Origin of the sequence: Variovorax rhizosphaerae (genome assembly GCF_037889975.1) — a bacterium.
Classification (GTDB): Bacteria; Pseudomonadota; Gammaproteobacteria; order Burkholderiales; family Burkholderiaceae_C; genus Variovorax; species Variovorax rhizosphaerae.
Genome location: NZ_JBBKZT010000003.1, coordinates 1 through 57,671, shown reverse-complemented (window position 1 = coordinate 57,671; position 57,671 = coordinate 1). Strand labels below are relative to the sequence as shown.

36 protein-coding genes are annotated in these 57,671 nt (G+C 67.7%); 21 read left to right on the top strand and 15 right to left on the bottom strand.

Annotated features, from left to right (window positions below; genetic code table 11):
• Positions 1–277 precede the first annotated feature (277 nt).
• From WKW82_RS06810 to WKW82_RS06770, 9 genes are all read left to right on the top strand, one after another.
• Entirely contained in the window at positions 278–17,827 is a 17,550-nt protein-coding gene (locus WKW82_RS06810; RefSeq protein WP_340341516.1) for a VCBS domain-containing protein, read from the top strand.
• A 7-nt stretch (positions 17,828–17,834) separates the two neighbouring features.
• The gene (locus WKW82_RS06805) at positions 17,835–19,361 is read left to right on the top strand and encodes a TolC family protein (protein WP_340341515.1); all 1,527 of its coding nucleotides are present in this window, start codon (positions 17,835–17,837) and stop codon (positions 19,359–19,361) included.
• 136 nt (positions 19,362–19,497) lie between these two features.
• Entirely contained in the window at positions 19,498–20,235 is a 738-nt protein-coding gene (locus WKW82_RS06800; RefSeq protein WP_340341514.1) for an efflux RND transporter periplasmic adaptor subunit, read from the top strand.
• Positions 20,232–21,575, top strand: a complete 1,344-nt coding sequence (locus WKW82_RS06795; RefSeq protein ID WP_340341513.1) for an efflux RND transporter periplasmic adaptor subunit — start codon at positions 20,232–20,234, stop codon at positions 21,573–21,575. The genes WKW82_RS06800 and WKW82_RS06795 overlap by 4 nt, the downstream gene beginning before the upstream one ends.
• A complete protein-coding gene (locus tag WKW82_RS06790) occupies positions 21,575–23,683 on the top strand; it encodes a site-2 protease family protein (RefSeq protein ID WP_340341512.1) in 2,109 nt (702 codons plus the stop codon). The genes WKW82_RS06795 and WKW82_RS06790 overlap by 1 nt, the downstream gene beginning before the upstream one ends.
• A 15-nt stretch (positions 23,684–23,698) precedes the next feature.
• A complete protein-coding gene (locus WKW82_RS06785) occupies positions 23,699–24,556 on the top strand; it encodes a bile acid:sodium symporter family protein (RefSeq protein WP_340341511.1) in 858 nt (285 codons plus the stop codon).
• Between the two features lie 105 nt (positions 24,557–24,661).
• On the top strand, positions 24,662–25,198 hold the full coding sequence (locus tag WKW82_RS06780; RefSeq protein WP_340341510.1) for a lipocalin family protein: 537 nt from the start codon (positions 24,662–24,664) through the stop codon (positions 25,196–25,198).
• Positions 25,199–25,367: 169 nt separating this feature from the next.
• Positions 25,368–25,640 carry a hypothetical protein gene (locus tag WKW82_RS06775; RefSeq protein WP_340341509.1) on the top strand — a complete coding sequence of 91 codons (273 nt, stop codon included), beginning with the start codon at positions 25,368–25,370 and terminating at the stop codon, positions 25,638–25,640.
• A 40-nt stretch (positions 25,641–25,680) separates the two neighbouring features.
• Positions 25,681–26,136: a hypothetical protein gene (locus tag WKW82_RS06770; RefSeq protein WP_340341508.1), complete on the top strand. Its 456-nt coding sequence runs from the start codon at positions 25,681–25,683 to the stop codon at positions 26,134–26,136.
• 36 nt (positions 26,137–26,172) lie between these two features.
• On the opposite strand, the gene WKW82_RS06765 is transcribed toward WKW82_RS06770, so the two are convergent.
• The 4 genes from WKW82_RS06765 to WKW82_RS06750 all read right to left on the bottom strand — a co-directional run bounded on the left by WKW82_RS06765 (position 26,173) and on the right by WKW82_RS06750 (position 30,828).
• The gene (locus tag WKW82_RS06765; RefSeq protein ID WP_340341507.1) at positions 26,173–27,159 is read right to left on the bottom strand and encodes a DUF2950 domain-containing protein; all 987 of its coding nucleotides are present in this window, start codon (positions 27,157–27,159) and stop codon (positions 26,173–26,175) included.
• A 30-nt stretch (positions 27,160–27,189) separates the two neighbouring features.
• Complete coding sequence (locus WKW82_RS06760; RefSeq protein ID WP_340341506.1) at positions 27,190–28,635, bottom strand: DUF3300 domain-containing protein; 1,446 nt, start codon at positions 28,633–28,635, stop codon at positions 27,190–27,192.
• A 161-nt stretch (positions 28,636–28,796) separates the two neighbouring features.
• Positions 28,797–30,158, bottom strand: coding sequence for a formylglycine-generating enzyme family protein (locus WKW82_RS06755; RefSeq protein ID WP_422823432.1), 1,362 nt, complete (start codon positions 30,156–30,158; stop codon positions 28,797–28,799).
• 82 nt (positions 30,159–30,240) lie between these two features.
• On the bottom strand, positions 30,241–30,828 hold the full coding sequence (locus WKW82_RS06750) for a hypothetical protein (protein WP_340341505.1): 588 nt from the start codon (positions 30,826–30,828) through the stop codon (positions 30,241–30,243).
• A 230-nt stretch (positions 30,829–31,058) separates the two neighbouring features.
• Between WKW82_RS06750 and WKW82_RS06745 the strand changes: the two genes are divergently transcribed.
• Complete coding sequence (locus tag WKW82_RS06745; protein ID WP_340341504.1) at positions 31,059–31,610, top strand: hypothetical protein; 552 nt, start codon at positions 31,059–31,061, stop codon at positions 31,608–31,610.
• 78 nt (positions 31,611–31,688) lie between these two features.
• On the opposite strand, the gene WKW82_RS06740 is transcribed toward WKW82_RS06745, so the two are convergent.
• From WKW82_RS06740 to ureE, 4 genes are all read right to left on the bottom strand, one after another.
• The gene (locus tag WKW82_RS06740) at positions 31,689–33,776 is read right to left on the bottom strand and encodes a TonB-dependent receptor (protein ID WP_340341503.1); all 2,088 of its coding nucleotides are present in this window, start codon (positions 33,774–33,776) and stop codon (positions 31,689–31,691) included.
• A gap of 201 nt (positions 33,777–33,977) precedes the next feature.
• Positions 33,978–34,628, bottom strand: a complete 651-nt coding sequence (gene ureG, locus WKW82_RS06735) for an urease accessory protein UreG (RefSeq protein WP_340341502.1) — start codon at positions 34,626–34,628, stop codon at positions 33,978–33,980.
• Between the two features lie 24 nt (positions 34,629–34,652).
• Entirely contained in the window at positions 34,653–35,390 is a 738-nt protein-coding gene (locus tag WKW82_RS06730) for an urease accessory protein UreF (RefSeq protein ID WP_340341501.1), read from the bottom strand.
• Positions 35,390–36,040, bottom strand: a complete 651-nt coding sequence (gene ureE / locus WKW82_RS06725) for an urease accessory protein UreE (RefSeq protein WP_340341500.1) — start codon at positions 36,038–36,040, stop codon at positions 35,390–35,392. Before ureE ends, WKW82_RS06730 begins: the two co-directional genes overlap by 1 nt.
• Before the next feature lie 63 nt (positions 36,041–36,103).
• Here ureE and WKW82_RS06720 point away from each other — a divergent pair, with 63 nt between their 5' ends.
• Positions 36,104–36,331, top strand: coding sequence for an AbrB/MazE/SpoVT family DNA-binding domain-containing protein (locus tag WKW82_RS06720; RefSeq protein WP_213955066.1), 228 nt, complete (start codon positions 36,104–36,106; stop codon positions 36,329–36,331).
• Entirely contained in the window at positions 36,328–36,732 is a 405-nt protein-coding gene (locus WKW82_RS06715) for a type II toxin-antitoxin system death-on-curing family toxin (RefSeq protein WP_340341499.1), read from the top strand. The genes WKW82_RS06720 and WKW82_RS06715 overlap by 4 nt, the downstream gene beginning before the upstream one ends.
• 14 nt (positions 36,733–36,746) lie before the next feature.
• Here WKW82_RS06715 and WKW82_RS06710 read toward each other — a convergent pair whose 3' ends face one another.
• The 5 genes from WKW82_RS06710 to WKW82_RS06690 all read right to left on the bottom strand — a co-directional run bounded on the left by WKW82_RS06710 (position 36,747) and on the right by WKW82_RS06690 (position 40,758).
• Positions 36,747–37,628, bottom strand: coding sequence for an SHOCT domain-containing protein (locus tag WKW82_RS06710; RefSeq protein WP_340341498.1), 882 nt, complete (start codon positions 37,626–37,628; stop codon positions 36,747–36,749).
• 82 nt (positions 37,629–37,710) lie between these two features.
• Positions 37,711–39,429 (bottom strand): urease subunit alpha, encoded by a 1,719-nt coding sequence (gene ureC, locus WKW82_RS06705; RefSeq protein ID WP_340341497.1) that lies wholly within the window; start codon positions 39,427–39,429, stop codon positions 37,711–37,713.
• Between the two features lie 85 nt (positions 39,430–39,514).
• On the bottom strand, positions 39,515–39,820 hold the full coding sequence (locus WKW82_RS06700; RefSeq protein ID WP_340341496.1) for an urease subunit beta: 306 nt from the start codon (positions 39,818–39,820) through the stop codon (positions 39,515–39,517).
• A gap of 2 nt (positions 39,821–39,822) precedes the next feature.
• Positions 39,823–40,425 carry a HupE/UreJ family protein gene (locus WKW82_RS06695; protein ID WP_340341495.1) on the bottom strand — a complete coding sequence of 201 codons (603 nt, stop codon included), beginning with the start codon at positions 40,423–40,425 and terminating at the stop codon, positions 39,823–39,825.
• 30 nt (positions 40,426–40,455) lie between these two features.
• Entirely contained in the window at positions 40,456–40,758 is a 303-nt protein-coding gene (locus tag WKW82_RS06690) for an urease subunit gamma (protein ID WP_340341494.1), read from the bottom strand.
• 419 nt (positions 40,759–41,177) lie between these two features.
• Between WKW82_RS06690 and WKW82_RS06685 the strand changes: the two genes are divergently transcribed.
• The 9 genes from WKW82_RS06685 to WKW82_RS06645 all read left to right on the top strand — a co-directional run bounded on the left by WKW82_RS06685 (position 41,178) and on the right by WKW82_RS06645 (position 55,949).
• Positions 41,178–44,762, top strand: a complete 3,585-nt coding sequence (locus WKW82_RS06685) for a hybrid sensor histidine kinase/response regulator (RefSeq protein WP_422823443.1) — start codon at positions 41,178–41,180, stop codon at positions 44,760–44,762.
• Positions 44,763–44,841: 79 nt separating this feature from the next.
• Entirely contained in the window at positions 44,842–45,840 is a 999-nt protein-coding gene (locus tag WKW82_RS06680) for a response regulator (RefSeq protein WP_340341492.1), read from the top strand.
• A 115-nt stretch (positions 45,841–45,955) separates the two neighbouring features.
• Positions 45,956–46,624, top strand: a complete 669-nt coding sequence (locus WKW82_RS06675) for a response regulator (protein WP_340341491.1) — start codon at positions 45,956–45,958, stop codon at positions 46,622–46,624.
• Entirely contained in the window at positions 46,621–48,018 is a 1,398-nt protein-coding gene (locus WKW82_RS06670; protein ID WP_340341490.1) for a sensor histidine kinase, read from the top strand. The genes WKW82_RS06675 and WKW82_RS06670 overlap by 4 nt, the downstream gene beginning before the upstream one ends.
• A gap of 230 nt (positions 48,019–48,248) precedes the next feature.
• On the top strand, positions 48,249–49,229 hold the full coding sequence (locus WKW82_RS06665) for a Bug family tripartite tricarboxylate transporter substrate binding protein (protein ID WP_340341489.1): 981 nt from the start codon (positions 48,249–48,251) through the stop codon (positions 49,227–49,229).
• Positions 49,230–49,330: 101 nt separating this feature from the next.
• Positions 49,331–50,809, top strand: coding sequence for an ATP citrate lyase citrate-binding domain-containing protein (locus WKW82_RS06660; RefSeq protein ID WP_340341488.1), 1,479 nt, complete (start codon positions 49,331–49,333; stop codon positions 50,807–50,809).
• A gap of 13 nt (positions 50,810–50,822) precedes the next feature.
• Positions 50,823–53,534, top strand: a complete 2,712-nt coding sequence (locus WKW82_RS06655) for a CoA-binding protein (protein WP_340341487.1) — start codon at positions 50,823–50,825, stop codon at positions 53,532–53,534.
• Positions 53,535–53,561: 27 nt separating this feature from the next.
• On the top strand, positions 53,562–54,929 hold the full coding sequence (locus WKW82_RS06650; protein WP_340341486.1) for an MFS transporter: 1,368 nt from the start codon (positions 53,562–53,564) through the stop codon (positions 54,927–54,929).
• Positions 54,930–54,956: 27 nt separating this feature from the next.
• Positions 54,957–55,949, top strand: coding sequence for a Bug family tripartite tricarboxylate transporter substrate binding protein (locus WKW82_RS06645; protein ID WP_340341485.1), 993 nt, complete (start codon positions 54,957–54,959; stop codon positions 55,947–55,949).
• On the opposite strand, the gene WKW82_RS06640 is transcribed toward WKW82_RS06645, so the two are convergent.
• Positions 55,936–57,102, bottom strand: a complete 1,167-nt coding sequence (locus WKW82_RS06640; RefSeq protein ID WP_340341484.1) for an AcrVA2 family anti-CRISPR protein — start codon at positions 57,100–57,102, stop codon at positions 55,936–55,938. The genes WKW82_RS06645 and WKW82_RS06640 overlap by 14 nt on opposite strands.
• An 11-nt stretch (positions 57,103–57,113) precedes the next feature.
• Positions 57,114–57,638, bottom strand: a complete 525-nt coding sequence (locus WKW82_RS06635) for a pentapeptide repeat-containing protein (RefSeq protein WP_340341483.1) — start codon at positions 57,636–57,638, stop codon at positions 57,114–57,116.
• Positions 57,639–57,671: the final 33 nt, after the last annotated feature.

The following is a 57,671-nucleotide window of genomic DNA, read 5'->3' as shown; positions in this document are numbered from 1 at the left end:
GGCAACGCCCCGCGACAGTCTCGCGCCCGCCAGCTTCGTCGATCGGGGATCGCCGACCGGTGTAAGGGACTGTCGTTGACTATCCTCAACTGTCAATGAAACGTAGAATTTGCTTCGTGCCTGCGCGAGCGCATCTTGTTGGCATCGGCCCGGCAGCCGTGGCGCGGGGACTTGCGAGGCATCGAGATCGACTGGGTCCGGCGGCGCAATCCGCCATCACTGGGGGTACTCGCGCATGAGCATGAACATGAGACATTTCAGGCCCCGCAGCCAAGCCATGGCACTGGAGCCCCGGATCATGTTCGACGGCGCGGCCGGCACGGCGGTCGACCAGCACCACACCGACACGGCGCAATCCGCCGACAGCGCCAACGACCACGCTGCGTTGCAGCCCAGGCCCGCGGTCGAGGCACCGCGAGCACCCACGCCGCCGCGCGCCCTGCTGGTCGTCGACAGCCGCGTTGACCCGCTGGCCCAACTCAGCGCGCAAGCCGCACCGGGCGTGACGGTACTCACCATCAACAGTAACGAGGACGGGCTCGCCGCGATCACGGCCGCGCTCGGCAAGCTGGGGCAGGTCGATTCGATCCAGATCCTGTCGCATGGCGCGGCGGGCCAGTTCACGCTGGGCAACATCACGATTTCGAGCGACAACGTCGACAAGCTCGCACCCCGGCTGGAGGCCTGGCAGGGGTCGCTCAGGGCCGGCGCGGACATCCAGCTGTACGGCTGCGATGTCGGCGCGGGTGCGGTCGGGCAGACGCTGGTGAACGAGATCGCGCGCTGGACCGGCGCCGACGTGGCCGCGTCGAAGGACGACACCGGCAGTGCATCAGCGGGCGGCAACTGGACGCTGGAGACCCGCGTCGGCGTGATCGACCAGCCCATCGCCATCAACGCGGCGGCACTGGCCGGGTTCAGCGGATTGCTGGCCGATGCGACCCCGACGGTGTCCTTGTCGGCGGCAGGGTCGGACGTGCTGCTGGGCGGCCAGTTCAGCTTTACCGCGAGCTTCACCAACCCTTCGACGCAAGTGGGCTTCGCGCCCTACATCGACATCTTCCTGCCCGCGACCGGCAAGGACGGCGACGACGGCGCGACCTTCGTCTCCGCCACCTACCTGGGCCAGGCGATCAAGACTTTCACGGTCACCTTCGACCTGAACGGCGATGCCACGCACCCGCTGGCCAAGGACGGGACCGGCGCGGCGATCGTGTTGCACGCGGCCGATTTCGGCATGCGCGCCGGCGACCAGCTCATCGTGCTGCAACTGCCCAATGCCAGCATCACGCAAGGGCAGCCGGCGGTCGACATCGTGGTCACCGCGCAGCTCAGCAACCTGGCCGACACCACTGCGTCGGACCCGGCGCCGGACCTGCTGGTCAAGGCGCGCGGCGGCTTCCAGTTCGGCAATGACTCGGCCGACGATCCGACCATCGATCCCTCGCTGATCGAGCTTGGCACGCATGACTTCACGGTGCATCCGACGGTCCTGAGCCTCACGCAATCGGTGCCGATGACCGATGGCCAGACGCCCACCGGGCCCAACTACCCGCACGCGATCATCGTGACCGCCAGCGCGTCCGGGGGACAGACGGTGACCAATGCGGTGATCAGCCAGGACGTGCCGGGCACCATCCTCGTCACCAGCATCGTGCCGGGCGCGGGCGGCGTGCTGAGCGCGATCACGACCTCGACCGGCCAGGTGCTCACCGCGCCGGCGGACATCCAGGCCGCCTTCACGCGGGGCGACTACATCAGCAACTACACGATCACCTTCGCCACGTTGACGGGGACGGTCGACAGCACCGTCAACTTCTATGTGCCGGAGGTCGATGCGAACGGCGTGCCGGTGATCGACCCGGTCAGTGGTGCGCCGGTGAGCATCGTCGTGGCGCCGCCTTCGGCCACGGCCAATTGGACGCCGCTCGATCCGCGCGATATTTCCTCGGGAACCATCGCGACCACCGGCACCGGCGGCAATGCCGCCTTCACCGTCCTGCCCATCGCGATCTACAAGGATGTGGCCGTCACCACCGACGTCGGCAACCCGGGCGCGACGCCGGGCGACACCCTCACCTACACGCTGAGCCTGCAGTTGTCGGACTACTTCGCCTTCGGCGAGAACCTGCTGCAGGAAGGTCAGTTCTCCGGCATCGACGAACTGACCGATGGCCAGACCCTCGTCCCGGGCAGCGGCGTCTTCAGCTACGTCGTGGGCGGCGTGACCAAGACCATCCCGATGGTCTTCACCGTGACCCCGCACCCGAATGGCACCACCACGCTGACCCTGGACATCGCGCAGTCCTTGCGCGACGCCGGTGAGGTGAGCGGCGCGCTGGCCGGCGACCTGGCCTTCGACCCGACGCTGCAAGGCGCCACCATCGCCACGATCACCTACCAGACCACGATCGGCCAGGACATTACGACGCCGTTGCCCGACCCGATCAACGAGGGCGATGACGTCGGCAACAACGCGACCTTCACCGCGACCATCCTGGAAGACACGGTCAATCTCACCGGCGGCACCGCGATCGACAGCGACAGCACCGCCACCGCCATCACGCCAAGCAACGTCGACATCGCCATCGTCGACGTCAACGGCGCCGCGCCAACGGGCACCGTCGAACTGCACCCGGGCGACATCGTCACCTTCCAGATGAGCTATGACCTGGTCACCGGCGACTACCAGCAGTTCGTTCTGACCGGCTACCTGCCGTTGCCACTGTTCGACCTGAGCACCATCACCTGGGCCCAGGGCACCGGCGTGGGAACCTGGGCCCTCGGGCCGGGCGACACCAGCCCCGACACCATTTCCAGCGTGACCAACGGTGCGGGCAACTCGATCGTGTTCGACTTCGGCGACAACGACAACCCCGGCGTGGACGGCTCGCGCATCGAGGTGCGCTTCACACTGCGCGTCAGCGACATCCCGTTCGGCGACCAGCGCTCCGTCACGGCCCAGGCGCAATCGGACCAGCTCACCACCGTCACCCTGGAGCACATCGTTTCGCAGGATGCGGTGGTGATCCAGTCCGTCGCGGAGCCGGTGCTGAGCATCACGCACGGCGTCGTGGCGACCTCGCACGGCAGCATCATCGGAACGCAAGGCACCTGGGCCGCGCCCGGCAGTGCCGGCGTGCCGTTCACCGGCACCGTGACCGACCCGACCGCCGTCAACGGCGACGTCCAGGGCATCGATGCCGGTGACACGCTGCGGCTGGCCACGGCCATCGAGAACACCGGCGGCGGCGGCGCCTTCGACGTCAGTACCTCGGTGACGCTGCCGACCGGGCTGACCTTTGTCGGCGGCGCCTTGACCGACACGATCAAGGTCTACCGCGGCAACGGCACGGAACTGGTGCTCGGCACCGACTACAGCGTCACCGGCAACGTCGTCACCTTCCTCGACCCGGTCGGCTTTCCGTCGCTGTTGCCGGGGCGTGCCGGCACGACCGGCGACACCAGCGGCGCGAACATGATCATCATCACCTACGACGTGGTGGTGGATGCAGCCATCGAAAGCAGCCGCACGCTGTCGAGCACCGCGACGCTCACCAACTATGCCGGCGCGGCCGGTGGCGGCGACTTCACGCCCGCCGACCTGACGGACATTGCCGGCGAGCAGGTGGCCGTGCCCGTCATCACCAAGCTCTTTGCCAACGGCACGCTCGACGACACCGACTCCAGCTCGGCCAGCACCACCGGCGCCGACGTGGTCATCGGCGAGACCATGCTCTACGACATCGTCGTGACCCTGCCCGAAGGCACGGCGACGAACCTGCGCGTGGACGACCTCGTACCGCCCGGTATGAAGCTGGACATGAGCTTCAACGGCATCGGCTACGAGATCATCACGACGGCGGCCGGCAGTGGCGCGCTCACCGCCGACTACAACGGCACGGTGACGGGCGGCACGCCCACCGGCGTGGGCGGCACGGCGGGCGACGACGGCGTGGACGCGCGGCTGGCCTTCACCGCCAATTCGACTGCGGCCGACAACGACATCGGCAACAACAGCTTCGTGATCCGCGTGCGCCTGATCGCCAGCAACGTCGCTGGCAACCAGGCCGGCACCGCGCTGGGCAACGACACCCAGCTCGCCTACACCGACCCGGATTCGGACACCGCCAACGGCGCCACGCCGATCGAGCGCGTCGTGGCGCGTTCGGGCGTGTTGCCGAGCGTGACGGTGCGCGAGCCGACGCTGACGCTCACGCGCTCGAACAACACCGTGCCCGAACTGGGCGTGGACCGCGACGACCCGGTCGAATACACCTTCGTCATCACCAACGGCACCGCGGCCAGCGACTTCAACGCCTACGACGTCACCTTCACGAACGCGTTGCCGGCCCTCCAGCTGACCAACTTCGAGATCCTCAGCGTGACCTATGCCGGGGGCACGACCGGCAACTCGACCACCGACTTCGTGATCGATCCCGACGGCACGTTGCACACGGCCACGGGCGCGAAGATCGACATTCCCAAGGGCGGCTCCATCACGCTGGTGGTGCGCGGCTTCGTGACCGATGCGGCCGGCAACACGCCGGAGATCGTCAACACGGCCAAGGTCGCGTGGACCAGCCTCGATGGCGCCAGCGTCGACGAGCGCACCGGCGCAGATGGTTTGCTCCAGAGCGGCGCCCTCAACGACTACCAACAGGAGTCGACCGGCACCATCCGCATCCTGCACGGCGTGCAGTTGTCGCGCATTGGCGGCATGCCCGACACGGTGCCGCCCACGCAGGACCGCACGCTGGCGCAGCACGAGCCGGTGGCGGTGGGCGAGATCGTCCGCTACCGCGCGCAGACCGCGGTAGCCGAAGGCACGTCGGATGACTTCACGCTGTCGGTGACGCTGGGCGACGGGCTGCAGTTCATCGACGACGGCACGATCCGCATCGCCTTCGTCTCCAATGGCGGCATCGTCAGCAGCTTTTCCAACCTGGTGACGGGTGGCCAGTTGCAGGTGGTGGGCGATGAAACCAGCGACCTGCGCGGACCCATCCCGGAAGACCTCAGCGGCGCACTGCCCGAAGGCATCTTCAACCGGGACCTCCTGGAAATCACGACCAACGCCCAGGGCAACGTGGTGCTGGTGTTCCACCTCGGCACGCTGACAGTGGCCGAGAGCGATCCCACGCTGGAATACGTCACCATCGAATTCAACACGCGGGTGCTCAACGTCGCTCCCAATGTCGCGGGCACCCAGCTCTTTGCGGTGGCGCAGACCGCGGTGGCCGGCACGCAACTGGCCACGGGCCAGCCCATCTACGAGGACATCGTCGAGCCCGGTTTCAACAGCGTCGTCAAGCAGGTCGACAGCTTCACGCCTAATGCGACGGCCACCACCAGCCAGGCCAATGTGTCGGTGCGCTTCACGCAGAACGGGACGGCGCCGGCCTACGACGTGCAACTGGTCGACGGCTTCGCGGGCGCCACCGGGTTCACGCCGGTCAGCGTGTCCATCGACGGCACGGTCTACACGCTGGGCACCTTGCCGTCCGGCGTGACCTTCAACGCCGGCGCGGGCGGGATCACCGTCAACTTCGCCAAGCTGGACCCCGGCGCCGTGGTGATCGTGAACTACACCGTCGACGTGCCGGTCGACGCGGCCTTCGCCAATACCGATGCCACGTTGGTCTGGAGCAGCCTGCCGGAGACCTTCACCACCTGGGGCGGGTCGAGCGTGGGCACCGACGGCACCACCGACGGCGAGCGCACCGGCAACGGCACCGCCCCCAACACCTATGTGCTGACAGAAGGCGCGGGCCTGGGCCTCATCACCGGCACGCTGTGGGACGACTCGAACTCGGCCGACGCCAGCACCACGCCGGACGGTCCGCCCGTGGCGGGCCAGACTGTCACGCTGACCTGGGGCGGCGTCGATGGCAACCTGGCCACCACGGCCGACAACGCCACCTTCACCACCGTGACCAACGCCAGCGGCGTCTTCAATTTCAGCGCGCTCGCGGCCGGGCAGTACCGCATCGATGCACCCACGCCGGTGACGCTGGCGCAACCCATCGGCGAACTGCGCGTGCGCATCGACACCGACACGGCCACGCCGCTCGGCCAGATGGTGTCGACGGTCGGCGAAGGCGCGACGGCGGTGGCCAACGTCGGCTACGTGCAGCAGAACGATGCGCCGGTCAACACGCTGCCCGCGACGCAGAACGGCCTGGAGGACGTGCTGCTGCAGATTGCCCCGATCACCATCGCCGACCCGGATTCAGGCACCGGCCTGCTCGACGTCACGCTGACCGTGACCAAGGGCGTGCTCGACCTCTCGCAGGCCACCCCGGGCGTCACCTCCACCGGCACGGGCACGGCCTCGATGACGCTGAGCGGCACGCTGGCCGACCTCAACGCGGCGCTGAGCCACATCAACTACCTCGGCGCGCTCAACTTCAACGGCAACGACACGCTCACCGTGCTGACGAAGGACCGTGGCAACTTCGGCGACGTCGACGGCGACGGCATCCCGGCCGAGCCGGTGGAAGACCAGCTGCAGGACAGCGACGTGCTGCAGATCGTGCTGCTGCCGGTGAACGACCCGCCGCAAAGCGTGGTCGACGCCGTCAATGCGACCGAGGCCGGCGGCCCCAACAACGGCACGCCGGGCGTGAACCCGACCGGCAACATGCTGGCCAACGACATCGATGTCGACATCGCCACCAACGCCGACACCTTGCACCTGGTCAGCATCCGGAGCGTGGGAACGGGCAACACCGCCACGCCGCCGCCGGTCGACCCGGTCGATGTCGTCGGCCTCTACGGCACGCTGTCCTTCAACATCGCGGGCGGCTACAAGTACACCGTGGACAACGCCAACCCGCTGGTGCAGGCCCTGCGCGCCACCGGCCAGACGCTGACCGAGACCTTCGAGTACGTCGTGACCGACCAGGCCGGCGCACCGGACACCTCGCCCTCCGTCCCGACCCTCACCTTCACCATCCTGCCGGCCAACGACACGCCGGTCGGGGTCAATGACGAAGGCGCGGCGGTGGAAGCGGGCGGCGTCGCCAACGGCACGCCCGGTTCGGTCGCCACCGGCAACGTGCTGACCAACGACACCGACGTCGACACCGTCGCCAATGGCGAGACCAAGACCGTCACCGGCATCCGCGATGTGCCGGAAGACGATCGCGGCCAGGTCACGCCGGTCGCCGCGGGCAGCCCGACGACCATCGCAGGGCTCTACGGCTCGCTGCAGATCTCCGCGAACGGCGACTACACCTACACCCCCGACGATGCCAACCCGCTGGTGCAGGGCCTGAAGGCGGGCGAGACGCTGGAGGAGACCTTCAGCTACACCGTGACCGACACCGGCGGCCTCAGCGACCTGGCCAACCTGCACATCGTCATCACCGGCAGCAACGATGTGCCCGTGGCCGTCGACGATGCGGCCACGGCCGTCGAGGCGGGCGGCACGCTGAACGCCACGCCGGGCACCGACCCGACCGGCAGCGTGCTCACCAACGACACCGACAGCGACACCGGCGACACCAAGACCGTGACCGAGTTCAGGACCGGCAACGAGGCCGGCACCGGCACCACCGGCGTCTTCGGCACCGAACTGCGCGGCACCTACGGCTGGCTCACGCTGAATGCCGACGGCACCTACAGCTACCGCGTCGACAACGCCCAGGCCGAGGTGCAAGCCCTGCGCACCACGGCCAACACACTGGTCGACAACTTCAGCTACACGGTCAGCGACGCCGCTGCCACCACCGACCGCGCGACGCTGGCCGTCACCGTCCAGGGCGCCAACGATACGCCGATCGCCACCAACGACACCGGCCTGGCCGTCGAGGCGGGCGGGGTGCTGAACGGCACGCCCGGCAGCACCGGCAGCGGCAACGTGCTGACCAACGACAGCGATGTCGACACCCCCGCGAACGGCGAGGTGGACGTGGTCAGCGCCATCCGCGTCGGCACGGAAGCTGCCGGCGGCGCGCTGACGACCGTGGCGGCCACCGGCACCACGAGCATCGCCGGCATCTACGGGACGCTGGTGATCGGCGCGGATGGCGCCTGGACCTATACGCTGGACGATGCCAACCCGGCCGTGCAGGGCCTGCAAGCCGGGCAGACGCTGGACGAGTTCTTCACCTACCAGGTCAGCGACGTCGGCCTGCTGAGCGACCTGGCCGAACTCCACATCACCATCGACGGCCGCAACGACAACCCGGTGGCTGTCGACGATGCCGCCACCGCGGTGGAAGCCGGCGGCATCGCCAACGGCACGGCCGGCACCGACCCGGCCGGCGACGTGCTGGCCAACGACACCGATGTCGACACCGGCGAAACGAAGACGGTCACCGATTTCAGGACCGGCACCGAGGCCGGCACCGGCACCGACGGCGTCTTCGGCACCGAGCTGCGCGGCGCCTACGGCTGGCTCACCCTCAACGCCGACGGCACGTACAGCTACCGGCTCGACAACGACCAGGCCGAGGTGCAGGCCCTGCGCCAGAGCACCGACACGCTGGTCGACAACTTCAGCTACACCGTGGTCGACTCGCAGGCCACCACCGACCGGGCCACGCTCGCCATCACCATCCAGGGCGCCAACGACACGCCGGTGGCGGTCGATGACGTGGCCACCGCGATCGAGGCCGGTGGCATCGCCAACGGCACCGCCGGCACCGACCCGAGCGGCAACGTCATCACACCCAACGACACGGATGTCGACCAGTTCGGCGAAACACTCAGCATCGCCAGCTTCACGCAGGGCGCCAACACCGGCACGCCGGGCACCGCCTTCACCAGCACCTACGGCACGCTGCTGCTCAATGCGGACGGCAGCTACACCTACACGCTGGACAACAACAATGCCGCCGTGCAGGCGCTGCGCCAGCCGAGCGATACGCTCACCGAAGTCTTCACCTACACGCTGAGCGACGCGCTGGGCGCGACGACCACCGCCACGCTGACCATCACCATCCAGGGCGCGAACGACGTGCCCGTGGCCACGGACGATGCGGCCACCGCGGTGGAAGCCGGCGGCCTTGCCAACGGCACACCCGGCACCGACCCGACCGGCAATGTGCTCACCAACGACGTCGACGTGGATTCGGCCGCCAATGGCGAGGCCTTCCCCGTCACCGCCGTGCGCACCGGCACCGAGGCTGGCACCGGCACCGCCGGCACGCTCGGCACGGCGCTGCTCGGCGCCTACGGCTCGCTCACGCTCAATGCCGATGGCAGCTACACCTACGTCGTCGACAACACGCTGGCCGCTGTGCAGGCCCTGCGCCTGCCCACCGACACGCTCGTCGACAGCTTCACCTACACCGTCACCGACGCGGACGGCGCCACCGACCTGGCCACGCTCACCGTCACCATCCAGGGCGCCAACGACACGCCGGTCGCGGTCGACGATGTGGCCAATGCCATCGAGGCCGGCGGCGTCAACAACGGCAACCCGGGCATCGGCGCCGATGGCAACGTCATCACGCCCAACGACACCGATGTCGATGCCAACGGCGAAGTGCTCAGCATCGCGAGCTACGTGCAGGGCGCGACCGCCGGCACCGTCGGCGCGGCGTTCACCGCCACCTACGGCACCTTCACGCTGAATGCCGATGGCAGCTACGTCTACGCGCTCGACAACAACAACCCCGATGTGCAGGGCTTGCGCACAGTCGCCGACACGCTCACCGAAGTCTTCACCTACACGCTGACCGATGCGCTCGGCGCCACCAGCACCGCGACGCTGACCATCACCATCCGCGGCGCGAACGACACGCCAGTCGCCGTCGATGACGTGGCGGACGCCATCGAGGCCGGCGGCATCGCCAACGGCACTGTCGGCACCGACCCGACCGGCGACGTGCGCGCCAACGACAGCGACGTGGATTCGCCCGCCAATGGCGAGACCTTCCCCGTCACCGGCGTGCGCACCGGCACCGAGGCTGCGGGCACCGGCACGGCCGGCGTGCTGGGCACGGAACTGCGCGGCGCCTACGGCTGGCTCACGCTCAACGCCGACGGCACGTACAGCTATCGCCTCGACAACGACCAGGCCGAGGTCCAGGCGTTGCGCCAGCCCACCGACACGCTGGTCGACAACTTCAGCTACACCATCACCGACACGGCCGGCGCTGCCGACAGTGCCACGCTGGCCATCACCATCCACGGTGCCAACGACACGCCGGTGGCGGTGAACGACGTCGCAACGGCCATCGAAGCCGGCGGCATCGCCAACGGCACGCCGGGCACCAACCCCAGCGGCAACGTCATCACGGAGAACGACAGCGACGTCGATGGCCCCGCTTACGGCGAAGTGTTGACCATCGCGAGCTACACGCAAGGCGCGACCCCCGGCACCGTCGGCACCGCCTTCGCGGCCACCTACGGCAGCCTGCTGCTCAATGCCGACGGCAGCTACACCTACACGCTCGACAACAACAATGCCGATGTGCAGGGCCTGCGCACGCCCGCCGACACGCTCACCGAAGTCTTCACCTACACCCTGACCGATGCGGCCGGCGCCACCACCACCGCGACGCTGACCATCACCATCCAGGGCACCAACGACGTGCCCGCCGCCACGGATGACGCGGCCACGGCAGTGGAGGCCGGCGGCATTGCCAATGGCACGCCCGGCACCGACCCGGCCGGCAACGTGCTCGACAACGATGTCGACGTGGATTCGCCCGCCAACGGCGAAGCCTTCCCGGTCACCGCCGTGCGCACCGGCGCCGAGGCCGGCACCGGCACGGCCGGCACGCTCGGCACCGCGCTGCCCGGCGCCTACGGCTCGCTCACGCTCAATGCCGACGGAAGCTACACCTACGTGGTCGACAACACGCTGCCCGCCGTGCAGGCCCTGCGCCAGTCCACCGATACGCTCGTCGACAGCTTCACCTACACCGTCACCGACGCGGACGGCACCACCGACCTGGCCACGCTCACCATCACGATCCAGGGCGCGAACGACACGCCGGTGGCGGTCAATGACACGGCGCTCGCCATCGAAGCCGGCGGCATCGCCAACGGCACACCGGGCACCAATCCCAGCGGCAACGTCATCACCGAAAACGACAGCGACGTGGACGGCGCCGCTTATGGCGAAGTGCTGACCATCGCAAGCTATGTGCAAGGCGCGACGCCCGGCACCGTCGGCACGGCCTTCGCCAGCACCTACGGCAGCTTGTTGCTCGCTGCGGACGGCAGCTACACCTACACGCTGGACAACAACAATGTCGACGTGCAGGCGCTGCGCACGCCGCTCGACACGCTCACCGAAGTCTTCACCTACACCCTGACCGACGCGGCCGGCGCCACCACCACCGCGACACTGACCATCACCATCCGCGGCACCGACGACACGCCGACCGCGGTCGACGACGTGGCCACCGCCATCGAGGCCGGCGGCATCCTCAACGGCACCCCCGGCACCGACCCGACCGGCAACGTGCTGACCAATGACAGCGACGTCGATGCACCGGCCAATGGCGAAGCCTTCCCCGTCTCCAGCGTGCGCACCGGCACGGAAGCCGGCACCGGCACCGACGGCGTCCTCGGCACCGAACTGCGCGGCGCCTACGGCTGGCTCACGCTCAACACCGACGGCACCTACAGCTACCGCCTCGACAACGACCAGGCCGAGGTGCAGGCGCTGCGCCAGCCCACCGACACGCTCACGGACAGCTTCAGCTACACCACCACCGACACCGCGGGCGCATCGGACCGCGCAACGCTGACCATCACCATCCAGGGCGCCAACGACACGCCGGTCGCCGTCAACGATGTGGCGACCGCCATCGAAGCCGGCGGCATCGCCAACGGCACGGCCGGCACCGACCCGAGCGGCAACGTCATCACCGAAAACGACAGCGACGTCGATGCCAACGGAGAGGCGATCTCGCTCACCGGCTACACGCTCGGCGCAACCGCGGGCACCCTGGGCGCGCCGCTCACCACGGCCTATGGCAGCTTCACGCTCGGCGCCGACGGTGCGTACACCTACACGCTCGACAACAACAACGCCGCGGTCCAGGCGCTGCGCACGCCCACCGACGCGCTCACCGAAGTCTTCACCTACACGCTGACCGACGCATTGGGCGCGACCACCACCGCGACGCTGACGATCACCATCCAGGGCACCGACGACACACCGGTGGCCACCGACGATGCGGCCACCGCCGTCGAGGCCAGCGGCGTGCTCAACGGCACCGCCGGCACCGACCCTGCCGGCAACGTGCTGACCAACGACACCGATGTCGACGGCGGCACCGCCAGCCCGATCGACTATGGCGAGACGCAGGCCGTCTCCAGCGTGCGCACCGGCACCGAGGCCGGCACCGGCACCGACGGCACCCTCGCCACCGAGTTGCGCGGCGCCTACGGCTGGCTCACGCTCAATGCCGATGGCAGCTACACCTATCGGCTCGACAACGACCAGGCCGAGGTGCAGGCGCTGCGCCTGGCCACCGACACGCTGGTCGACAACTTCAGCTACACCGTCATCGACACGACGGGCCAGACCGACCGCGCGACGCTGGCGATCACCATCCAGGGCGCGAACGACACGCCGGTGGCCGTCAACGACGTGGCGACCGCCATCGAAGCCGGCGGCATCGCCAACGGCACGCCGGGCACCGACCCGAGCGGCAACGTCATCACGGAAAACGACAGCGATGTCGATGCCTTCGGCGAGGCGATCACCATTGCGGGCTACACGTACAACGCCGGAGCGGGCACCGTCGGCACCGCCTTCACGACCACCTACGGCAGCCTGCTGCTCAATGCCGACGGCAGCTACACCTACACGCTGGACAACAACAACGTCGATGTGCAGGCGCTGCGCCAGCCGAGCGACACGCTCACCGAAGTCTTCACCTACACATTGCAGGATGCGCTGGGCGCGACCACGACCGCCACGCTGACCATCACCATCCAGGGCGCCGACGACACACCGGTTGCCGTCGACGATGCGGCCACCGCCATCGAGGCCGGCGGTATCGCCAACGGCACCGCCGGCACCGACCCGACCGGCAACGTGCTGACCAACGACAGCGATGTGGATGCTCCGGCCAATGGCGAAGCCTTCCCCGTCTCCACCGTTCGCACCGGCACGGAAGCCGGCACCGGCACCGACGGTGTCCTCGGCACCGAACTGCGCGGCGCTTACGGCTGGCTCACGCTCAACACCGATGGCACGTACAGTTACCGCCTCGACAACGCCCAGGCCGAGGTGCAGGCCCTGCGCCTGGCCACCGACACGCTGACGGACAGCTTCAGCTACACCACCACCGATACCGCAGGCGCATCGGACCGTGCCACGCTGACCATCACCATCCAGGGCGCCAACGACACGCCGGTGGCGGTCAATGACACGGCGCTCTCCATCGAGGCCGGCGGCATCGCCAACGGCACACCGGGCACCAATCCCAGCGGCAACGTCATCACCGAAAACGACAGCGATGTCGATGGCCCCGCCTACGGCGAAGTGCTGACCATCGCGAGCTATGTGCAAGGCGCGACCCCCGGCACCGTCGGCACGGCCTTCACGACCACTTACGGCAGCCTGCTGCTCAATGCCGACGGCAGCTACACCTACACGCTGGACAACAACAACGTCGACGTGCAGGCGCTGCGCACGCCGCTCGACACGCTCACCGAAGTCTTCACCTACACATTGCAGGATGCGCTGGGCGCGACCACGACCGCGACGCTGACCATCACCATCCGCGGCACCGACGACACGCCGGTCGCCCTCGACGATGCAGCCACCGCCATCGAGGCCGGCGGCATCCTCAACGGCACCGCCGGCACCGACCCCACCGGCAACGTGCTCACCAACGACAGCGACGTCGACGCGCCGGCCAACGGGGAAGCTTTCCCCGTCTCGACCGTGCGCACCGGCACGGAAGCCGGCACCGGCACCAATGGCATCCTCGGCACCGAATTGCGCGGCGCCTACGGCTGGCTCACGCTCAACGCCGATGGCATCTACAGCTATCGCCTCGACAACAACCAGGCCGAGGTCCAGGCGTTGCGCCAGCCCACCGACACGCTGGTCGACAGCTTCAGCTACACCACCACCGACGCCGCAGGCGCCTCGGACCGCGCCACGCTGACCATCACCATCCAGGGCGCGAACGACACGCCCGTGGCGGTCAACGACACGGCGCTCTCCATCGAGGCCGGCGGCATCGCCAACGGTACGCCGGGCACCAACCCCAGCGGCAACGTCATCACGGAAAACGATCGCGACGTGGACGGCCCTGCCTACGGCGAGGCGATCTCACTCACGGGCTACACCCTAGGCGCAACCAATGGCACGCTGGGCACGCCGCTCACCACCGCCTACGGCAGCTTCACCCTCGGTGCCGACGGTGCGTACAGCTACACCCTCGACAACAACAACGCACAAGTCCAGGCCCTGCGCACGCCCGCCGACACCCTCACCGAAGCCTTCACCTACACGCTGACCGATGCCCTCGGCGCGAGCACCACCGCGACGCTCACCGTCACCATCCGCGGCACCGACGACACCCCCGTCGCCGCGGACGACGCGGCCACCGCCCTCGAAGCCGGCGGTGTCGACAACGGCACCCCCGGCATCGACCCGACCGGCAACGTGCTCACCAACGACACCGACGTCGACGGCGGCGCCGCCAGCCCGATCGACTACGGCGAGACCAAGTCCGTCTCCAGCGTGCGCACCGGCATCGAGTTCGGCACCGGTACCGACGGCATACTCGCCAGCGAACTGCACGGCGCCTACGGCTGGCTCACCCTCAATGCCGACGGCAGCTACAGCTACCGCCTCGACAACAACCAGGCCGAGGTCCAGGCCCTGCGCACCAACGGCCAGACGCTGCACGACCGCTTCAGCTACACCGTGGCCGACACGGCAGGCCAGCAAGACCGCGCCACGCTGACCATCACCATCCAGGGCGTTGACGACACCCCCGGCGCCGTCGACGACACCGCCCGCGCCGTCGAGGCCGGTGGCATCGGCAATGCCGTGACCGGCACCGACCCCACCGGCAACGTGCTGCTCAACGACGGCGACGTGGACAGCGGCGACAACGGCGAGACGCTCAGCGTCTCCGGCTTCCGCCAGGGTCTCTCCTTCGGCACGCTGGGCACGCCCTTCGCCGGCGCCTACGGCAGCCTGATCCTGAATGCCGACGGCAGCTACAGCTACACCGTCGACAACGCCAACCCGGCCGTCGAGGCCCTGCGCATCGAGTTCGACACGCTCAGCGATGTCTTCACCTACACCCTCATCGACGCGGAAGGCGCCACCAGCACCGCGACGCTCACGGTCACCATCCACGGCCGCAACGACGACCCCATCGCCATCGACGATCCGCTCATCGCCCAGGAAGCCGGCGGCGTGCTCAACCAGACGCCCGGCATCAATCCCACCGGCAACCTGCTGGGCAACGACACCGACGTCGATGCCAACGACACCAAGACGGTCGATGGCATCCGCGGCGGCACCGAAGCCGAGGGCGGCCTGTTCCGGCCGGTCAACGGCAGCCAGGTCGTGGTCGGCCAGTGGGGCACGCTCACCGTCAATGCCGACGGCACCTACAGCTACGTGGTCGACAACGATGCCTTCCTGGTGCAGCGCATGCGCGCGGGCGACACGCTCACCGAGTCCTTCACCTACCGCATGCACGACACCCAGGGCGCCAGCGACATTGCGCAGATCACGGTGGTGGTGCAGGGCGCCTGGGACGCGCCAGTGGCCACCGATGACAGCGACCTGGCCGTGCCGGCGCTGGCCGGTTCGAGGGGCATCAACCCGACCGGCAACGTGCTGAACAACGACGCCGACGTGGACCGCACCGATGTCGACACCGGCACCGGCATCCGGACCGGCGCGGAGATCGAGCCTGGGGGCGGGATCCCGCGCCCCTTCACGGCCATCCGGGCCGGCTCCGACCGCACCAATGGCGCGCTGCTGATTGGCCTTTACGGCGAGCTCGTGATCGGCGCCAACGGGGACTACATCTACCGCGTCAACTCCTTCTCGCCCGAAGTGCTGGCGCTGTTGCCGGGCGAGTTCGTGGTGGACACCTTCACCTACCGCGTCACCGACCTGGGCGGGCTCGACGACCTCGCGCAACTGTCCATCATCGTGCGCGGCCGCAACAACCTGCCGCAAGGCCTGGACGACACGGCCGTGGCGGTGGAAGCGGGCGGGCTGGCCAATGCCGTGCCGGGCCTGGACCCGAGCGGCAACGTGCTGGGCAACGACGTCGAGTTCGATCGCGACCCGATGCATGTGGCGGACTTCCGTACCGGCACCGAGAACGGTTTCGGCAATGCGGGCGAAGTCGGCGGCGCGGCGCTGCGCGGCCTCTGGGGCGAGCTGACCCTGGCCGCCGATGGCAGCTGGCGCTACACGGTGGACAACACGCTGCCCGAGGTGCAGGCCCTGCGCGTGAGCGGCCAGACGCTGGAGGACGTGTTCAGCTACACCGTCCACGACCAGTTCGACGTCGGCACCGTGGCCGAACTGCGCATCACCGTCGACGGCCGCAACGACACGCCCGTTGCCAGCGACGACGCCATCATCGCGGTGGAAGCCGGCGGCACCTTCAACGCCACCCCTGGCGTCAACCCGACGGGCAACGTGCTCGACAACGACAGCGACGTCGACAGCGTCGCCAATGGCGAGACCAAGGCGGTCGAGCACTACGCGAACAGCGCCGGCGTCCAGTCCCTCGCCGGCCTGCCGCTTGCGGGCCTCTATGGCTCGCTGGTGCTCAATGCCGACGGCAGCTACACCTACACGGTGGACAACGACAACCCCGCTGTGCAGGCGCTCCGCCCCTATCGCACCGGCCTGGTCTATCCGCTCACCGAAGTCTTCAACTACACCATGCGCGACGCGGAAGGCGCCGAGTCGCAGGCGCGGCTGGTGATCACCGTGAATCCCGCCAACGACAATCCGGTCGCGCGGGACGACAGCAACTTCGCGTCCGACCAGACACCCGAGCCGCAGGCCGTCGGCAACGTGCTGCCCAACGATTCCGACGTCGACCTCGCCGATACCCTGCATGTCGTGGGCATCCGCGCGGGCGCTGAAACGGAAACCGGCCCGGTGCACACGATCGACCAGCCGATCAAGGGCCGCTATGGCACGCTGGTCATCGACCTCTTCGGCAACTACACCTACACCATCGACCAGAGCAACCCGGAAGTGCAGGCCCAGGCCGGCGCCGGGCGGGTGCTGACGGACGTGTTCACCTACACCGTTGCCGACAGCAGCGGCGGCACCGACCAGGCGGAGCTGCGCATCGACCTGGAGATTTCGCCGCAGTTCATCGACGTCGAGGACCCGGGGCCGCATTTCCGCCACTTCGAGCGCAGGGACGACGGGCTGCTGACGACCGAGGTCGACCCGGCCGTCTTCATCGCGCCGGTGGTCGAGACCAATTCGCTGATCAGCCGCCTGTCGCGCCTGGCCACCGATGGCACCGATGCCGCCCTGGTGTTCGACCGCGGCATCCAGAGCGAATCGATCGGCGCGGGCCTCGGCGAAGTCGGCGAGCAGTACATCCACCAGGCGGTGCGCGCGAGCGCCATCGCCAGCCAGATCGACCTGGCCCGCTTGGTCGGGCGCCATGGGCGCGTCAGCCTGACGGCGGACGGCCTGCTCGGCGGGCCATCGGTGTTCACGGGTTCCGATGGCGATCTCACCGTCGGTCCGGCCCAGCGTGCGAGCAACGAAAACAACGGAGATCAACCCAATGGCAACAACATCCTCGGGGATGGACAGACCGCTACCGCCTTCACGGAGCAACTCAGGTTGGCCTCCCGGCAGTTCAGTCCCTCCTGGTTCCAGTAGCACCGACGTGTGGTACTGGTCCCTCAAGGCTCCCGGCGCGGCCATGCTGGCGCTGGCGCTGGCGGCGTGCACGAACATCCGGCAGCAGCCCTACACGCAGGATGAAACCGTCGATCGGGCCAAGGCCGACCAGGTCAGGATGTACGCGGACCAGGAGCCGGTCACCGGCCCCATCACCTTCTACGAGGCCGCGGCCCGTGCGCTGAAGTACAACCTCGACCACCGCCTCAAGCTGATGGAGAGCGCGCTGGCCGTCAACCTGCGCGACGTTTCCAGCTACGAGATGCTGCCCCGCCTGGTGGCCTCGGCCGCCCGCACCGGGCGCGACAACGATTCGGGCGGCACCTCGATCGGCATCGAGGACCGCCAGGTCAGCTTGCGGGCCTCCACCTCGGAAGAGCGCTATCGCAATCTCAGCAGCCTGGGTCTGAGCTGGAGCACGCTGGATTTCAGCATTGCCTACTACCGCACCGCGCAAAAGGCGGACCAGATCCTGATGGCCGAGGAGCGGCGCCGCAAGGTCGCGCAGAACGTGTTGCAGGACGTGCGCAATGCCTACTGGCGCGCACTCGGCGCGCAGCGCCTGCTGCCGCAGGTGGACGGCCTGCTCAAGCGCACCAACGATGCGCTGCGGCAGGCCCGCGAGGCGCAGGACAAGGGCCTGATGCCGCGCCAGGAGATCCTGGCCTACCAGCGCGCCTTGCTCGACTCGGTGTCGCTGCTGACCATCCGCCGGCAGGACCTGGAGTTCTCGCAGGCGGAACTGCGCGCGCTGATGTCGCTGCCGGCCAATTCGCCGATGCAGCTGGTCGACACGCCCGACCCGGTGTTGCCGATGATCGGGCCGGACGTCAGCCAGCTCGAGCAGCTCTCGCTGGTGCGGCGGCCGGAAATCATGGAGGAGTGGTATCGCAAGCGGGTGAACGAGCGTGACATGGAGATCGCGAAGGCGCAGCTCTGGCCCAGCATCGGCGTCAGCGTCAGCACCCAGTACGACTCCAACATCTATCTCTACAACAACCACTGGAACGCCGTCGGCATCGACGTGTCGATCAACCTGCTCAAGCTGCTGGCCCTGCCGTCCCTGAACGCCACCCAACAGTCGCAGCGCGAGACCGACGACGCCCGGCGCATCGCCCTGTCGATGGCCATCCTGACGCAGGTGCGCGTGGGCGCGCTGCGCTACCAGCTCACGCTGCAGGAGGTGCAGTTCGCCAACGAAAGCCTGCGGGTCGACACCAGCCTGCTCGACTATGCGCGCGCCGCCAAGAAGACCACGCTGGGCTCGGACCTCGAGGTGATCCGGGCCGAGGGCCGCTACCTGCTGTCGCGCTACCAGCGCGAGGCCGCCTTCTCCAATGCGGAGGCCGCATGGGGGCGCCTGTACAACTCGGTGGGCCTGGACGTGTTCCCGACGGCCATCGACAGCTATGACATCAAGACCCTGGCCGCGGAGATCGAGCGCGTGACCACCGACATGGAACAGAACAAGCTGATCCGGGGAGGTACTGGTGCGAGCCTTGTCAAGCGTTGAAAGCCCAGACCCCGAGTGCCGGGTCCGGGCGACACCCGGCCCGCGCCCCTGTTGGGATCCCGTCGAGAGGGCAAGGCCACGTCGACTTGAGCTTGTCGCGCTGTTCCTCGGCATCGCCCTCGGCATCGCCCTCGGCATGCCCGTGTTCGCGCAGGCGCCCGCCGTGCCGCTGCCGGGGCAGCGGCCCGTACCCAAGTCCGCGGCCGTGGACCCGTCGGCCATCCGCGTGCTGCTGGTGGCGGAGCTGGAGACCACACTGTCGGCCCAGATGAACGGCACGCTGGGCGAAATCGGCGCGTCACTCGGCAAGCAGGTGCCCAAGGGGGCCCTGCTGGTGCAACTGCAATGCGGCGAGCAGGTGGCGCGCGCCAAGGTGGCGGAAGCCGAACTCGCCCAGGCCCGGCAGAACCTCGATGCCAAGAAGGCCTTGCGTGAATTGAATGCGGTGGGCGACATCGAGGTCTCCATGGCCAACACCGAGGCCGAGAAGGCCGCCGGTGCCCGCACCCTGGCCGTGACGCAGGCCGGCTACTGCGCGGTGCGCGCGCCTTTTGCGGCACGCGTGGCCAAGGTCTATGCCAAGTCCTTCCAGACCGTCAGCGCGGGCACGCCGCTGTTCGACATCGTGAGCGACAGCGCGCTCAAGCTGCGGCTGAACGTGCCTTCGACGCTGCTCAAGGGACTGGCGGCGGGCCAGCCTTTCACGGTCAGCATCGCGGAGACCGGCAAGACCTACCCGGCCCGCATCAGCGCCATCAATGCGCGCGTCGATGCGGTGGCGCAGACCGTGGAACTGGAAGGCAAGCTCGACGACAAGTTTCCCGACCTGATCGCCGGCATGAGCGGCATCGCGAGCTTCCCGAGCTCTCCGTGAACGACCGCGTCCAACTCCCTGCGCAACTCCTGCTCAACCTGGGCGCGCTGCGCGACAAGGCGCTGTCCGCCGATACGCTGAACACGCTGGCCTTCTCGATGGCCAACGATCTCTATCCGCTGCTGCAGTTCCGGCAGGCGCTGGTGCTGGCGCAGCGGGGAGAAAGCTTCGAGCTGCTGTGCGTGTCGGGACTGGCCAAGCCGCAGGACGATTCGCCTTACCTTGTCTGGCTGCGCCGCAGCGCGCGCTGGCTGGCGAAACAGTTGCATGGCAACGAGCCGCAGTGGCTGTCGCGCGATGCGCTGAAGCCGCCCGCCGAGGTGGCCGACGGCTGGACCGAATGGTGGCCGGCCGGCGTGTGGTGCGTGCCGCTGCAAGGGCGCAACGGCAAGCGCCTGGGGCTCATCCTGTTCCTCATGGACGCGCCGCCGTTGGAACCCTTGCAACCCTTGCTTCAAGGCCTCTGGCAGACCTGGGCCTATTGCTGGTCGACCTTGACCGGCCAGCGCCGTTTGACAAGCTGGCGCCCCGGCCGCCGGCATGCCCTGCTGGCGCTCGCGCTGATGGGCGCGCTGGCCTTGCTGCCGGTGCGGCAGACCGCGCTGGCGCCGGCCGAGATCGTCTCGCGCGAGGCCAAGATCGTCAGCTCGCCCATCGACGGCGTGATCGCGCAGATGCTGGTGCGCCCCAACCAGGCCGTGGAAGCGGGCACGCCTCTGTTCACGCTCGACGAGACCACGCTGCGCAGCCGCGCCGAGGTGCTGAGCCGGGAGGTCGCCGTGGCCGACGCCGAGTTGCTCGCGGCCAGCCAGCGCGCCTTCGACAACCCGCAGAGCAAGAGCGAACTCACGGTACTCAACGGCAAGGCGCAGCAGCGCCGATCGGAATGGGCTGCCGTGACGGCGCAACTGGCGCGCACGCATGTGGTGTCGCCACGCGCCGGCGTGGCCGTGTACAGCGACCCGAACGACTGGATCGGCAAGCCGGTGGTGACCGGCGAGCGCATCCTGCAGGTGGCCGACCCAGCGCAACCGGCGATGCTGGTGCAGCTGCCCGTGGCCGATGCCATCGCGCTCGAGGTGGGTGCGCCCGTCACGCTCTACCTCACGGCCTATCCGCTGGAACCGCTGGAGGGCAAGATCCTCGAGACCAGCTACCAGGCCCGCAGCACCGATGAAAGCGTGGTCGCCTACCGCCTGCTGGTGAGCATCGAAGGCGACGGCGGCCCGCGCCGCCTGGGCCTGCACGGCACGGCCAAGCTGTATGGCGAGCGCGTGATCCTCGGCTACTACCTGCTGCGCCGTCCCATCGCGGCGGCGCGCGCCTGGCTGGGCTGGTGATGTCGGCGTTGCCCTTCTCGCCGGAAGACCTGCCGCTGCCGCCGCTGCGTGAGGACCTGCGCCTGAGCGAAGCCGCGGCGGACCGCAGCGGGGAGCCGAGCTGGGTCATCCAGGACACCGTCATCAACCGCTTCTACCGCATCGGCTGGCTGGAGTTCGAATGCCTGCTGCGCTGGGGCCAGACGCCGCGCCTCATCAGCGAGCAGATCTCGAAGCAGACCGCGCTCAAGCCCGATGCCGAACAGGTGCTGGACTTCCGCCGCTTCCTTGAACAGAACCAGTTGCTGCGCCCCGGCCCGGACACCGTCGACCGCCTGCGAAAGCAGAGCGAGGGCAACCCGTGGCTGACCTGGAAAGGCTGGCTGCATCACTACCTGTTCTTCCGCATTCCGCTGGTGCGGCCGCAACGCATGCTTCGATCGCTGACGAAGTATCTCGGCTGGTTGTTCCATCCGCTCACGGGCTGGCTGGTGCTGGCGTTGAGCCTGCTGGGCCTGGTGCTGGTGGCGCACCAGTGGGATGCGTTCCGCAGCGCGGTGGTCGAGTCCTTCTCGGCCGAGGGCATCGTCGGCTTTGCGATCGCGGTGGCCTTCGGCAAGGCCCTGCACGAGATGGGGCATGCGCTGGTCGCCACGCGGCTGGGCCTGAAGGTGGCGCACATGGGCGTGGCCTTCGTGGTGCTGTGGCCGATGCTCTACACCGACACCGGCGAGGCCTGGAAGCTGCGAAGTTCGCGCCAGCGCCTGGCCATTGCGAGCGCCGGCATCCTGACGGAGCTGTCGCTCGCCGGCCTGGCGACGCTGGCCTGGGCCGTGAGCGAGCCGGGTGCATTGCGCGACGGCTTCTTCTACCTGGCGACCACGAGCTGGGTGCTGTCGATCGCGCTCAACGCGAGCCCGTTCATGCGCTTCGACGGCTACTTCATCCTGTCGGACCTGCTGGATTTTCCGAACCTGCATGAGCGCTCGCAACGCTTCGCGCGCGTGGCCTTGCGGCGCGGATTGCTGGGTCTGCAAGAGGAATGGCCCGAGCCCTTCAGCGCCGGGCGGCGCCGTGCCCTCATAGCCTTCGCGATGGTCACCTGGCTGTACCGGCTGGTGCTGTTCGCCGGCATCGCGGTGGCGGTGTACCTGCTGTTCTTCAAGGTGCTGGGGATCTTCCTGTTCGCGGTGGAGATCGCATGGTTCATCGTGCGTCCGGTCTGGCGCGAAATGGGGCACTGGTGGTCCCGGAGGGCAGGCATTCCCATGCGACGCAAGTTCTATGTTCTGGCCTTCATGGCCGCGATGGTGGCCTTGCTGGCGATACCGTGGCAGACGCAGATCCATGCCTACGGCGTGGCGCGGGCCGAGCATCAGCTGCGCGTGTTCGCGCCCTTCGCCGCGCTGATCCGCGACATCCGCGGCATGGGCACGGTGCAGGCCGGTGACGCGCTGGTCACGCTGGAGCAACCCGACATCACCGAGCGCATGGCGCGCAGCGAAGCCGGTGTGCGCAGCTTCAACGCGCGCCTCACTGGCTTGATGGCGGAACCCGCCGGCCTCACCGAGGAGGCCGCCACGCGCCAGCGCCTGGGCGTGCAGATCCAGGAGGAGCGCGCGGCCCGCTCCGAGATCGCGCGCCTCAACCTGCAAGCGCCTTTCGCCGGCCAATGGCGCGATGTCGACCCGAACTGGCAGGCCGGCCAATGGACCGGCACCAAGGAGGCGCTGGGCGTGCTGGTCGACCCGCGCAGCTGGCAAGTCGATGCCTACATCAAGCCGGACGAGGTGCACCGCATCGAGGCCGGCGCCGGCGTGCGCTTCTATCCGGAAGGGCACTTCACACCCATCGAAGGCCGCGTCATCGCCATCGGCAGCACGCGTGTCGCGCAACTCGAACATCGCATGCTGGCCAACCGCTACGGCGGCCCGCTGGCCACGTCGAAGCAGGGCGAGGCGCTGGTGCCGACGCCCGCGCTGTTCCATGTGCTGGTGCAACTCGATGCGCCGCCGCCGGCGCTGCAGGAGGTACGCGGCCACCTGCAGATCGACGGCGCGCGCCGCAGCCTGTTGGAAGAAGGTGCGACGCAACTGCTGGCGGTGCTGCGGCGCGAGAGTGGTTTCTGAACAAAGGACGGTGCAATGACAGCACGCGATTGGGTCATCCTTGCCTTGCAGGCGAGCATCATCGTGACGGTGTTCGGCTTCGGCCTGCGCGCCACCATGGAAGACGTGATGTACGTCTTCAAGCGGCCCGGGCTGCTGTTGCGCTCGCTGCTCGCGATGTTCGTGATCATGCCGATCGTGGCCGTCGCGTTGGCGAAGGCCTTCGACTTCCGCTACGCGGTCGAGGCCGCGCTGGTCGTGCTCTCGATCTCGCCCGTGCCGCCGCTGCTGCCGCGACGGCATGACAAGGCCGGCGGGAAAGCGTCCTATGGGCTCGGGCTGATGGTGACGATGGCCTTGCTGTCGATGGCCATCATCCCGCTGGAGATGAAGCTGCTCGACCTGTTCTACAACAAGACCTTCGCCATGCCGCCCGAAGCCATCGCGAAGATCATCTTCACCGCCGCGGTGCTGCCCTTGCTGGCGGGCATGCTGTGCAACCGCTTCATCCCGAAGATCGCCGCGCGCGTGGCCCGGCCGGCCATCCTCGCGGGCGAGTGGCTCCTCCCCATCGCGGGCGTGGCGATCGTCGTCGCCGCCCACCGTGCGCTCGGCGCCTTGCTCGGCGATGGCACGCTGATCGCGATCGTGGTGTTCGTGGCCATCGCGCTGGCCGTGGGCCACTGGCTGGGCGGCCCCGATCCCGAGGAGCGGGAGGTGCTCGCGCTGTCGACCGCCTGCCGGCACCCCGGCATCGCCATTGCCATCGCTACCGCCAACGCGACCGGCGGCGAGATGAACCAGGTGCCCGCGGCCATCATGTTGTACCTGCTGGTGAGCATCATCGCGACGGTGCCGTATGTGAAGTGGCAGGCGAAGCGGTTGAAGCGTTGAATTCAATGGAACTGGCGCCGAAATTCTTTTCAGTCGGCTGATCCCTCTCGCCCGGCGCTGCGTACAAGGCTCGACTGGCACTGTTGCCGGTTTGAGGACAAGCCCATGGTTCTGCGAATCGTTGCCCTGGCATGCATTGCCGCGCTGGCCGCTTGCGCGACCGTTTCCGGGAACAACCGGCCCCCGGTGACCCTGGTCCCGCGCGTGGACCTGCCGCGCTTCATGGGGAACTGGTACGTCATCGCCAGCATTCCCACCCGGCTGGAGAACGGCGCCCACAATGCCATGGAGAACTACCGGCTCGACCCGGACGGCACCATCCCGACCACCTTCACTTTCAACGCCGACGCCTTCGATGGCCCCGTCAAGAGCTACACGTCCCGCGGCTTCGTCCTCGACGAAAAGTCAGGCGCCATCTGGGGCCAGCAATACATCTGGCCCATCAAGGCGGACTACCGGATCTCCTGGCTGTCGCCCGACTACACGCAGACCGTGATCACGCGGGACAAGCGCGACTACGTCTGGATCATGGCGCGCACGCCGAGCATTTCCAGCCAGGACCTGGCGCGCCTGACGGAGTTCGTCGCGAGCCAGGGCTACGACCCCGCCAGGTTGCGCAAGGTGCCGCAGAAGGGCGGATGATTTCTCGCGCAAGGGCCAGCGCGCCGCCATCGTCTTCGCATGGGGTCGTCTGCGCCGTTGCATTTCATTGACCTTCTTTATAGACTGCCTTCTTCTGGGACTGTCGGACCTCGGCCTCGACCCGTTGCCGCCGAGCAAGTAATCACCCTGCCGCAGGGCTCGGACCACGATGCGCTCAGCCCTCCGTCTTGTCGTAGGCATTTACGCTTTGCTTGGCTTGCTCAGCCTGCTCCTGATACCGGCAAGCGCCCACGGTTGGTTCGGGGTCGCCAGCGACCCGCTGTCAGCGGTTTTTGCCTTGGCACTTGCGCTTCCGTGGACGGTGTTGCTCTTCGCATTGCCGCCGATGCCGACCTGGCTCAGCTTCATGCTCCTTGCGCTCGGAATGACACTGAACGTCGTCGCAGGGATGCTCCTCGTCCGACGAATGCGCGCCGGTTAGCGACCACGCGCGTCGCCATCCACCACCCAGCAGGAAACACATGACGTCAAGCAATCCACGCATCCCGAAGCAAGCCGACGGCGCCTCGCCACGCTGGAAGGCAGCCATTGCTGCGCTGCTGCTCGTATCCGCCTCGGCAAGCCAGGCGCAGCCGGCGGTCCCCGCGCAAGCGCTCAATTTTGCGAAGGGTGCGAGCCAGGGCACTGCGACAGGAAAGCTTCAAGGCCCGAACAGCGACGTGCGAGACCACGTGCTGCGCGCACGCGCGGGCCAGACCATGACCGTCAACCTCGAATCCGCTTCGAAGTCCATCTACTTCAATGTGCTGCCGCCCGACTCCGAAGAGGCGTTGTACCAAGGGGAAATCGGCGGCGAGCCTCGCTGGACGGGCGCGCTTCCGAAGGACGGCATGTATCGGGTGCGGGTGTATCTCAATCGCGCTGCATCGCGCCAGCGCGCGGCGGCGCAGTACACACTGCGAGTGGGCGTCGAATAGAACAACGCCCACCTGGACAGGACCAGCGCAAGGCAGTCATTCACTGGCCTTGTTCCACGTCCCATCCGGATTGAAGCGCTGCATCCCCGCCGCGACATACGAGGTCTGCGGCCCCAGGTCGCGTTCGTACACCACGCCGTCCTGGTTCACGATGAAGCTCATCACGCCGCTGCGGCCGTAGTCGACCGGCCAGGCCAGCAGGCCGAAGCCCGCGATCATCCGCTTGCCGATCACATAGGTCCGGGCGCCATCGCGCGCACCGGTGCCCTGGCCGGTGAGGACCTTGAAGCGATAACCGTGGTAGCCCTGCCGACCATCCTTGGGGAGGTAGTCCTCGCCGAGCGGGCTTTCGTCGCCCAGATCCTGGCTCCAGATCAGGCCGTCGCGCTTGCCGGGGGTGCTGATGAGCCTCTGCGCGTACTCCCGCAGGCCGTCGCCGTTGCGGTCCGACAAGGCGTATTCGCGCTGCGCGTCGAGGTAGGCCAGCGAGGCCTGGATGGCCGAATGCTCGTTCTCGCCGATGCGGCGTTCCAGCAGCGCCTCGCGTCCGCCGTGCAGGTCGAAGTGCCAGCGCCGGTTCCAGCCCTGCACGAGCGGAATGGGCAGCACCCAGCCGTCGGCGCCGACCACCACGTCGGCATGGCCGTCCTTGATGTTGACAGTGGTCGACTGGCGGGCCTTGTCGAGGAAGGCATCGCGGTCCCGCGGGTCGACCCCCTCGGGCGGAAACAGGGCGCGCCAGCCGACGCCGAGCACGCGGCCCAGCGCGTCGTTGTCGCGGGACTCGACGGCGGCGACCAGTGCGTCCGCGGCTTGCCGGGGCTCGGGGAAGGGTGCCTGCGCATGGGCTGGCAGGGCGGCCGTGCACGCAGCGGCGGCCAACGCCGTCGCGCCCAGCGCGTGGCGTACGGGGCCCCTGGAGCCGGGCCGCGCCCGGTCGATTCCACGAGAGGGATCACATCGGGTTGGCAAGGCCATGTCGACGTGGGAAGGGGGGCCGAATGCGCGGACTGTTCGTGCCATGGCATGGACTCCAAAGTTGCTTCGACCTGCTCAACGATGCCGACCGCCACCCATGTGGCCGCCGCCATGCATGCCCCCGCCCGCTCGCATGCCCCCGCCGCCACTCGCACGCGGTGCAACCGCCGCACGCGTTCCACCCGCCGCACGCGTGCCACCCCCCGCGCGCATCCCGCCGCTCGCCGCGCGGCCACCGCCACCCCGCGCGCTGGCGCCGGAGAATTTCGGATGCTGGGCGCTCGACGCCAGGCTGGTGCGGCCGCGGTTGGCGTTGGCGCGAGACGCGCCGCTGTTGCGAACGCCGGAGAGTGCGTTGTCGTGACGCGCCTGCTTGAAATTGTCGGCACGCGCCGCGCCGCCCGCGCCGCCCGCGCCGCCCGCGCCGCCCGCGCCGCGCTTGCCGGCCGTGGCGCCCGCGAAGTTGGATCGCCCAGTGTTGCGCGCCGCCTTGCTGGCCCGCTCGCGGTCCGCGCCCTGCAGCCGTTGCCGTCCTGCGACCGGATCGGCGCCGCGCGCCTTCAATTGCTGCGCCGCCCGGTCTCGCTGCGCCTGGCGGCCATCCTTGCCGCGGAAATTCTGGCGGTCCTGCGCGCTGGCGAACTGCCTGTCACCGCCGAAGCGGGCGCGGCTGCCCGCGTCGCGATACGGCACATGGCCGCGGCGGTCGGGGTTGAAGTTGAAGTTGCCGTTGCTGATCGTGCGGCTGGTGTGGATGCTGTTGAAGCGGTTGACGTTGATGTTGACGTTGCGCCCGCCCCAGCCAAAGCCGCCCCACAGCGCGTTGTTGATGCCGACCACCGCCGCGCCCCAGACGAAGCCCGCCGCGAAGGCCGCGCCCGGGTAGTAGTAGGCCGGCGGCGGCCAGTAGACCGGTGGATAGGCCGGGTACGGCCAGGCCCCGTACACCACCGAGGGCTGGTACACCGGCACGTACACCTGCTGCGGCTGCGCCGGTTCGATGACGATGGATTGCCTGCCGCCTTCGTCGGACGTCGACACCACCTGCTGGCTGTTCGACTGCAGGTTGCCGGACTGCTGGGCCCGGCTGCGCAGGGACTGGATGCGGTCCATCACGCGGCCGGGGTCGGCCAGGAACGCGTCGCCGAGGTTCTGCACATCGCCCGGTCGCGCATCCATCATCGCCAGGACCTGCGGGAAGGCGGTGAGCGATTGCACCGCGGGCTCCCAGGGCTGGTCGGCGACCTGGGAGATCGCCGCGTCGCCCTTCACGTCGGGATGCGCCTTCGACCAGGCCGCCGCGGCGGTCACGTCGGCCGGATAGGTGCTGGCCATGAGCACTTGCGAGAGCAGGGAGTCGGGGTAGAGCGCGATGGGCGCGAGGATCTGGTCGAGTTCCTCGTCCCTGAATTCACCTTCCGCCGCGTGCGCCGGCCCGTGCAGGGCGCCCAGGAGCAGGAGCAGCGGCAGCAGCAACAAAGAGAACCAGCGAACACCGCTTGCGGGGTGGAGAGACCTCATTTCCTGACTCCTTCGGCCGGGGCCGACAAGTGGGATGAAACTCGACTCAGGATCGCAACAGGACGAACGCAGGCCAAGGAGGCTCTGATCAAGTCCCCCGCGGACCGCGCATCCTCGGCTCGGGCGGTCTGCGGCGTTGCAAATCCTCGCCATAGCTTTGGCTATGGCTGTGGTTTGCGCCTTGCATCCCATCCCGCGCCGAGGCGCGCGGCCTCGCGGCGGACTTGATCAGAGTCTCCCTGACCGGCTGGCTTGGGCGCGTCGCTCACCAGCCGGAAGCCGATGTGGCTCATGGGGTTGAAAGGGTCGTTGCCGCGCCGTGCGCTCGGGCGGTAGCTCAGGCAATAGTCTTCGTTGCAAAGGAAGGAACCGCCGCGCGTCACGCGTCGCGGCGCGGCGGGCGGGACACCGGCATCGTCCGGGTCCCAGCTGTCCTGCGGGCCGGCGGGGTTGTCGAGGGGCTTGTTGTTGCCTTGCGCCTTGGCTTGCTGTTGGAAATGGTCGGCGCGAAACCAGTCGGCCACCCATTGCCAGGCATTGCCGGTCATGTCGACCAGGCCGTAGCCGTTGGGCAGGAAGGTGCCGACCGGCTGGGTGCCGATCGCGCCGCCGGCCTTGGCGCTCACCACGGGAATCGCCGGGACCACCGGAAAGCGGCCCCTGGCGGACTTGTCCCAGATGTTGGCCATCGGCTGGCCGTCGGGTTGGTAATCGTCGCCCCAGGCATAGGTGGCCTGTTCGAGCCCGCCGCGTGCGGCGAACTCCCATTCGGCCTCGGTGGGGAGGCGCTTGCCGGCCCACCTGGCATAGGCCAGCGCGTCCTCGTAGCTGACCTGCACCACGGGGTGGTCGTCCTTGCCCGCGATGCTGCTGCCGGGGCCTTGCGGCGCCTTCCAGTTGGCGCCGGGAACGTAGCGCCACCATTGCGACCAGTCGCGCAGGTCCACGGGCTTGTCGGTGCCGACGAAGACCATGGCGCCCGCGACCAGCGCTTCCTCTGGCGGCCTGGGCGTGCCGGGCGGACTCTGCACGCGCAGGGTGTCCCAGTCGGGCTTGCGCTCGGCGGTGGTCAGGTAGTGCGTGGTGTCGACGAAGGCACGGAATTGCGCGTTGGTGACGTGCGATCGGTCCATCCAGAAACCGCGCACCTGCACCGGATGGGCGGGCTTCTCGTTGGGCTGCGCCAGCTTGCTGTCGCTGCCCATCTGGAAGACCCCGCCGGGAACCCACACCATGCCTTGGGGGCCGCGCACGCCGTCACCGGCGATGACCGCGGGCCGTGCCGCGGGCTTGCTTGCGCCCATGCTGGCGGCGGGCTGCGGCTGGCGCGACTGCCACCATGCCGAGGCGCCGTAGGCTGCGCCGCCCACCGCCGCCGCGCCAAGCGCGGCGAGCAGCAAGTTCCTTCGCGTCGACGGGGGCTGCGCCGCGGGCGCACCTGTCGCCGCCTTGCCCGGTGCACCGCCCATGTGCGCAGCATCGGCGCCGATGCGTGCCTTGTTGCGTTGGCGTTTGCTGCTCATGGGTCCGGTGGGTCTTCCCTGTGGCCCCGCGCTCGACCTGTGTGTGGTGCACAGGCCGAAGCCAGGGCGCGGGGGCTGCGGCCTACTTCTTCTTGGCGACGCGCTCCACGCTCAGCACGGCGGCCTCGGTGAACACGGCGCGCACTTCGCTGCCGGCCTTCATCTTGCTCACGTCCATGTCGTCGGGGATCTTGACGGTGACGGTGCGCGAGACGCCGCGCAGCTTGGCCGTGCGCGCCTTCCGGTCGATCGACTGGACCACGGCCAGCACTTCGACCGTGCGCGCGGCGCCCGATCCGGGCAATCCGCCGGCCGGTGCCTTGGCTTCGGCGGTGGTTTCGATGCGCTCGCGGATGCCGTTGTTCTTGGCGACCGGCTCGAGTTGGGTCGCGACGGCGGCAACGTAACGCAGCACGAGTTGATCGCCGACACGGACCTGGTCGAAGTTCTTGACGGATTCGGGAACCTCGAAGGAGGACAGGGTGCCATCCGGCCCCTTCAACACGGCAATGCGGCGGGCCTTGTCGAGTTCGATGACGGTGGCACGGGTGACGAGTTCGCCGCCGGTGGCGCGAATCTCCTCGGCCGACTTGGCAGGCTTGGTGTCCTGGGCGAATGCAGCCTGGGACAGCGCAAGAACGCCAGCCAGAACGATCACGGAATAACGCATATGAATTTCACTCCCACTTGTGTTGAAAAAATCGATGACCTTGCGGCTGAGCTGTCGCATCGGTTGTCGGCGAACCATCGCGTGAAGAATGTAGCGGATATCCCTTGCAGGGTGGCACTCTCGATCATTCGTTGCACCAAGGTGCAATCGCACGCGGCATGACAGCGTTTGCATGCGGGTTGGCAAGCTAGTAAGGTAGTCCGCAATCTCCGATTGCAAGGGCCATGTTCATGCGACAACTGCTTCTGCTTCGCGGTGCCTTCAACCTGCTGTTCGGCGCCTGCCTTCTGATGGCGCCGAGGGAAGCGGCGCTGGGCGGCTATTACGGCGTGATCGATGGCGTGCTTGGGCTGTGTCTTGCCATCGCGCTGTTTCGCAGCGTGCGCGGGCAATGGGTGTTCTTCGTGACGCTGCTGGATGGGGTGGTGCGTCTGGTCTTCGGCGGCACGATCCTGCTGAACCCCAACATCACCTCCAACCTGTTCACGGGGGCCTTCTTCACGACCGCCGTCGTCACCGTCTTCATTGCGCTGGGCATCACCGGCGTGATCTACGCCCTGCTGCGGGCGATGCAGCAGCGCCGCGAGGCGGTTGCCGCACGCTCCTACGTGTGGCCCGTGGTGGCCGCCAGCGTGTGCACGGCGCTCTTTGGCGTGGGGCTGTTGCTCGGGCCGGCGGGGAGCGGTGAACGGCGCATCGTCGCCTGTGTGTATGGCGTGGTCTTCGGATTGATTCTGCTGGTTGCGGGCCTGCGCAGTCGCAACGCTGTTGCAACGGCGTGACTTGGCGGCTTGCGCGGCGTGCGCCGGGCGAGCGTGTGGCTGGCCGCGGGCGACGGTGCTGCGGGACGCGACAGGACGCTAGAAGGTCCAGCGCGCGCTGACCCTTGCGCTGCGCGGGTCCATCGGGTGCACGTGCCGGTCCTCGATGCCGGTGCCGCAGGCGCCGCTGGCCACCTCGCCCGCCGTGCACGAGGCATAGAAGTATTCGATGTCGTTGCCCTTCCGGCCAGCGAGGTTGAAGACGTCGAGGCCGAGCGTCAGGTGCTTGTTCATGGCGTAGCGCATGCCGAAGTTCAGCAGCGTGTTCGATTGCGAGCGCACGGTGTTGGTGGTGTCGAGTGCGCGCGGGCCCATGTAGCGCAGCCACAGCGAGGCGGTCAGCGGTCCCTCGATATAGGTCACTCCCGTTGACAGCACCCGCTCGACAGCGTTGTCCACGTGATTGCCTTCGCCTGCGGGCGGCGTGCCGCGGAAGCGCGCGCGCGACAAGGCGGCATCGACCTCGAAGCGCCATGCCTTGTCGAATTTCCACTTGAGCGTGGCCTCGATGCCGCTGCGCTTGCTGGCCCGGCCCGGTTCGCTGGTGCCGGCATCGCCGACGTAAACGAGTTCCGAGTCGAGCTTCATCTGCCACAACGCGACGGTCGCCGTGAGGTTCTCGTTCGGCTGGAAGCGCCAGCCGACTTCAGCGCCCTTGCCCTTGACCAGCGCCGGCACGCGGTCGGCCGGCAAGCCGGTCTGCGGGTCGATGGAGATGGTCGCGCCGCGCACGTCGTTGCTGTGGAAGCCGACGCCGGCGTTGAGGTAGAACTCGTTCTGCGGATTCAGGGTGTAGACCAGTCCGGCCTTCGGGCTCGCGAGCGAGTCGTGGCCCTTGCCGCTGTTGATGGCGCCGTAGACCGGTTCGCGGCCCCGCACGTCATGGCGCAGCGCATCGCCGCGCAGGCCGACATAGCCGCGCCAACTGTCGTTGAAGTAGACGAGCTGTTGCGCGTAGAGCGAAAAGAGGTCTTCGCTCACCTTGTCGTTGCGCACGGTGGACAGCCGCTCGCGCGCCTGCGTGTCGTAGAGGCCGACCTCGCCGATGCGGTCGCCGCGCCACTGCGCGCCGAAGCTCAGGATGCCGTCGAGCCCGCCGAGCTTGTTGGGCATCTGGTGCGAGGCCTGCGCACCGAACACGTTGCGCCGGTCGGTCTGCTCGAACTGGTCGCCGTTCACCGGGTTGTCGAGGAAATAGGTGAAGTCGGAGAACAGGTCGAAGCGGTGGTTGATGGCGTAGGCGCTGATTTGCGTTTCACCGGCTGCGCTCTTGTTGAACCACTTGCCGGACAGGCTCAAGCGTTGCGTCTCGCCGCCATCGGTGGGGTTGAGCGAGCCGTAGCGTGGCAGTTGCCCGCTCTCGATCAAGCGCTCGGGCACTTGGTCGGTCGAGGTCCAGCGGCTCTTGTAGGCCATGCCGGTGAGGCTGAAGCCCTGCGACGCGGAGCCTTGCGAGTAGCGCAGCACGGCGTTGGCCTTCCTGAGGTTCTCGGGCACGTCCCAGGGGCCGTCGTTGCCGACCAGTTCGACGGCGCCGAGCCAAGTCTGGTCCTGCACCGAGCGGGAGCCGGCAGCCAGCAGGCGCTTGTAGTTGTTGGAGCCGAAGGTGACTTCGGCGAACGGGGTAGGCAGCACGCTGAAGTAGTCGAGCGTGGCGCTGCCGGCCAGCGAGAAGTCGCCGCTGTCGGCGAAGTAGGGGCCCTTGCGGTAGCCCACGCCGGAGACCAGTTCGGGGATGAGGAAGTTGAGGTCGGCAAAGCCCTGGCCGTGGCCATGCGTCGGCATGTTGACCGGCATGCCGTCGACCTTCATCGAAAAGTCGGTGCCGTGGTCGAGGTTGAAGCCGCGCAGGAAGTACTGGTTGGCCTTGCCGTCGCCCGAATGCTGGGTGGCGACCACGCCGGGCACGGATTCGACGATGTCGCCGGGGCGCTGCTTGGGCCGGGCCTGGAACACCTCGCGCTCGGCCGCGCCCTCGCTGGCGCTGGAGGCCACGCCGATGGTGGCGTCGCGGGGGCCGAGCACCTGGATTTCGGGAAGCGAGGCTTCCTGCGCGCAGGCGGCGGCGCCGGTGAAGGTAAGGCCGAGCAACAGTTGCCGTGGTGAGGGAGGGACGCGCTTGTTCATGACGGCTCCGGTGCATGGGAGCCCGCACGCCATCGGTGCGGGCAGCATGCCTCAGGTACGGTCCAAGGCGCAGATCGGATTCACGCGATGTCGCCTTCCATCGCACGACTGCGCTGGATCGCCTTGCCGCTGCGGCACTGCCTGCGGCGTCTCGCCTGGTCCTGCGCTGGATCGCAAGGTCGTTCCAGGCGAGTCGCGTCGTCAGTCGTTGACCAGCATCCCGCGTTGCTCGATGAACGCGATGACCTCGGCCAGGCCGGTGCTGGTCTTGAGGTTGGTCATCACATAGGGCCGCTGCTTGCGCATGCGCTTCGTGTCCGCTTCCATCACGTTCAGGTCGGCGCCGACGTAGGGCGCGAGGTCGGTCTTGTTGATGACGAACAGGTCGCTCTTGGTGATGCCGGGGCCGCCCTTGCGCGGGATCTTCTCGCCCGCAGCCACGTCGATCACGTAGATCGTGAGGTCGCTCAGTTCGGGGCTGAAGGTGGCGGCGAGGTTGTCTCCGCCGGACTCGACGAAGACCACGTCCGCATCGGGGAAGTCGCCGAGCATGCGGTCGATGGCTTCGAGGTTGATGGAGGCGTCCTCGCGGATCGCGGTGTGCGGACAGCCGCCGGTTTCCACGCCCATGATGCGCTCGGCCGGCAGGGCGCCGGCCACCGTCAAGAGACGCTGGTCTTCCTTGGTGTAGATGTCGTTGGTGATGGCGATGAGGTCGTACTTGTCGCGCATCGACTTGCAGAGCATCTCGAGCAGGGTGGTCTTGCCGGAACCCACCGGCCCGCCGATGCCCACGCGCAGCGGCGGCAGTTTCTTGGTGCGGTTGGCGATGTGGTGCAGGGCGGAGGACATGGTGTGTGCTTGCAGGGAGAGGAATCAGCTTCGAAAGAGGCGGGAGTATTGGGCTTCGTGCCTTGCGGAATAGATCGCGAGCATCGGCGAGAAGGCCTGGCGGTCGTCATCCGTGAGTGTGATCGCATGGTCGACGGCCGTGGGGATTTCTCGCGCAAGGCGACCCAGGATGCGCTGGCCCGAACTCTGGCCCAGCGGCACGCACTTGACGGCGGCACCGGTCATGTTCTCGGCCCAGCCGAAGGTGAAGGCCAGGCAGCCATCGCGCACGCTGGCATCGGTACGGCTGGCCGCGAAGGCGAAGGCCACGGGGTAGGTGATGGGCAGGCCGTCGAAGGCACTGGCGATGTCGTCATGGTGCAGCTTGAGCCACTCGACGAAGGAGCGGCCCATCTGCTCGGCCTGCAACAGGAACTCGGCGGATTCGCGTGTCTGCAATACCCAGGCATTGAGCGCGCGGATGCGGCTGGCATCGTTGTCGCGCCAAGCTGCGATGGCTTGCGCGACGACAGGCAGGTCAGCGCGTGCGAGGCTCAGGTGGAGCTGGTCGACGATCCATTCGCAGGCTTGCGCTTCGGTGGCGAGGCCAGCCCATTCGACGCCGGCCTCGAGGCCTTCGGAATACGAGAACCCGCCGATCGGCAGGGCCGGCGATGCGAGCCAGATGAGTTGCAGCAGGCTGGCTGCGGGGAGGGCCGCGGGGAGCGCCGCAGAGGGTGCCGCAGAAAGCGTTGCAGGCGTGGCGGCAGGGGCGTCAGGCATCAGTGCGAATGGCCGTGGGAGTGGTCGTGGCCGTGGTCATGTGCGTGGTCGTGCTCGTGTTCATGCGCGTTGTTGTCGTGACCCGGTGCACCGCCATAGGCATCCGGATGCAGCACCGGCCCAATGGGTGCAGCGCCACCCTGCGAATGCCCATGGTCGTGCGCGTGGCCATGATCGTGCCCATGCCCGCCACCCTGCGCCCCATACGCGCCGCCTTCAGGCTCGAAGGCCTCATTCGCCTCGTGCACGATCAGGTGCATCGAGCGCAGCATCGCGGCCAGCACATGGTCGGGCTCGATCTTCAGGTGATCGGGCTTGAGTTCGATCGGCACATGCCGGTTGCCCAGGTGATAGGCCGCGCGCGTCAGGTCGAAGGGCGTGCCATGGGCCGTGCAGTGCGTGATGACCAGCACCGGCTGCGGCGCCGCGATCACGCGCACCAGCGAGCCGTCTTCCGCGACAAGCACATCGCCACCGCGCACGGCCCTGCCGCGCGGCAGGAAAACGCCAATCTGCCGACCCTGCGAATCGGTTGCTTCGAACCGGCTCTTCTGTCGCACGTCCCAGTCGAGTTCGATGGTGGCGGCGCGCTTGAGCAGAACGGGGGCAAGGCCTTGGCCTTGCGGCATCAGTTTGTTGGCGGTGAGCATGGGACTTGATCGATGGGCAGAGGGCAGATAATATAACAACCGTTATAACTTCAGGGAACGCTGATGTCTGCCCTCAAACTCACGCAAATCGGAAACTCCGTCGGCGTCATCCTTCCGAAGGAAATGCTCGCGTACCTGAAGGTCGAGAAGGGCGATACGCTTTTCGTGAGCGAAGCGCCCAATGGCGGATACACGCTGACGCCGTACAGCCCGGAGTTCGAAGCACAGATGGGCGCTGCGCGGCGCATCATGAAGAAGCGCCGCAACGTGTTGCGCGAACTCGCGAAGTGAGCACGGCCAACCAGGAGTGGATCTGGCTGGAGCCCGCTGTCGTCCGGGCTGCGCACGACGAGCAACTTGCAGAACATGGTGGGCCGTCTGGTATACGTGATCCGAATTTGCTGGCTTCCGCGCTCGGTCGGCCTCAGCAGTTGGCGAACTACGGCAATCCGGATGTCGCTGACTTGGCCGCCGCGTACGGATTCGGCATTGCCCGCAACCATCCCTTCGTCGATGGAAACAAGCGCACCGCATTCGTGGCGATCGAACTGTTCCTCTGGCTGAACGGCCACGAACTGACGGCGACCGACGCGGAATGCGTCATGACGATCCTCGATCTGGCGGCGGGTCATCTCGAGGAGGCTGCGCTTGCCACGTGGATCCGCGACCACATCGCGCCGTACGCCGACTGAGCACCCGCCTCGCCTCATACCCGGCTGAGCAACTCCGCCTTCTTGCTGGCGAATTCATCGTCGCTGAGGATGCCCTTGGCGCGCAGGTCGGCCAGGCGCTCGATGGTGGCGAAGATGTCCTGCTGGTTGGCTGAGGGCGCGTTGTTGCCGTAGTTGCTGTTGCTGTTGCTGTTGAAGCTGGCCGGTTCGTTGTCGGTCGGCGCAGAAGCCGGGGCCACATACGGCGCGACACCATCGACCGAAATGACGGGCAGGCTGGCCACGTCGATCAGGCCGTACTGGCTGTTGAAGCTCAGGCTCCCGCCATAGGACTGCTGCTGCCCGAAGCCGCCGATCTGGTGGTCCAGCGTGTCGTACACGGTGACGCGTCCGTTGACTTCGATGACCAGGCGCCGTGCCTGTGCGAAGTACGCATAGCGCACGCCGTTCTGCGCGCCGGTGCTGTTCGGAAAGCGCAGGTCCGAGGGCCACCAGTCGTTGCTCGTGCCCGGCACGAAGAGGCTGTTCTGGCCGAAGCCGCCGTTGCCTTGCTGCTGGCTGCTGCCACCACCGTAGCTCGTCTGGGCCTGCCCACTGTTGTAGCCGCCGCCCTGGCTCTGCGACTGGAAGCTGCCGCTGCGTACCAGGTCGGGCTGGCTCGCGACCAGGTTCGACAGGTCGTTGCACAGGCCATCGACGCGGCCCTTGAGGTAGTTGTTGAACATGTCCGACAGCATGATCATGCCGCCGCGCATCCACTGGCCGGAACCCGAGAACTCGGGATGGTTGAACTGGGCCTGGCTGCCGTTGCCGTTGATCACCGAGTCCAGCATGCTGAGCGTCGCGTCGACGCTGAAGCCGTTGCGCTGCGCGATGTCGTTGATGACCTGCTGGCCGGCGGGGGAGAGTTGTCGCATGAAGGGTGTCTTGTCGAAGGAGGGGGCGCGATTGTGGGGCTTCGACAAGACACTGTCGCGGCACGGGCTTTATGCGTGCAAGCTAGAACAGGAAGTAACGCTGAGTCATCGGCAATGAAACGGCGGGCTCGCAGGTCAGCAGGTTGCCGTCCGCTCGCACGGCGTAGGTCTGCGCATCGATTTCCATCCTGGGCACGTAGCCGTTGTGCACCATGTGCTGCTTGCGCACGCCCCGGATGCCTTTCACCGCGCTCAATGTCTTGGACAGGCCATAGCGCTGGCCGATGCCCGCCGCCAAGCCGGCTTGCGACACGAAAGTGAGCGAACTGCGTGCGAGGGAGCCTCCATATGCACCAAACATGGGCCGGTAGTGCACCGGTTGCGGTGTCGGAATCGATGCGCTCGGGTCGCCCATCGCCGCCATGGCGATGCTGCCGCCCTTGATGATGGTGAAGGGCTTGACGCCGAAGAAGGCCGGCTTCCACACCACCAGGTCGGCCCACTTGCCGACTTCGATGCTGCCGACCTCGTGCGAGATGCCGTGCGCGATCGCCGGGTTGACCGTGTACTTGGCAACGTAGCGTTTGGCTCGGAAGTTGTCGTTGCGCGCGCCGTCCTCTGGCAGCTTGCCGCGCTGTCCCTTCATCTTGTGTGCCGTCTGCCAGGTGCGGATGATCACCTCGCCGACGCGCCCCATGGCCTGCGAGTCGCTGCTGAACATGCTGATCGCGCCCAGGTCATGCAGGATGTCTTCCGCTGCGATCGTCTCCTTGCGGATGCGCGATTCGGCAAAGGCCAGGTCTTCGGCGATGCCGGCGTCGAGGTGGTGGCACACCATCAGCATGTCGACGTGTTCGTCGAGCGTATTGACGGTGTAGGGCATGGTCGGGTTGGTGGAGGAGGGCAGGAAGTTGTCCTCGCCGACCACGCGCAGGATGTCCGGTGCATGGCCGCCGCCCGCACCCTCGGTGTGGAAGGCGCAGATGCCGCGGCCCTTCACCGCCGCGATGGTGTTCTCGACGAAGCCCGATTCATTCAGCGTGTCGCTGTGGATCGCGACCTGCGTGTCGGTGGCATCGGCCACGTCGAGGCAGTTGCTGATCGCGGCGGGCGTGGTGCCCCAGTCTTCGTGCAGCTTGAGGCCGATGACGCCCGCGTCGATCTGCTCATGCAGCGCGGCGGGCAGGCTCGCGTTGCCCTTGCCGAGGAAGCCGAGGTTCATCGGGAAGGCATCGGCGGCCTGCAGCATGCGCTCGATGTGCCAGGGGCCCGGCGTCGCAGTGGTCGCGAAGGTGCCGGTGGCCGGGCCGGTGCCGCCGCCCAGCATGGTGGTCACGCCGGAACTCAACGCCTCCTCGATCTGCTGCGGGCAGATGAAATGGATGTGGCTGTCGATGCCGCCGGCCGTGACGATGTTGCCTTCGCAGCTGATGACTTCGGTGCCGGGGCCGATGACGATGTCAACGCCCGGCTGCACGTCCGGATTGCCTGCCTTGCCGATCGCGACGATGCGCCCGCCCTTCAGGCCGATGTCGGCCTTGACGATGCCCCAGTGGTCGAGGATCAGCGCGTTGGTCATCACGGTGTCGACCGCGCCATCGGCGCGCGTGCGCTGCGATTGCGCCATGCCGTCGCGGATCGTCTTGCCGCCACCGAACTTCACTTCCTCGCCGTAGCCGCCGGCACGCAGGGTGTAGTCGGCCTCGACTTCGATGATGAGGTCGGTGTCGGCCAGGCGCACGCGGTCGCCGACGGTGGGGCCGAAGATTTCGGCGTAGGCACGCCTTCCGATCGTCGCCATCAGAGGCCTCCCGCCGGGCCGCCCCAAGAGGAGGCCGCGCCCCATCGGGTGGCAGTGAAACGACGAAGTGATGAACGTGCGGGCATCAAATTTTTCCTTGAACCAGGCCGCGAAAGCCGTAGACGATGCGGTCACCGCCGAAATCGCAGAGTTCGATCGTGCGTTGCTGACCGGGCTCGAAGCGAACGGCCGTGCCCGATGCGATGTTCAGCCGCATGCCGCGTGCGGCCTCGCGGTCGAAGCCCAGCGCGCCATTGGTCTCGGCGAAGTGGTAGTGCGAGCCGACCTGGATCGGGCGGTCCGCGGTGTTCTGCACGACCATCGTCACGGTGCGACGGCCGGGGTTGAGGACGTGCTCGCCCTCGTCGGTAATGAGTTCGCCGGGGATCATGTTCAGGCCACCTGCGCGAGCAATGCAACGCCGAACAGCGCGACAGCGGCGCCGGCGATGCGCGGCAGCAAGGTGCTGCGTTGACGCAAGACCCAACCGACCGCGATGCCGGCGATGTGCAGCAACGCCGTGGCAAGCACCATGCCGGCGACCGCCGCAGCCGCGCCGGTGTCACCCGAGAGTTCATGGCCATGCGCCACGCCATGGAAGACGGCGAAGGCGCCGACCACCACTGCCGCGACCACCCCGGGCAGTCGCAGTCGCGTGGCAACGAGCAGCCCGACGACCAGCAAGGACGCGGCGATCATCGGCTCGACGGCAGGAACCTGCACGCCGGCCAGCCCCACCAGCGCACCGACCAGCAGCATTGCCGCAAAGCCCAGCGGCGCCCACGACAGGTCGCGCGCGCCGCGTGCCGCCAGCGCGCTCCAGAGACCGACGCCGATCATCGCGGCCAGGTGGTCCATGCCGGCGAACGGATGCCGGAAGCCCTGCGCGAAGCCGGCAGCGTGGTGCGCAGCGTCATCAGCACCGACGTGGGCCGCAGCAGCGAGCGGCAGGGCGACGATCAAGGCAAGGAAGGTGGAACGCGACAACAGGCGCATGAGGTTTCTCCGCTGGATGAATGGGGTGGTTCAGACGATCGGCTGGTGCACGGTGACCAGCTTGGTGCCGTCGGGGAAGGTGGCTTCGACCTGGATGTCCGGGATCATCTCGGGCACGCCGTCCATCACGTCGGCCCGGGTGAGCACGGCGCGGCCTTCGCTCATCAGCGCGGACACGCTCTTGCCGTCGCGCGCGCCTTCCATCACGGCTGCCGAGATCAGCGCCACGGCTTCAGGGTAGTTGAGCTTGAGCCCCCGCGCCTGCCGGCGCTCCGCCAGCAGCGCCGCGGTGAAGATCAGCAGCTTGTCTTTTTCGCGTGGAGTCAATTCCATGGTCGGATCTGGTGGCTTGGAAGCGGCGGATTATGTGCGGGCAAGGTGCTTTGCAACAGTCGTGCCGTCCCATCCAGCTTGCCGAGCCCCTCTGTTCCAGAAACACCGAGGAACCGGCTTTGCCGGGCCTCCGGTGTTGCCCCCGGTGGGGGGTGGGCGGCCTGCACGAAGTGAGGCCAACCTGGGGAGGAGCAACATCCCCCGGCTTTGCCGGGCCCCTGGTGTTGCCCCCGGTCGGGGGAGAGCCGCTGCGCGGCGACGTGGGGGCGAGCAACAACCCGGCATGAAAGCTGCTCGGACCCTGCGTGAGTCTCGCCCCGCCCAACCTCCCGCCTCAAGTCGATGTGGCTCTGCCATCTCGACTTGATCCCCCTCGGGGGGCGGGCCGGGCGCCGCCCGGACCTGGGGGCTGCGAATCCATCACCGTTACCGACGACGACGCCCCCCAGCGCATCGTCAAGGTGCGCCGCGACTACAACAGCTGGGTTGCGAGCGAAACGCTGGAAGACTACGCCCTGCGCTACACCCCGCAGCGCTTCCGCAAGTGGTCGGAATGGCGCGTCGCCAACACGGCGTTCGGCGCGGCGTCCTTCCTGATCCTCGAGGCGGTCGGCGCCACCTTGCTGGTGCAATACGGCTTCCTCAACGCCTTCTGGGCCATCCTCACGACCGGCCTGATCATCTTCCTCGCAGGCCTGCCGATCAGCGTTTACGCCGCGCGCTATGGCGTCGACATGGACCTGCTCACGCGCGGCGCGGGCTTCGGCTACATCGGCTCGACCATCACCTCGCTGATCTACGCCTCCTTCACCTTCATCTTCTTCGCGCTGGAGGCCGCGGTGATGGCCTATGCGCTGGAGTTGTCGCTGGGCATTCCGCCGGCTTGGGGCTACCTGGTCTGCGCGCTGGTGGTGATTCCGCTGGTGACGCACGGCGTGTCCGCCATCAGCCGGCTTCAGTTGTGGACCCAGCCGATCTGGTTGATCATGCTTGTGGTGCCTTTCGGCTACGTGCTTGCGCGCGATCCTGGTGCGTTTTCCGGCATCACGCACTACAGCGGTGTCAAGTCGGACATGGCGGGCTTCAACATGCACCTGTTCGGTGCTGGGTTGACGGTCGGCATCGCGCTGATCACGCAAATGGGCGAGCAGGCCGACTACCTGCGCTTCATGCCCGCGCGCACCCAGTCCACGCGCGGACGCTGGTGGGCGGGCGTTCTGGCGGGTGGTCCGGGCTGGGTGGTGCTGGGCGTCATCAAGATGCTCGGCGGCGCGCTGCTGGCCTACCTGGCGATCACCCACATGGTGCCGCCCGAACGTGCGGTCGACCCCAACCAGATGTACCTCGCGGCCTACGAGTACGTGTTCCCCAACTACGTCTGGGCGGTGGTGGCGACGGCGGTGTTCGTGGTGATCTCGCAGTTGAAGATCAACGTCACCAACGCGTATGCCGGCTCGCTGGCCTGGAGCAACTTCTTCTCGCGCGTCACGCACAGCCATCCGGGGCGCGTGGTGTGGGTGGTGTTCAACGCGCTCATCGCCTTCATGCTGATGGAGATGAACGTGTTCGAGGCGCTGGGCGACGTGCTCGGCCTCTACGCCAACATCGCCATCGCCTGGATGATGGCCGTGGTCGCGGACCTGGTCATCAACAAGCCGCTGGGGCTGTCGCCACCCGGCATCGAGTTCAAGCGGGCGCACCTGTGGGACATCAACCCGGTGGGCGTGGGCGCGATGGTGCTGGCCTCGGGCCTGTCGATCAGCGCGCACCTTGGCGTGTTCGGCCAGATGGCGCAGGCCTTCTCGGCGCTGATCGCACTGGGCACCGCCTTCGTCGTGACGCCGTTGCTGGCCTGGGTGACGAAGGGCAAGTACTACCTGGCGCGCGGCCCCGCATATGAGGGTCGCGGCAAGGTCCTGTGGGCGCGCGTCGAAGCGCCGGGCGACGTCGCCAGCGACAAGAGGGGAGACCTCCACGCCCGCCGCTCCGTGTCCTCGCCGCCCGCCGAGGGTGCCGCAGCCGCTCCGGGGCAGCCCGCCGCCGGCTGGTCCGTCCAGCGCTGCGTCATCTGCGAACGCGAATACGAGGGCCCCGACATGGCCCACTGCCCCGCCTACCAGGGCGCGATCTGCTCGCTGTGCTGCACGCTCGATGCACGCTGCGGCGACCTTTGCAAGCCGCATGCGGCGCTGTCAGCCCAATGGTCTGCCGTGCTGCGCTGGCTGTTGCCGCGCCGCAGCTGGCGCTACCTCGACACGGGCCTCGGCCACTTCCTGCTGCTGATGATGATCATCGTGCCGCTGCTGGCGGCGGTGTTCGGCGTGCTCTACCAGCAGGAACTGCGTGCCTTGCTGTTGAGCGACGAGGCCGTCGCCAGCGCGCAGTCGTTGCGCGGGTGGTTCCTCAAGGCCTACATGGCGCTGCTGCTGATCGCCGGCATCGTGGCCTGGTGGCTGGTGCTCGCGCACCAGAGCCGCAAGGTGGCGCAGGAGGAATCGAACCGGCAGACCCACCTGCTGCAGCGCGAGATCGCATTGCACCGCGAGACCGACCGCGCGCTGCAGGACGCCAAGCAGACCGCCGAGCTCGCACGCGGGGCCGCCGAGCGGGCCAGGCTCGCGGCCGACCAGGCCAACCAGGCCAAGAGCCGCTACATCTCCTCCATCAGCCACGAGCTGCGCACGCCCCTCAACAGCATCCTGGGCTATGCGCAACTGATGGGCGAGGATGTCTCGGTGCCACCGCACCGCAAGCAGGCCGTGGCCGTGATCAAGCGCGGCGGCGAGCACCTGCTGTCGCTCATCGAGGGCACGCTCGACATCGCCCACATCGAAGCCGGCAAGCTCACGCTCAACCCCCGGCCCATGCCCTTTGCCGAGGCGATGCAGGAACTCGCCGACATGTTCGAGCTGCAGGCGGCGGAGAAGGGCCTGGCCTTCCACTTCGAGCCGAGCGGTGAGTTGCCCGCTGTCGTGCGCGCCGACGAGAAACGCGTGCGCCAGATCCTCATCAACCTGCTCGGCAACGCGATCAAGTTCACCCGCAGCGGGCAGGTCACGCTGCGGCTGCGCTATGCGCGCGAGTTCGCCGCGATCGAGATCGAGGACACCGGCCCCGGCATGTCGCAGGCTGAACTCGATGTGATCTTCGAGCCCTTCTCCCGCGGCGAATCGCAGGGCGCCACCGGCGTGCCCGGCGCCGGCCTGGGCCTCACCATGGCCAAGATGCTCACCGACCTGATGGGTGGCGAGATGAAGGTGCAGAGCACGCCGGGGCAGGGCTCGGTGTTCCGTCTGCGCCTGTTCCTGCCGCGCGTGCACGACACCATCGCCGTTGCCGAGCCGGCGAAGCCCCTGCCGCTGCCCCTTGCCCGCCGCGGCTACCTCGGCGCACGGCGGCGCCTGCTGGTGGTCGACAACGAGGAGGCGGACCGCGACCTGCTTGCACAAGTGCTGACGCCGCTGGGCTTCGAACTGCGTAGCGCCGCCAGCGGCCACGATGCGCTGGACCTCATCGCGGCCGGCTACCGCCCCGACGCGATGTTCGTCGACCTGGCCATGCCCGGCATCGACGGCTGGGAGACCATCCGCCGCGCGCAGAGGCTGGGCCTGGTGCGGACGTCGGTGGCCATCGTCTCGGCCAACGCCTTCGACAAGCGCCTGCCGAACGACGTGGGCATCACGCCCGAGGATTTCTTCGTCAAGCCGGTGCGCCACAGCGATCTGCTCGATTGGCTCGAGCGCCGGCTTTCCCTTCAATGGACCGACAGCAGCGCTGCCGCGCCCAAGGCGCCGCCCGTCGCGGCAGCGGCGCGGGTGCGGCCCTCCGACGCGCGCCTGAAAGCGCTCGAAGAGGCCGTCGGCCTGGGTTACTTTCGCGGAATCATGAACCAGCTGGATGACATCGATGCGGCGCAACCCGAATGCGCAAGCTGGACCGAGGCGCAGCGTGTGCTGGCACGGCAGTTCCAGTTCGAGGCGATGTGCAAGGTCATCGCGCAATGAGCATCGCCGGACCGCTCCAAGATGCGAAAGCCCCCTTGGGGGGCAGCAAGGACACGAAGTGCCGAGCGTGGGGGCCGCAATGACCACCACACTCGCCCGCACATTGCGCGACAACGCCGCCAACAGCGACCTCGTCCTCATCGTCGACGACGTGCCCGACAACCTCGCCGTGCTGCACGACGCGCTCGACGAGTCCGGCTACACCGTGCTGATCGCCACCAACGGCGAGCAGGCCCTGCAACGCGCCGCACAGGCGCGGCCTGACATCGTGCTGCTCGACGCGATGATGCCCGGCATCGACGGCTTCGAAGTGGCGCGCCGCCTCAAGGCCGACACCGGCACCGCGCACATCCCCATCGTCTTCATGACCGGCCTGACCGAGACCGAGCACCTGGTCGCCGCACTGGAAGCCGGCGGCGTCGACTACGTGACCAAGCCGATCAAGCCCAAGGAAGTGCTGGCCCGCATGAACGTCCACCTGCAAGGCGCGCGGCAGGCGCGGCAGGCGGCGCGGCAGGCCGGCCAGGCGCGCAACGCGCTCGATGCCTTCGGCTATGCCAGCATCACCGTGCGCATGCCCGAGGGCAAGCTGATCTGGCAAACCTCGCTGGCGCGCGACCTGCTGCTGCGCTACTGCGGCACCAGCGCGCCCGAGACGCCGGCCGCCGTGCTCGCATGGCTGCACCAGCACCTGCCCGGCACGGTCGACCGCATCGAGCCGCCGGTGCTCGCCATTGAACTGGGCGCAGCCCATCTCAACTTGCGCCTGCACCAGCAGACCGGCCATGACGACGACGGCGCCGAGTGGATGATCATCATGCGCGAGGTGTCCGACACCGCCGTCATCGAGGCCATGAGCCTGAGCCTCAAGCTCACGGCGCGCGAGGCCGAGGTGCTCTACTGGGTGGTCAAGGGCAAGACCAACCGCGACATCGGCGAGATCCTCGGCAGCAGCCCGGCCACGGCCAAGAAGCACCTGGAGCGCGTGTACGTGAAGCTCGGCGTCGAGACGCGCACGGCCGCCGCTGGCGTGGCGATGAAGCGCATCCGGGAGTTGCAGCCGCAGTTCGAGATTTGAAGAGCTCCGATCAAGTTCAGCGCGGACCGCGCATCCTCTGCTCGCGCGGTCTGCCGCATTGGAAATCAGCGTTTCCCAAGCCCTGCTTCAGCTTGCCGGCATGCAGAATCGCCGCATGCGAATTCTCTTGGCTGAAGACGAGGCCGGTCTGGCGACCTGGCTCACCCGTGCGCTGGAGCAAAGCGATTTCCGTGTCGACTGGGTCGCGGATGGCCGCATGGTGCGCCGCGCCGTCCGGGACACGCGCTACGACGCCTTGATCCTCGACCTGGGCCTGCCGGGCCTGGGCGGCCACGAGGTGCTGGCCGACCTGCGTGCCGCCGACCAGCGCATGCCGATCCTGATCCTCACGGCGCGCGACTCGCTCATGGAGCGCGTGAGCAGCCTGACCGAAGGCGCGGACGACTTCCTGGCCAAGCCCTTCGAACTGGCCGAATTGGAAGCCCGTTTGCTCGCATTGATTCGCCGTTCCCGCGGCAGCGAGCATCCGCGCTTTGCCTGCGGACCGCTGTCCTACGACGCCGGCGCCAAGCAGTTCATGCTGGCCCACGAAGCACTGGCGCTGACGCCGCGCGAGCATGCGGTGCTGCGCACGCTGATCCAGCACAGCGGCCAGCCGCTGTCCAAGCAGGAGATCCTGGAGCGCGTCTTCTCCGATGAACAGGACGTGAGCCCGGACGCGATCGAGGTGCTGGTCTACCGCCTGCGCAAGCGCCTGGAGGCCAGCCCGGTGCGCATCACCACGCTGCGCGGCCTGGGCTACGTGCTCGAATCCACGCCATGAGGTTCGACGCATGGCACCGGGCCAGCCTGCGGCGCACGCTGCTGATGGTCCTGCTGCCCGGCATGCTGCTGCTGGTGGTGGCCGAGCTGTGGCTCACCTGGCGCACCTCGCTCGATGCCGCCAACGCGGCCTATGACCGATCCCTGCTCGGCGCGATCAAGGCCATCGATGCCAACATCTCCACCGAGAGCGGCGGCCTTGCGGTCGAGCTGCCGTATCGCATGCTCGAGTTCTTCGAGCTCACCGCGAGCGGGCAGGTCTACTACCGCGTCGCGACCGACGATGCGCTGGTCGAGATCGGCAATGCGGACCTGCCAGCGCCCGCCGGCACGCTGGTCACGGGCCAGCCGCGCTTCTCGGACTCGGTCTACTTCGACCAGCCTGTGCGCGTCGGCACCTATGCCCGCGTGCTCGCCGAACGCATCGGGGGCAGCCAGCACGACCAGCGCGTGATCATCCAGGTGGCCGAGACATTGGGCTCGCGCAATGCCTTCACGCGAAGCCTCGTGTGGCAGTCGGTGCAGCGTGATCTGCTACTGATCCTGTTGGCGAGCGTGCTGCTGGCCGCCGCCATCGGATGGGCGCTGAAGCCGTTGCGGCGCCTGCACGACGAAGTGCGCTCGCGCGCGCCGCAGGACCTGGCGCCGCTGGACACTGAGCGCATCCCCGCCGACGTGCGCCCGCTGGTCGACGCCATCAACCACCACGTGGTGCGCAATCGCGCGCTCACCGAGGCGCGCCGACGCTTCATCGACGATGCCTCGCACCAGTTGCGCACGCCGCTGGCCACGCTGGCGACGCAGGTCGGCTATGCGCTGCGCGAGCCGGATGCGGATCGGATGCGCGACGCCCTCTCCGCCGTGAAGACGCAACTGGACGAGGCCGTGCGGCAGACCAACCAGATGCTGTCCCTGGCGCGCACCGATGCGGCCGAACTGGAACTGGAGCGCATCGACCTGGTGGCGCTTGCAAGGCAAGTCACGCGCGACTGGTGGCCAGCCGCGCGCGACAGCGGCGTCGACCTCGGCTTCGACAGCGACTGCGAGCAACTCGAACTGCCCGCGCATGCGGCCCTGCTGCGCGAGGCGCTGTCGAACCTGTTGCACAACGCCATCCGCTACACGCCCCGCGACGGCGAAGTCACGGTGGCCGTGCGGCGCACGGAAGGCATCGCGATCCTCGACGTCATCGACTCCGGCCCCGGTATCCCCGAAGATGAAATGCCGCGTGCCGGCGAGCGCTTCTTTCGGGCCAGCAACATGACGCTGCCGGGTTCGGGCCTCGGGCTCGCGATCGTGCGCTCGATCGCGCAGCGCCACGGTGGTGGCATGCGGCTGGCGGCACGCGAGGGCGGTCGCGGACTCGTCGTTTCGATCGAACTGCCGCTGGTCTGAGAGGACGCTGACCAAGTCCCGCCGACGGTGCGTCTGTTCGCTCGGCCCGCGGCGGTGGCGCTTCCGCCTTGCATCCCGTGCCGAGCGCGCAGCCTCGCAACGGACATGATCAGCACCTCTTCGGCACGGGTTTTCCCTGAGGTTTTCGCCATTTCTCTGAAAGCGCCCTGACAGCCGCCGCTGGCTACAGTGACCCCACACCAAGAGACAACGCCACAACGCGAGACCCCATGAAATACCTGCTGCCATTGCTGATCGCGCTGTGCGCAGCCCCCGCGCCGGCGCTCGCTGTCGAGTTTGACAAGACCCAGTGCGTGGCCGGCGCCAAGCCCGGCGGCGGCTTCGACCTGACCTGCAAGCTGGCACAGGCCGGCCTGCTGGACGGCAAGTACATCCCCGCGCCGATGCGCATCAGCTACCTGCCCGGCGGCATCGGTGCGCTGGCCTACAACGCCTTTGCGACGCAGCGGCCGGCCGAGGCGCAAACGCTGGTGGCCTTCTCCAGCGGCTCGCTGCTGAACATCGCGCAAGGCAAGTTCGGCCCGCACGACGAGGCCGACGTGCGCTGGGTCGCCGGCGTGGCGGCCGACTACGGCGTGATCGTCGTGGCCGCCGACTCGCCCTTCAAGACGCTGAAGGACCTGATGACGGCGATCAAGTCCGACCCGTCGAAGGTCGTGTTCGGCGCAGGTGGCACGGTCGGCAGCCAGGACTGGATCAAGGCCGCGATGACGGCGCGCGCAGCCGGTGTGCATCACCGCAACATGCGTCTGGTCGCCTTCGAGGGCGGCGGGGAGGCGCTGCGGGCCTTGCAGGGCAACCACGTGCAGGTCTACACCGGTGATGCCTCCGAGACGGGCACGCAGTTGAAGGACGGTGCGCCGGTGCGCGTGCTGGCTGTGATGTCGGAGCAGCGCCTGCCGGGCCCGTTGGCGCAAGTGCCGACGGCGCGTGAAGCCGGCTTCGACCTGGTGTGGCCGATCATCCGCGGCTTCTATGTCGGGCCGAAGGTCAGCGATGCGGACTACCAAGCCTGGAGCGAATTGTTCGCCCGCATGCTGGCCAGCAAGGATTACGAGCGATTGCGCAACGAACGCGGCCTGTACGCCTTCGCGATGACCGGCGCAGAACTCGAGGCCTACGTGAAACGCAGCGTCAACGGCTACCGCAAGGTGGCCGAGGAATTCGGCCTCAAGGTCGCCCCGCGATAGACGGCGGCCCCCACTCACACCACCACTGATTGCCACTGGCAGGTGCGCCTTGCACCCGCCCGGGCGGAGCTTTGTCTTTTCAACTTCAAAGGAGATTTCTCATGCAACTCACCGGCATGCTGCACGGCGCCAAACTGCTCGAACACGTGGAGTTCCCGACTGCCGAAGTGCTCGGCCCCGATGCGTCCGAAGGCCAGATCCAGGATCTCATCAAGCGCCACGGCCAGGTCTTCATCAAGCCGCTGTTTCGTGGCGGCGTGGGCAAGAAGGGCAAGTCGGGCCTCATCGGAAAAGCCAGCGACCTGAAGACCGCGCTGGCCGAGAAGGAGCGCCTCTACTTCGCGGAGCACAAGCATGGCAACGCAACGGCCAAGGCCAACGGCGTGACCTTCGAAGGCGGCGTGCCAGCCGAGCACGAGATCTACTTCTCGATCACCGACGACACGCGCTTCCGCGCACCGACGATCACCATCACGCACAAGGGCGGCGTCGACATCGAGGAACTCGGCAAGGACGAGATCCGCACCGTGCCCTTCGATGCGCTCACCGGCCTGAAGGCCTTCGTGATCGCCAACGCGCTCACAGACATCGGCGCGCCGCGCGAAGTCATCTCGCCGCTGGTGCAGCACCTCCCCAAGCTGTGGGAGCTGATGCACCACTACGGCATGACCACGCTGGAGCTGAACCCGATCCGCATGCGTGCCGACAAGAACGGCCGCCTCACGCCAGTCGCCTGCGACTTCAAGTGCGGCTTCGACCGTGACGATCCGCGTGTCGCACGCCTGAACCTGCCCGACCACCTGTTCGCGGCCGACGTCTCCGCCTTCGAGCAGGAAGTGAACGAACTGCGCACGCACCAGGGTCAGTCGGATGTGTTCGTCATCAACGAGAAGGGCACGATCCTCGCGCCCACCTTTGGTGGCGGCGCCAACAGCCTCGTGACGGAAGTGCTGGGCGAGGCGGCCAGCATCTCCTCGGACTTCGGCGGCAACCCGCCCTACGAAAAGATGAAGGAGGTGGCGCGCATCTGCTATCGCCACTTCCTGCGGCAGTCGAACGTGCTGTTCATCATCGGCGGCAAGTCGAACAACACCGACATCCACGAGACGCTGCGCGCCATGGGCGATGCGCTGCGCGAGCACTTCTCGCAGCACGGGCCGACTCCCCTTTACGTGGTGGTCGGGCGTGGCGGGCCAAACCTGGTGCGCGGCTTCGGCGCGCTGGCCGAGGCCTGCGATGCGCTGGGTGTGCCCTATCGCTTCTTCGGCTTCGACAGTGCGATCTCGGAAGTCGTGAACTACGCGAAGAAGGTGGACGAATGGATGCGTGCGGAAGGACGCGCGCAGATCGCCGCGCACCTTGGCATTGCGGCGCCGGTGCAAGACACACCTGTCCAATCCACCGCCCGACCCACCGACCACGTCACTGCCACCGCCACGGCTCCCACCGCCGCGGCTCTTACTGCCACCCCCGCCGCCGCCCCCGCGACAGGCGCCGCCATCGACCACGCCGCCGATATGGCTACGGCTACGGCCGCCCCGGCCACCAACCATGCCGCCCTTCAGGCCGCCGCCCACTGAGAGAGACAACACCATGCAAACCCAAGCCACCACCGCATCCCCGTACTACCTCGGCATCCACTCCCTCGCCGACCTGGCCACGCGCGGCGATCGCGTCTGCGTGCTCAACATCCTCGGCGGCGAGTCGCGCCAGGTCACGCCCACCAGCCATGCCTTCTCCGGCGGCAACGTCGTGTTCGGCACTTCGCCCGGGCGCAGCGGCCAGTCGCTGAAGACGCCGGTCGGCAACATCCCCGTGTTCAACAACGTCCGCGAAGGCCTGGACGCCGGCCACAGCTTCAACACCGGCGTGGTCTACCTGCCGCCCTCCGGTGTGCGCGACGGCGTGGCCGAGTTGATCCGCGTGAATCCGGACCTGAAGAAGGTCGTGATCATCACCGAGAAGATCTCCGTGCACGATGCCCGCGAGATCCGTGCGATGGCGCAGCAGCGCGGCGTGGACATCATCGGCGGCAACTGCCTCGGCGTGGCCGATTCGTGGAGCCGCACCCGCATCGGCGGCGCACTCGGCGGCGACCATCCGGATGAATCGCTGGTGCAGGGCACGGTCGCGATCTTCTCCAACTCCGGCGGCTTCACCAGCACCATCGCGCAGTACCTCAGCACCGAAGGCTGGGGCACGACCACGCTGGTCTCCTCGGGCAAGGATGTCTACATCCACTATGCCGCGCGCGATTTCGCGCATGCCTTCCGCAACGACGGCCGCTCGCGTGCCGCGGTGTTGTACGCAGAGCCCGGCGGCTACTACGAACACGACATCGATTTCGGCAAGCCCGTGGTGGCCTGCGTGGTCGGGCGCTGGAAGTCCAAGCTCAGCCGCGCCGTCGGCCATGCCGGCGCGATGGCCGGCTCGGGCGACCGCGCGGAAGACAAGGAGCGCTGGTTCATGGATGCCTTCGGCGTCGACGGCCTCTACACGCCGGAGAACCCGATCGTCTCGCGCAAAGGCGCGGTGGTCACCAACATCGCGCACATCCCGGCCGCATTGACTGCCGTGATGAAGCTCAACGGCGCGAAGCCTGACTTCGCCCCACGCGGCAGCCTGGTCCTCAAGCCGTGGATGGCCAACGACCAGGGCATCACGCTGCCGGAGGCGCTGGCGCTCAAGCCCGTCACCGCGCCCGCGCCCTATGCCGAGCAGATCGCCGACATCGGCGCGCAGGTCGGCGCGGTCATCGCGCGGCAGAACATGAAGGACCGCTCCGGCGCGTCGGTGATGGATTCGAAGACGCAGGTCACCTCGGTGCATGGCCGCTCGGTGCTGGAACTCGCGCTGGAGCCGCTGCAAGCCAACTTCGCGTTGCCGCTGGTGCACGAGGTCGCGGGTCCGAACGAGCGGGCCTTGCTCGACATTGCCGTCGCTGCCGAAGTCAACCTGGTCGGCGACCCGATCCTGGTGGCCGCCGATGCGGCCCGTGATGGCGGCAATTCGCCCAACACCGTGATGGCGGCGGCCGTGGCCATCGTCGGCCCGCGCCGCGTGCAGCGCACGCTCGCATGCAGCCGGGCGCTGATCGAACTCTTCGCAGGCTCGGGCCTGAAGGACGGCAACGATGAGGGCTTCGACTTCAGCCACCTGAATGTCGATTCGGCCGTGCGTGAACTGTTCATGGCGGGCCCGGAGGAGGCCGACGACCCGCGTCCCGAAGCCATGCTGCAAGCCGTTCAACAACGCGGCGCAAAGTCGGTCTTCCTGCGCTTCGTGCAGTCGCTGGGTGGTAAGCCCTCGCGTGATGCGCTGCTGGCCGCCATCGCCACCACCATCGCCTGGGGCCCGCTGGTGCGCAAGCGCATCAGCCGCCTCACCGCGGAAACCTTGCCGTGGTACCTGCGCCTCTACGGCGTGATGGTTGGCGCCTCGATCCCGGGCGAGCAGCACCAGGCCGGGTCGCTCTGCGGCATTTCGCGTGAGGAACGCTTCGGCCGCTGGACCATGGCCGACCTGTGCTTCCTCGCCATCACCGGCAAGAAGCCCACCGAGGACGAATCCCGCCCCTTGCAGATGCTGATCGGCCTGTTGATCTCCAACGGCCCCGGCTCCATCTCCGCGCAGGGCGCGAAGGGCGCAGTCGCCGCCGATGGCCCGCAGACACCCGGCCGCGTGCAGATCAACAAGGCCATGGCCGGCTTCCTCACGCACACCGGCTACAGCCACGGCGGCAACGGCTTCGAAGGCATGGCCTTCCTGCTGAAGCAGTTCAAGGACAGCGGCCTGACCGACCCGACCGATGCGTCGCATGGCATCGACCTCAAGGCCATGGCCACAACATTCGCCAAGACCTACAAGGCCGACAAGCGTGCCGCCAAGGAACTGGGCACCGAAACACCTGCCTTGCCGGGCGTGCACCATCCCGTGTTCAAGGGCAAGCCGGTCAACCACGACCCGCGCGAGCGCTTCATCGCCAGCTACATGGCCAAGCGCGGCGACTACAACATCTTCCACGCCTACTACCTCGAACTGGTGCAGGCGCTTCATGCGACGGGCGCAACGCCCTACGTGTTCTGCGTCAACGTCGATGCGGTCATCGCGGCGCTGTTGCTGTCGCTGCTGTGGAAGGACTACAAGGCCGGCGCGCTGACCGAGCGTGACCTGGAGGCGGCTGCCTTCACCGTCTTCCTCTACGGCCGAATGATCGGCGCCGCCGCCGAGATCGACGACCACTTGAACCGTGGCCGGAACATGGACACGCGCACGCCCGAGGCGTCGTGTTCCTTCGTCATGTGACCGATTCCTGATCTTCTGGAGACATCGATGAACACCCTTTCCAATCCCTCCGCGCAGCCTGCTGAAAAGTCGGCGCTCGAAAAAGCCACGATGCGGCAGGTCGCCTGGCGCACCTTGCCCTTCCTCATGCTGTGCTACTTCATCGCCTACGTGGACCGCGTCAACGCCGGCTTCGCGGCCTTGCAGATGAACCACGACCTCGGCCTGTCGCAGGCCATGTTCGGGCTCGGCGGCAGCCTGTTCTTCATCGCGTACATCCTGTTCGAGATCCCGAGCAACCTCGCGTTGCAGAAGCTCGGCGCAAGGCTGTGGATCGCACGGATCATGGTGACGTGGGGCATCGTCGGAGCCTTGGCGGCCTTTGCGGTCGGCCCGTACTCGTACTACCTCGGCCGCTTCTTGCTCGGCGCCGCCGAGGCCGGGTTCTTCCCCGGCGTCATCCTGTACCTGACCTATTGGTTCCCGAAGGAGTACCGCGGCCGCATCGTCGCCACCTTCATGGTCGCGATCCCGATCTCCAGCCTGCTCGGCTCGCCCATCTCCGCCGCGCTGCTCGGCACCGACGGCTGGCTGGGCCTGCGCGGCTGGCAGTGGCTCTTCATCATCGAGGCGATTCCCGCGGTGGTGCTCGGCGTGATGGTGTTCTTCATCCTGCCGAACCGCCCGGACAACGCCAAGTGGCTCAAGCCCGAGCAGCGCGACTGGCTCAATGCCAGGCTGGCGTCGGAAGCACAGGAGGCCAAGCCGGTCGCCCACATGTCGGTGATGCAGATCCTGAAGAACAAGTACGTGCTGGCGCTCGCCGTGATCTATGCCGGCAGCTCGGCGACGAGCAATGCGCTGTCGCTGTGGCAACCGCAGATCCTCAAGTCGCTCGGGCTCACCACGATGGAGACCGGCCTGATGAACGGCATTCCCTTCGCCATCGCCTCCGTCGTCATGGTGCTGTGGGGCCGCCGCGCCGACAAGTCGGGCGAGCGCATCTGGAGCACCGCCTTGCCGCTGGCACTCACATGCACCTGCCTTGTCGCGACGCAGCTCACCGCCGGCTCGCTCGCCGCCACGATGGTCCTGTTGACCTTCATCCTCGTGGGCACCTACTCGATCAAGGGCCCGTTCTGGGCGCTGTCGACCGAGTGGCTGTCCGCCAGCTCAGCTGCCGCAGGCATCGCAGCCATCAACACACTGGCCCACATCGGCACCTCCGGCGCGACATGGATGCTGGGCGCCATCAAGGATGCGACCGGCAGCTATTCGCTCTCCCTGCTGCCGCTGGCGCTGCTGACGGGGCTCGGCGCGGTTATCGTCGTGTGGATGGGACGCAGCCAGGCCAGGGACGCGGCAGCTGCGCTGACCATGCCGTTGCCCGCCGCAGCGTCGTCCAGAGCCGCTTGAAGAAATCAACCCAAGGAGATACGCAACATGAACACCTTCCCGATGACACGCCGCAGCGCCCTGCGCCTGGGCGTCGCACTCCCCGCCGCGTCGATGCTGCCGTTCGGGGCGAGGGCACAGGCCGCCTGGCCCGCCAAGTCGATCCGGCTCGTGGTGCCCTTCGCGCCGGGCGGCAGCTCCGAGATCGTGGCGCGTGCCGCCGCCAGTGAGATGACCAAGCTGCTCGGCCAGAGCGTCTACGTCGACAACAAGCCCGGCGGCGCCGGCAACGTCGCGATGAGCGAAGTGGCGCGCGCCGAGGACCAGCACACGATGGTGCTGGGTCACATCGGCACCATCGCGGTGAACCCGTTCATCTTCGCCAAGCTGCCCTACGACCCGGACAAGGCCTTCCGGCCGATCTCGCTGCTGTCAAAGGTGCCCAGCCTCTACGTCGTGCGCAACGACTTGCCCGCGAAGAACCTCACCGAATTCATCGCGCTGGCCAAGGCCAAGCCCGGCACGCTCAACTACGGCTCCGCCGGCAATGGCAGCGCGGGGCACCTGGCCTTCGAATACCTGAAGATGGTCAGCAACACCTTCCTGCTGCACGTGCCCTACCGCGGCACCGGCCCGCAGCTCACCGACCTGATGGGTGGCCGCGTCGATGCCGCCTCGGTCGGCGCACCGGCCGTGATGGCCTTCATCAAGGCGGGCAAGCTGCGCTGCATCGCCACCGGCACGAGCCAGCGACTGGCGCAACTGCCGGACGTGCCGACGGTCGCCGAGCAGGGCTTCCCCGGCTTCGAGATGACGCAGTGGTACGGACTGCTCGCGCCCGCCTCGCTGCCGCAAGCCCATGCCGACAAGCTTTCCGCAGCCGCGGCGCAGGCCATGAAGGAGCCGGCCGCGCAGAAGCTGCTGGAGTCCGAGGCGGCGATCCCGGTGGGCGGCAACGCAGCAGAGTTCGCGCGCTTCATCGAGAGCGAGAAGAAGCGGTGGAAGCCGGTGATCGAGCGGGCGAAGATCAAGGCGGATTAGCGTGTATTGGGCGGGGTGCCGGGGTGCTTCCTGCCTCCAACCGGTCCGCTCTGACCAGCGTCGGCCTGATGAGCATGATCTTTCTCAAGCTGCTGCGTGGCCCATGCGCCTGCATGCGGAGGTGCCCCCTGCGCCAGTGCGCCGGCAGGTGGGAATGCCCTGCAATCTCCTCGCTATGGGCACCCGACCAGTTCGCAATCTGCGTCGGACCGACCACATAGCGGTCATAGAGCTGTTCGATTTCCGCCTGCCGGAGCTCGCGCTTGCGCCGCCCCAATCCAGAGAACACGCGCGGGGCAGCGCTGTAGGCCAGGTCGAGCTGCACCGGCACGTCGTCCAGAGACAAGTACAGGAGCATCTTCGCAACATAGTCGAGAGTCGGTAGCCATTCGGCGCGCGCCTGCTCGCGCGAGATCGCGGGGCCGCGCTGGGGCGGAGTGAGCGCAGCCAGGTCCAGCGCCTGCGAGATCGTGCGGTTGTCCTCGGGCACTGCCAGGTTCACCACGCCCATCGCCCACGACGGCTCCGGATGAACCCACCGTCGCCACGTCACGAAAGACAAGACTCGCCCGGGTGCGGGCGCATCGTTCTTCCAGCGGCCGTGGGTGAAGACCGCGATGGCCTCGACCTCTCCATCGCGCCAACTCGCCCGATCGGGAATGATGAACAAGGCAGGCACTGACGGGCACATCATGTGAAGCGGCACATCCGCGGCGATGTCACTGGTGTGCAGCAACCGATGCAGTGCCGGAGTCGGCTCGTAGAGCACGCCGTTGCGCTCCCAGAACGCCTGGACGAACACGCTATCGGCGCACGCGTCAGCGATGCGCGCATTGGTCTCCTGATCAAACCGCGCGGTGCCGTGGCCCCCGGCCAACTCGGCGAGAGGGTTGCAAAGCAGGTCCGGGCGATAGGCGGGATCGGCCACTGCCGAGCGGAACGCCACACCATGCGGCCCGGCAATGCGCCGCGCGTCGCGCCAGGCTTGCACAGCCCCGGCCGCCCGAAGACGAATCGGCACTGGCAAGCGGTCGAACGCGCCGCTGTCGGCATGCAGGGTGCACAGCAACGCCTTCTCGATGGCCAGGTCAAGCGCCGTGCGTTGACCTGACCCGCCACGCCCCGGCGAAACCGCTGAAACCGGACGACGCATCGCCAGCGCTGTCAGTTGATCTGCGTGTTGCGCATCTCCGACTGCTCGAAAAAGCTGCCGGTGAAGTCGACGTGCTCACCCGACAAGCCATCGGCCTGGATGCCGGTGCCGGTGCAATCCAGCACATCGACGCTGGACCAGTGGCTGTGGTCAAACGTCAGCCCGTTCCACTGACATCGGTTGAATTTGCAACCGCTGAACCGGCTGTTTTGAAATTGCGACTGGGCGAAGGTGCAGTTGGTGAATGTGCAACCGGTAATCGAGATGCTGGAGAAATCGCAGGCCGTGAAGGCGCAACCGACGAACTGGCAGGCAGTCCAGCCTGCTTGCTTGAAGGTCGTCGCGCTGAAGCTGCTGCCGGTGAAGGTGGAAGAGGCGAACTGGGCGAGGTTGAGATCAAGGCCTGCGTAGGCGCTGCTGTCGCTCTGGCCGGCCAACCCGGCCGGGGCACCGCCTATCAGGCTGCTGAAATACTCCCCGCCGGTCGGCGCGCGATGATGCCCAAGCGTTGGAAGTTGATCCCCCGACAGTTGCAATCAAGACCCCAGAAGATGCGCGGAGCCGATACC

Bases quoted from the DNA above. Each gene is read 5' to 3' on its own strand.
- WKW82_RS06810 (WP_340341516.1), top strand. From the start codon at position 278: ATGGCACTGGAGCCCCGGATCATGTTCGACGGCGCGGCCGGCACGGCG.
- WKW82_RS06800 (WP_340341514.1), top strand. From the start codon at position 19,498: ATGCCCGTGTTCGCGCAGGCGCCCGCCGTGCCGCTGCCGGGGCAGCGG.
- WKW82_RS06790 (WP_340341512.1), top strand. From the start codon at position 21,575: ATGTCGGCGTTGCCCTTCTCGCCGGAAGACCTGCCGCTGCCGCCGCTG.
- WKW82_RS06785 (WP_340341511.1), top strand. From the start codon at position 23,699: ATGACAGCACGCGATTGGGTCATCCTTGCCTTGCAGGCGAGCATCATC.
- WKW82_RS06780 (WP_340341510.1), top strand. From the start codon at position 24,662: ATGGTTCTGCGAATCGTTGCCCTGGCATGCATTGCCGCGCTGGCCGCT.
- WKW82_RS06775 (WP_340341509.1), top strand. From the start codon at position 25,368: ATGCGCTCAGCCCTCCGTCTTGTCGTAGGCATTTACGCTTTGCTTGGC.
- WKW82_RS06770 (WP_340341508.1), top strand. From the start codon at position 25,681: ATGACGTCAAGCAATCCACGCATCCCGAAGCAAGCCGACGGCGCCTCG.
- WKW82_RS06765 (WP_340341507.1), bottom strand. From the start codon at position 27,159: ATGGCACGAACAGTCCGCGCATTCGGCCCCCCTTCCCACGTCGACATG.
- WKW82_RS06760 (WP_340341506.1), bottom strand. From the start codon at position 28,635: ATGAGGTCTCTCCACCCCGCAAGCGGTGTTCGCTGGTTCTCTTTGTTG.
- WKW82_RS06755 (WP_422823432.1), bottom strand. From the start codon at position 30,158: ATGAGCAGCAAACGCCAACGCAACAAGGCACGCATCGGCGCCGATGCT.
- WKW82_RS06750 (WP_340341505.1), bottom strand. From the start codon at position 30,828: ATGCGTTATTCCGTGATCGTTCTGGCTGGCGTTCTTGCGCTGTCCCAG.
- WKW82_RS06745 (WP_340341504.1), top strand. From the start codon at position 31,059: ATGCGACAACTGCTTCTGCTTCGCGGTGCCTTCAACCTGCTGTTCGGC.
- WKW82_RS06740 (WP_340341503.1), bottom strand. From the start codon at position 33,776: ATGAACAAGCGCGTCCCTCCCTCACCACGGCAACTGTTGCTCGGCCTT.
- ureG (WP_340341502.1), bottom strand. From the start codon at position 34,628: ATGTCCTCCGCCCTGCACCACATCGCCAACCGCACCAAGAAACTGCCG.
- WKW82_RS06730 (WP_340341501.1), bottom strand. From the start codon at position 35,390: ATGCCTGACGCCCCTGCCGCCACGCCTGCAACGCTTTCTGCGGCACCC.
- ureE (WP_340341500.1), bottom strand. From the start codon at position 36,040: ATGCTCACCGCCAACAAACTGATGCCGCAAGGCCAAGGCCTTGCCCCC.
- WKW82_RS06720 (WP_213955066.1), top strand. From the start codon at position 36,104: ATGTCTGCCCTCAAACTCACGCAAATCGGAAACTCCGTCGGCGTCATC.
- WKW82_RS06710 (WP_340341498.1), bottom strand. From the start codon at position 37,628: ATGCGACAACTCTCCCCCGCCGGCCAGCAGGTCATCAACGACATCGCG.
- ureC (WP_340341497.1), bottom strand. From the start codon at position 39,429: ATGGCGACGATCGGAAGGCGTGCCTACGCCGAAATCTTCGGCCCCACC.
- WKW82_RS06700 (WP_340341496.1), bottom strand. From the start codon at position 39,820: ATGATCCCCGGCGAACTCATTACCGACGAGGGCGAGCACGTCCTCAAC.
- WKW82_RS06695 (WP_340341495.1), bottom strand. From the start codon at position 40,425: ATGCGCCTGTTGTCGCGTTCCACCTTCCTTGCCTTGATCGTCGCCCTG.
- WKW82_RS06690 (WP_340341494.1), bottom strand. From the start codon at position 40,758: ATGGAATTGACTCCACGCGAAAAAGACAAGCTGCTGATCTTCACCGCG.
- WKW82_RS06680 (WP_340341492.1), top strand. From the start codon at position 44,842: ATGACCACCACACTCGCCCGCACATTGCGCGACAACGCCGCCAACAGC.
- WKW82_RS06675 (WP_340341491.1), top strand. From the start codon at position 45,956: ATGCGAATTCTCTTGGCTGAAGACGAGGCCGGTCTGGCGACCTGGCTC.
- WKW82_RS06670 (WP_340341490.1), top strand. From the start codon at position 46,621: ATGAGGTTCGACGCATGGCACCGGGCCAGCCTGCGGCGCACGCTGCTG.
- WKW82_RS06665 (WP_340341489.1), top strand. From the start codon at position 48,249: ATGAAATACCTGCTGCCATTGCTGATCGCGCTGTGCGCAGCCCCCGCG.
- WKW82_RS06660 (WP_340341488.1), top strand. From the start codon at position 49,331: ATGCAACTCACCGGCATGCTGCACGGCGCCAAACTGCTCGAACACGTG.
- WKW82_RS06655 (WP_340341487.1), top strand. From the start codon at position 50,823: ATGCAAACCCAAGCCACCACCGCATCCCCGTACTACCTCGGCATCCAC.
- WKW82_RS06650 (WP_340341486.1), top strand. From the start codon at position 53,562: ATGAACACCCTTTCCAATCCCTCCGCGCAGCCTGCTGAAAAGTCGGCG.
- WKW82_RS06645 (WP_340341485.1), top strand. From the start codon at position 54,957: ATGAACACCTTCCCGATGACACGCCGCAGCGCCCTGCGCCTGGGCGTC.
- WKW82_RS06640 (WP_340341484.1), bottom strand. From the start codon at position 57,102: ATGCGTCGTCCGGTTTCAGCGGTTTCGCCGGGGCGTGGCGGGTCAGGT.